This window comes from Undibacterium sp. 5I1, from assembly GCF_034314085.1.
Lineage (GTDB): Bacteria > Pseudomonadota > Gammaproteobacteria > Burkholderiales > Burkholderiaceae_D > Undibacterium.
On record NZ_JAVIWI010000001.1, the window covers coordinates 4,382,865 to 4,440,535 of the forward strand.

42 protein-coding genes and 1 pseudogene (2 of these 43 cut by a window edge) are annotated in these 57,671 nt (G+C 46.7%); 28 read left to right on the plus strand and 15 right to left on the minus strand.

What is annotated here, in order from left to right; translation table 11 throughout:
• Positions 1-433: the end of a peptidylprolyl isomerase gene (locus tag RGU72_RS19160; protein WP_322121263.1), read on the plus strand. It extends 488 nt beyond the left edge of the window; the window shows 433 of its 921 coding nt (coding positions 489-921); the start codon falls outside the window, past its left edge; its stop codon occupies positions 431-433.
• A gap of 523 nt (positions 434-956) precedes the next feature.
• Here RGU72_RS19160 and RGU72_RS19165 read toward each other — a convergent pair.
• The 5 genes and pseudogenes from RGU72_RS19165 to RGU72_RS19185 form a co-directional block, all read right to left on the minus strand.
• Positions 957-1,556 carry a hypothetical protein gene (locus RGU72_RS19165; RefSeq protein ID WP_322121264.1) on the minus strand — a complete coding sequence of 200 codons (600 nt, stop codon included), beginning with the start codon at positions 1,554-1,556 and terminating at the stop codon, positions 957-959.
• A gap of 135 nt (positions 1,557-1,691) precedes the next feature.
• A pseudogene (locus RGU72_RS19170) lies at positions 1,692-2,126 on the minus strand (IS3 family transposase); the annotation flags it as partial.
• 616 nt (positions 2,127-2,742) lie between these two features.
• Positions 2,743-3,177 (minus strand): hypothetical protein, encoded by a 435-nt coding sequence (locus tag RGU72_RS19175; protein ID WP_322121265.1) that lies wholly within the window; start codon positions 3,175-3,177, stop codon positions 2,743-2,745.
• Positions 3,178-3,538: 361 nt separating this feature from the next.
• Positions 3,539-5,044: an RHS repeat-associated core domain-containing protein gene (locus RGU72_RS19180; protein WP_322121266.1), complete on the minus strand. Its 1,506-nt coding sequence runs from the start codon at positions 5,042-5,044 to the stop codon at positions 3,539-3,541.
• Positions 5,045-5,240: 196 nt separating this feature from the next.
• Entirely contained in the window at positions 5,241-6,797 is a 1,557-nt protein-coding gene (locus tag RGU72_RS19185; RefSeq protein WP_322121267.1) for a Do family serine endopeptidase, read from the minus strand.
• A 265-nt stretch (positions 6,798-7,062) separates the two neighbouring features.
• On the opposite strand from RGU72_RS19185, the gene RGU72_RS19190 reads away from it, so the two are divergent.
• Positions 7,063-7,809 (plus strand): class I SAM-dependent methyltransferase, encoded by a 747-nt coding sequence (locus RGU72_RS19190; protein ID WP_322121268.1) that lies wholly within the window; start codon positions 7,063-7,065, stop codon positions 7,807-7,809.
• Positions 7,810-8,127: 318 nt separating this feature from the next.
• On the opposite strand, the gene RGU72_RS19195 is transcribed toward RGU72_RS19190, so the two are convergent.
• Both RGU72_RS19195 and RGU72_RS19200 read right to left on the minus strand, forming a co-directional pair.
• Positions 8,128-9,480: an ATP-binding protein gene (locus tag RGU72_RS19195; protein ID WP_322121269.1), complete on the minus strand. Its 1,353-nt coding sequence runs from the start codon at positions 9,478-9,480 to the stop codon at positions 8,128-8,130.
• 20 nt (positions 9,481-9,500) lie between these two features.
• A complete protein-coding gene (locus tag RGU72_RS19200) occupies positions 9,501-10,190 on the minus strand; it encodes a response regulator transcription factor (RefSeq protein ID WP_322121270.1) in 690 nt (229 codons plus the stop codon).
• A gap of 356 nt (positions 10,191-10,546) precedes the next feature.
• Here RGU72_RS19200 and RGU72_RS19205 point away from each other — a divergent pair, with 356 nt between their 5' ends.
• The 5 genes from RGU72_RS19205 (at position 10,547) to RGU72_RS19225 (ending at position 20,372) form a co-directional block, all read left to right on the plus strand.
• Positions 10,547-12,112, plus strand: coding sequence for an efflux transporter outer membrane subunit (locus RGU72_RS19205; RefSeq protein ID WP_322121271.1), 1,566 nt, complete (start codon positions 10,547-10,549; stop codon positions 12,110-12,112).
• Positions 12,113-12,219: 107 nt separating this feature from the next.
• Positions 12,220-13,347, plus strand: coding sequence for an efflux RND transporter periplasmic adaptor subunit (locus RGU72_RS19210; RefSeq protein ID WP_322121272.1), 1,128 nt, complete (start codon positions 12,220-12,222; stop codon positions 13,345-13,347).
• Between the two features lie 11 nt (positions 13,348-13,358).
• Positions 13,359-16,442, plus strand: coding sequence for an efflux RND transporter permease subunit (locus RGU72_RS19215; protein WP_322121273.1), 3,084 nt, complete (start codon positions 13,359-13,361; stop codon positions 16,440-16,442).
• A 279-nt stretch (positions 16,443-16,721) separates the two neighbouring features.
• Positions 16,722-18,032, plus strand: a complete 1,311-nt coding sequence (locus tag RGU72_RS19220) for a glycosyltransferase (protein WP_322121274.1) — start codon at positions 16,722-16,724, stop codon at positions 18,030-18,032.
• 297 nt (positions 18,033-18,329) lie between these two features.
• The gene (locus RGU72_RS19225; RefSeq protein WP_322121275.1) at positions 18,330-20,372 is read left to right on the plus strand and encodes an AI-2E family transporter; all 2,043 of its coding nucleotides are present in this window, start codon (positions 18,330-18,332) and stop codon (positions 20,370-20,372) included.
• Positions 20,373-20,596: 224 nt separating this feature from the next.
• Here RGU72_RS19225 and RGU72_RS19230 read toward each other — a convergent pair whose 3' ends face one another.
• Positions 20,597-21,790 carry a PHB depolymerase family esterase gene (locus RGU72_RS19230; RefSeq protein ID WP_322121276.1) on the minus strand — a complete coding sequence of 398 codons (1,194 nt, stop codon included), beginning with the start codon at positions 21,788-21,790 and terminating at the stop codon, positions 20,597-20,599.
• A 205-nt stretch (positions 21,791-21,995) separates the two neighbouring features.
• Complete coding sequence (locus tag RGU72_RS19235) at positions 21,996-23,108, minus strand: catalase family protein (protein ID WP_322121277.1); 1,113 nt, start codon at positions 23,106-23,108, stop codon at positions 21,996-21,998.
• A 260-nt stretch (positions 23,109-23,368) separates the two neighbouring features.
• Here RGU72_RS19235 and RGU72_RS19240 point away from each other — a divergent pair, with 260 nt between their 5' ends.
• The 20 genes from RGU72_RS19240 to RGU72_RS19335 all read left to right on the plus strand — a co-directional run bounded on the left by RGU72_RS19240 (position 23,369) and on the right by RGU72_RS19335 (position 47,307).
• Positions 23,369-23,545 (plus strand): hypothetical protein, encoded by a 177-nt coding sequence (locus RGU72_RS19240; protein ID WP_322121278.1) that lies wholly within the window; start codon positions 23,369-23,371, stop codon positions 23,543-23,545.
• Between the two features lie 27 nt (positions 23,546-23,572).
• Complete coding sequence (locus tag RGU72_RS19245) at positions 23,573-23,794, plus strand: hypothetical protein (RefSeq protein ID WP_322121279.1); 222 nt, start codon at positions 23,573-23,575, stop codon at positions 23,792-23,794.
• 26 nt (positions 23,795-23,820) lie between these two features.
• Complete coding sequence (locus RGU72_RS19250; RefSeq protein WP_322121280.1) at positions 23,821-24,090, plus strand: hypothetical protein; 270 nt, start codon at positions 23,821-23,823, stop codon at positions 24,088-24,090.
• 871 nt (positions 24,091-24,961) lie between these two features.
• Positions 24,962-25,903: a family 43 glycosylhydrolase gene (locus tag RGU72_RS19255; protein WP_322121281.1), complete on the plus strand. Its 942-nt coding sequence runs from the start codon at positions 24,962-24,964 to the stop codon at positions 25,901-25,903.
• A gap of 582 nt (positions 25,904-26,485) precedes the next feature.
• A complete protein-coding gene (locus tag RGU72_RS19260) occupies positions 26,486-29,104 on the plus strand; it encodes a TonB-dependent receptor (RefSeq protein WP_322121282.1) in 2,619 nt (872 codons plus the stop codon).
• A 146-nt stretch (positions 29,105-29,250) separates the two neighbouring features.
• Positions 29,251-30,603 (plus strand): MFS transporter, encoded by a 1,353-nt coding sequence (locus tag RGU72_RS19265; RefSeq protein ID WP_322121283.1) that lies wholly within the window; start codon positions 29,251-29,253, stop codon positions 30,601-30,603.
• Positions 30,604-30,699: 96 nt separating this feature from the next.
• Positions 30,700-31,647 (plus strand): glycoside hydrolase family 43 protein, encoded by a 948-nt coding sequence (locus RGU72_RS19270; RefSeq protein WP_322121284.1) that lies wholly within the window; start codon positions 30,700-30,702, stop codon positions 31,645-31,647.
• Between the two features lie 43 nt (positions 31,648-31,690).
• Positions 31,691-32,809: an aldose epimerase family protein gene (locus RGU72_RS19275; RefSeq protein WP_322121285.1), complete on the plus strand. Its 1,119-nt coding sequence runs from the start codon at positions 31,691-31,693 to the stop codon at positions 32,807-32,809.
• 106 nt (positions 32,810-32,915) lie between these two features.
• Entirely contained in the window at positions 32,916-33,803 is an 888-nt protein-coding gene (locus RGU72_RS19280) for an SMP-30/gluconolactonase/LRE family protein (RefSeq protein WP_322121286.1), read from the plus strand.
• 345 nt (positions 33,804-34,148) lie between these two features.
• Positions 34,149-35,891, plus strand: coding sequence for an IlvD/Edd family dehydratase (locus RGU72_RS19285; RefSeq protein ID WP_322121287.1), 1,743 nt, complete (start codon positions 34,149-34,151; stop codon positions 35,889-35,891).
• Between the two features lie 84 nt (positions 35,892-35,975).
• Positions 35,976-36,980 (plus strand): AraD1 family protein, encoded by a 1,005-nt coding sequence (araD1, locus tag RGU72_RS19290; RefSeq protein ID WP_322121288.1) that lies wholly within the window; start codon positions 35,976-35,978, stop codon positions 36,978-36,980.
• On the plus strand, positions 36,977-38,548 hold the full coding sequence (locus tag RGU72_RS19295; protein WP_322121289.1) for an aldehyde dehydrogenase (NADP(+)): 1,572 nt from the start codon (positions 36,977-36,979) through the stop codon (positions 38,546-38,548). The genes araD1 and RGU72_RS19295 overlap by 4 nt, the downstream gene beginning before the upstream one ends.
• A 99-nt stretch (positions 38,549-38,647) precedes the next feature.
• On the plus strand, positions 38,648-39,415 hold the full coding sequence (locus RGU72_RS19300; RefSeq protein ID WP_322121290.1) for an SDR family oxidoreductase: 768 nt from the start codon (positions 38,648-38,650) through the stop codon (positions 39,413-39,415).
• 74 nt (positions 39,416-39,489) lie between these two features.
• Positions 39,490-40,545, plus strand: coding sequence for an arabinan endo-1,5-alpha-L-arabinosidase (locus RGU72_RS19305; protein ID WP_322121291.1), 1,056 nt, complete (start codon positions 39,490-39,492; stop codon positions 40,543-40,545).
• A gap of 80 nt (positions 40,546-40,625) precedes the next feature.
• The gene (locus tag RGU72_RS19310; RefSeq protein ID WP_322121292.1) at positions 40,626-41,687 is read left to right on the plus strand and encodes an aldo/keto reductase; all 1,062 of its coding nucleotides are present in this window, start codon (positions 40,626-40,628) and stop codon (positions 41,685-41,687) included.
• Positions 41,688-41,809: 122 nt separating this feature from the next.
• The gene (locus RGU72_RS19315) at positions 41,810-42,751 is read left to right on the plus strand and encodes a LysR family transcriptional regulator (RefSeq protein ID WP_322121694.1); all 942 of its coding nucleotides are present in this window, start codon (positions 41,810-41,812) and stop codon (positions 42,749-42,751) included.
• A 902-nt stretch (positions 42,752-43,653) separates the two neighbouring features.
• Positions 43,654-44,067: a GFA family protein gene (locus tag RGU72_RS19320; RefSeq protein WP_322121293.1), complete on the plus strand. Its 414-nt coding sequence runs from the start codon at positions 43,654-43,656 to the stop codon at positions 44,065-44,067.
• A 1,120-nt stretch (positions 44,068-45,187) separates the two neighbouring features.
• Complete coding sequence (locus RGU72_RS19325) at positions 45,188-46,180, plus strand: IS30 family transposase (RefSeq protein WP_322121294.1); 993 nt, start codon at positions 45,188-45,190, stop codon at positions 46,178-46,180.
• A gap of 50 nt (positions 46,181-46,230) precedes the next feature.
• The gene (locus tag RGU72_RS19330; RefSeq protein ID WP_322121295.1) at positions 46,231-46,533 is read left to right on the plus strand and encodes a hypothetical protein; all 303 of its coding nucleotides are present in this window, start codon (positions 46,231-46,233) and stop codon (positions 46,531-46,533) included.
• Positions 46,534-46,818: 285 nt separating this feature from the next.
• Positions 46,819-47,307, plus strand: coding sequence for a hypothetical protein (locus RGU72_RS19335; RefSeq protein ID WP_322121296.1), 489 nt, complete (start codon positions 46,819-46,821; stop codon positions 47,305-47,307).
• Positions 47,308-47,600: 293 nt separating this feature from the next.
• On the opposite strand, the gene RGU72_RS19340 is transcribed toward RGU72_RS19335, so the two are convergent.
• The 3 genes from RGU72_RS19340 to RGU72_RS19350 all read right to left on the minus strand — a co-directional run bounded on the left by RGU72_RS19340 (position 47,601) and on the right by RGU72_RS19350 (position 52,585).
• Positions 47,601-50,090, minus strand: a complete 2,490-nt coding sequence (locus tag RGU72_RS19340; protein WP_322121297.1) for an adenosylcobalamin-dependent ribonucleoside-diphosphate reductase — start codon at positions 50,088-50,090, stop codon at positions 47,601-47,603.
• 272 nt (positions 50,091-50,362) lie between these two features.
• Positions 50,363-51,652, minus strand: a complete 1,290-nt coding sequence (gene waaA / locus RGU72_RS19345) for a lipid IV(A) 3-deoxy-D-manno-octulosonic acid transferase (RefSeq protein WP_322121298.1) — start codon at positions 51,650-51,652, stop codon at positions 50,363-50,365.
• 12 nt (positions 51,653-51,664) lie between these two features.
• Entirely contained in the window at positions 51,665-52,585 is a 921-nt protein-coding gene (locus RGU72_RS19350; protein ID WP_322121695.1) for a DMT family transporter, read from the minus strand.
• 557 nt (positions 52,586-53,142) lie between these two features.
• Between RGU72_RS19350 and RGU72_RS19355 the strand changes: the two genes are divergently transcribed.
• Positions 53,143-53,751 (plus strand): transporter substrate-binding domain-containing protein, encoded by a 609-nt coding sequence (locus RGU72_RS19355; RefSeq protein ID WP_322121299.1) that lies wholly within the window; start codon positions 53,143-53,145, stop codon positions 53,749-53,751.
• A gap of 240 nt (positions 53,752-53,991) precedes the next feature.
• Here the strand turns inward: RGU72_RS19355 and RGU72_RS19360 are convergent, their stop codons facing one another.
• The 3 genes from RGU72_RS19360 to RGU72_RS19370 all read right to left on the minus strand — a co-directional run.
• Positions 53,992-54,981: a glycosyltransferase family 2 protein gene (locus RGU72_RS19360; RefSeq protein ID WP_322121300.1), complete on the minus strand. Its 990-nt coding sequence runs from the start codon at positions 54,979-54,981 to the stop codon at positions 53,992-53,994.
• Between the two features lie 14 nt (positions 54,982-54,995).
• Positions 54,996-56,021 carry a lipopolysaccharide heptosyltransferase I gene (waaC, locus tag RGU72_RS19365; protein ID WP_322121301.1) on the minus strand — a complete coding sequence of 342 codons (1,026 nt, stop codon included), beginning with the start codon at positions 56,019-56,021 and terminating at the stop codon, positions 54,996-54,998.
• A 367-nt stretch (positions 56,022-56,388) separates the two neighbouring features.
• Positions 56,389-57,671: the 3' portion of a phosphomannomutase/phosphoglucomutase gene (locus RGU72_RS19370; RefSeq protein WP_322121302.1), read on the minus strand. 94 nt of this gene lie beyond the right edge of the window; 1,283 of the gene's 1,377 nt are visible here — the last part of the coding sequence; the start codon falls outside the window, past its right edge; its stop codon occupies positions 56,389-56,391.

Genomic DNA, 57,671 nt, shown 5'->3' on the forward strand with positions numbered 1-57,671 from the left:
TATCGCTAAGCTACAAAAAGACCCGAGCCAATTTGAAGCACTGGCGAAGCAAAAAACGCTGGACGCAGGTTCCAAAGCTAGCGGTGGTGATTTAGGCTGGTTTGACCCGGCACGCATGGTGCCAGAATTTGGCGCAGCGGTAGCTAAATTAGAAAAAGGCAAATTCACGCTAGAGCCAGTTAAATCACAATTCGGCTACCACGTTATTTTGTTAGAAGACTCTCGCGCAAAAGTCGTTCCGGCATTAGACGAAGTTAAAGAAGGATTGAAGCAACAAGCCCAGCAAGAAAGCTTGAAAAAATTGATCGACGATATCCGCACAAAAGCTAAAATCGAAATGGTGAATGCGCCAGTGACAGCAACTCCGGCAAGTACACCGGCAGCTTCAACTCCAGCCGCTACAGTACCAGCTGCTGATGCTGTAAAGAAGTAATTCTCGATATTCAGGGAATAAAAAAGGAGCCTCGGCTCCTTTTTTATTCCCTGAAATAATCCGTATTACCAGCCTGTCCAATCCGTCAAACCTTGTTTTTGATACAGCGCTTTCCAGCTTGGACGTGTACACATTAAGTCAGCAAATTTATTCAGTGCAGGCCAGTCGAGTGCGGTACGTGGCATATTACGTGACCATCGTATCAGCATAATCAATAGGTCTTACGCAAAACCGCCCCAACTGCGTTGCAGGGACAATTTTACGTAAGTAATAAAAGTAATAGGACTTACGCAAAAAACAAAACCCCTCACCACAGAGGCACAGAGACACAGAGGAACAACAAAGAAAGAGAAAGGCAGGATTTCGCTGTTCTCCTGATTTTCTCTGTGGCTCTGTGTCTCTGTGGTGAGAGGTCTTGATGTTTTATATTAAGCCATCTGGTTTCATGGGAATGCCAGCGAGTAGCTTTCCGTTTTTGCGTAAGTCCTAAGTAAAAAGTTTGATGCATTCAATGACTATACGCTCAGCCTTGCTCCTGCAAAATATCAATCAGCTGATGCAATCCTTCAGTGAGCACTTTGACTGAGCCTTGCATATCCCAATCATCATCGCCAATCTGTGCAATGTTAGAGATTGCCCGCAGCTCTAAAAACTTTTGTTGCTCTTGTAGGCAGACATGGAAAAAAGCTGCACCTTCCATATTTTCTATATCAATATTTTGCACATCAACAAAGGGCGCTAATGCCGCATTCAGTGACATACTTTTTGCCAGCCGGAAAGGTGAATTAAGCGGCAGATGTGGACAAGCCAAAGTATGGCGTCGCTCAAACTCCATCTCAATGGGTAAATGTGCCATGTGTACAAAACCAGTCTTAGTGAAGAATCCCAAATCACCTTCGACCTCTGTTTCTACTAATACCACATCATATTTTTTGAATGGCGCATGTGGATAAACCCCAGCGATCCCCGCGAGGATGATCAACTCCGGCTGATATTGCTGAATTGCCTTCATCGTCGCAAGCGCGGTCGCAGTCAGGCCTACGCCAGAAATCATCGTGGATACATCATCACGTTGAAACTGGCTTGCTTCTGTTTGGGTAGGGAAGAGGATAGTGATGTTCATGTTTAAATATCCAATGAGATGTCGGCTATAACGACTTTAAGGCTTATGAAAAATTATGCGGGTTTGTCGGCATTAAGGAATAGGTTCTCTAGATACTGAGGTTGCCTCGATATTTCGTCTTCCATCAGGTGGATATTATGCAGCGTGTTCTTTCTGATTTTGTGCATTCCTCCAGCGATCAAGGTATTTAATTGGCGACTGATAGTTCAGTGTTGAATGCTGGCGGGTTCGATTATAAAAGACTTCTATATAGTCGAAGCTGGCAGCCTTCATTTTGGCATGAGTCGCATACCGTACGCCATGATAGCGCTCGTTCTTGAAACTATTAAACCAGCTTTCAGTAGGCGCGTTGTCCCAGCAATTACCTTTACGGCTCATCGAACAGATCATGCCAAATTCCTTGAGCTTTCCCTGAAATGCATGGCTGGCGTGCTGGCTACCGCGATCTGAATGATGCATGACACCAGCGTCTGGTCGGCGGCGAAACCACGCCATCGTCAACGCATCTGTCACGATGTCAGTTGTCATGCGTGGCTTGAGCGACCACCCGATCACTTCCCGATTGAACAGTAAAGGGTGCGTCATACGCACCAATGATGGAAAAACTATCGGCTTAGAAAGAAACGCTACCATCTGAAGCCGTGCGCAGGGCGCACACCGCTATGGGGTATGCACGCTACGCTTGCTGCCTGTCATTCTTGCATGTCCTTAGCAGGAATCCAGTGTCGCCGGTCAATCAACGAACGCCTCTGGACTCCTGCCTTCGCAGGAGCGACGTAGCAAAAAGTTCGGTGAATGAACATCATTAACTGCCAGATCGATCATCGAAGCGAACGGCTGTTGGCTATTCTTGCTTCGCCATCTGAATGAATATACTCCCACTATGTATGTTTTAATTGTCTATATAATAATTGGGCAATAAGGCATATTTTTTTATCTCTACGGGGGAGTATGTGATATTGCCTTGCATGAAGCTTTGCTATTTTCGGGGTGCGGATCCAGGTTTATATGCTCTGATTACCTGATGCTTATTGGCGGTACGCAGCCTAGGTTCTGACAAACCATACCCATCGGATCTCCAGCGAAGGGTGCGTCATACGCACCACTGATGGAAAAACGATGGGCTTAGAGAGGGACGCTAGCATCTGAAGCGGCGCGCATGGCGCCCCCTACGGGAGTGTGCACGCTACGCTTGCTGTTTTAAACTTAACCAATCATTTATTTTTCTTATTCTTCGCTGAATAAATTCCAAACTTCTCGGTCTTAAAAATTCTTTAGATTTTTCTGTGTCATCTACCCAAAGTTTAAACAGTTCCATAGCCTCCTGATGTCGCATCTCTTCAGACAGCAAAATAATTCCTGTCTCAAAAAAGCTATAGTGCTGCGGTCCATCTGATTTCACCCAGGAATTTTTTCGATATTTTTTTATATCAAAGTATACAGCCACTACATCGTTTGAATTTTTTATGCGCTCAGTAAAAGGTAGACCAAATTGCTCCCAGTCCCTTACCCATTGATTAAATTCCAAATTAGCAGAACTATTATTGGAATGAGAGGTCCAGCAGGGGTTACCTCCAGGCACACAATTCCATTTAAGGTGGCTTAATGTGACTTGGAACAAAGCAGATTTCGGAAATGAAAAAGCGCTCTCAACGAACCTTTTATCGACTTCCCATAAATCAAGTAGTAATTCAATTTCTCCAATTTTTTTGGAGCAGATTTGAATGGAAATGTCAAAATTAAAAATTCCGGCTGGGTCTTGAAAAACACCAGAGATAGCAAAAACAAAAAAAAGTTCAAATCAATCTGTTTCACAAAATTCAAGGCCGCAGGATCCCTCCACGAAACTGGTCCCGAATAACCGTTCATATTCAAATAAGAAAATATTTCTTCTAACGTCGATGGTTGAGGTGTGCCCCATACTTTCACAAATCCTCGAGAATTTTGAAATTTTAATTTTTTTGAAGTCATATATACAATCTTTAATGCACGTCGTCAGAGTGTGTTGCTAACTCAATCGTTATCGTTGCCATTAAACCAGTCGCAATTTTAGCAACCCGAAAAATTGTGGCAGCTCCGTCTGTCCCAAGAACTCTAGTTAATTGACCAGCCGCTTTATTAGCAATATTAGCTTCTAAAGAAATTGCGATTCGTTGAATAAAAGTAGTTTGTTCAATTAAATTGACCCTAGCCTCCAACCCAAGCCTACCAGCCCTATCACTGGACACGATAGCAATTGTCCCTTCATCTTTGGCAATTTCAAAAATCATTTTTTGTGCCGCCGATAGTTTTGCCCCTAGTCCATCTTTTACCTCAGTAATAATTAACAAGCCATCCTTCATGGCAACACTGTCTGCAATCATAATCCTTGAGGTGCCGTCTGCGGAAGTGACGAGTAGCTTTACTCCTTGCTCAACCTTAAAACCGAGATATCTTAAAGCTCGTGCACTTGCCCGTTCCATTTGCTTCCAATGGGCAACCTCATTCATCAAATAACTAAAGATAGCGGTTTGCGCACCGTTAGCAAATTTACCACCACCAAACACTGATGCAGTACCTCGAACAATGGCACTGACCAGTGTTCCAGTAACTCTATCACCTGAATCAGTAACACTCTTCATAAAATCGGTACTGGCGATCGCTTTGGTGAACGCTGCACTCAGAGCCCTAGGTCCACACTTCCCACCGCTTGCAACACTAGTCACGCATCCAACAACACTATGCAGCGCCACCCCCTCAGCCACTGTCCATTGTGTGCCGCTGCCCCCTGTAAAAAAATTACCTCCGCCGATAACATTCCCCGCCCCATAGAACATACCCGCAGTGAATCCTCCTTGTAACGCACCTTTCAAGTTCCCGCTGGAGATGGCTCCGCTAAAAAAGCCAGTTTGTGCAGCTTCCGCAAAAGTTTGCGGCACCCCAGAGGCAATCGTGAAAGCGATCGCTGTGATTTGTCTGGCGGTTCTGGCATCAATAATGCCGGCCTTCTCTGCGCCCCATATCGCAATCAAAGCAACAAAGAACATGTCGTCAATACCAAATAACTGTCCTGTTGGGTCGGTACAAGTCATCGGATTGTTATAGCAATACCCATAACGATTGAAGTTTTGTAAATTCGACGGGTCTTGAATAAACGGATCACCCTGCATGAAGCGTCCCAAGAGCGGATCATAGATACGGCCGTTCATCTGGATGACGCCCATATCATCCAGATGCTCGTGACCGGTGTAGCCGCGATCTGTGCCGTTGTTGGTGTTGGTGGTCCAGTCGATGATGAGTTGACCATTGGCGTCGTAATTGCCACTGGCTGTGCGACGCTTGCCAAACCGGTCGTAGGAGTAGCGTGCGGTCACGGCACCCGTGTGGTCGGTGGTGGCGATCAGGCTGCCCAGATGGTCTTTGTGCCAGTATTCGACTTTGACGAGGGTGATGCTGCTTAAGACCGTGGGGCACCCGAGACTCCAATCAATACGGAGACACAGAGACACTGAGAAAATCAGGAGTGCTGCGAAAACCTGCCTTTCTTTTTCTTTGCTGTTTCGCGATAGCTCTGTGTTGAGAGGTCGTGGCGTTTGCGAAAGTCCTAAAAATAAAAAATGCCCTTGCAATATCACAAGGGCATTTTTTATTGAGCAAACAGTTGATGTATTTCTTGAGTTACGCTAACTCCCTTTCAACTTCTTTTTAACCCAAGTTCACAGGTACAAATATCTTCGCGTCGCCTCGTTGTATCAGCAAAGCCAACTGCTTATTTTCTTTGGCGACCAGTGACTGAAGTTGCGTTACTGATTTTACGTTGGCACCGTTGACAGCAATAATCACATCACCAGCCTCGATCCCTGCGCGGGCGGCGGCACCGCCTACTTGCTCTACCACTAAACCAGATGGCAATCCTGCTTGCCGAATTTCATCGGATGTTAATGGGCGAACCGCAACACCTAGCCTGCCTTTATTTTGGTTTCTTGGGGATACATCCTCGTTCATGGCGACATCTTTTGCGGTATCCAGCGTGGCTAATAGTTCAATCGCCTTGCCAGCGCGCCAGACTTGCAGCGTCGCTTTATCGCCGGGTTTGCCAATGCCAACCAGTGCCGGTAAATCACCGGATCGCTTAATGATCTGATCGTTATATTTAAGGATCACATCACCAGGCTCTAGTCCGGCTCTGGCCGCTGCACTATCGGGTGCGATATTGGCGACCAGGGCACCATCGGGTTGTTTTAATTTAAAAGATTCAGCCAGAGTTTGGTTCAGCTCTTGTATCGTTACCCCTAATCTGGCGTGGACTACTTTGCCGCTCTTGACGATCTGGTTGCTGACGTTTAAAGCAACCTCAATCGGGATCGCAAATGAAACGCCTTGATAGCCGCCAGTCTGGCTGTAAATTTGTGAATTGATGCCAACCACATTGCCACTGGCATCAAACAAGGGACCGCCCGAATTGCCGGGATTAACTGCGACGTCGGTCTGGATAAATGGTACATAACCGTCGCCAGGTAATGAGCGACTTTTTGCGCTGACGATGCCAGCAGTCGCGCTTTGCTCAAAGCCGAAAGGGGAGCCGATGGCTAGAACATAGTCGCCAACGCCAAGTTGTTTGGTATCGCCAAGACTGACTACTGGCAAATTATTAGCGTCGATTTTTAGTACTGCGATATCGGTCGCTTTATCGCTGCCTAATACTTTGGCTTTGTATTCCCGACGGTCACTTAATTTGACCGTGACTTCATCAGCGTCATTTACGACATGCGCATTGGTTAGAATTAAACCGTCTTTGCTCAAAATAAATCCTGAACCTTGTCCGCGCACAGGCACATTATGTGGCTGCATACGACCTTGACCATTAAAACCTGGCATGCCCTGCATACCGGGCAAACCCCGGAAGAACTGAGAGAACGGATCACCCGATGCACCGTCCGAATCTTCCATACTGGTTTTATGCATCGCTTCGGTATTGATACCCACAACGGCAGAGCCATAACGCTCAACAATGGAACGATAATTGGGCGCAGTGATGGGAACGATAGGCGCTGTGGCGCTTGTGCCTGACGGCGTATTTTGCGGTGTACTTGCTGGAGATGAGGGTATCGCCGAACCGGCGATAGTGCCCGGAGTGTCTGCTTGGGCAGTATCCGTTTTTTTATGAAACCAGTCAGATGCATTCCAGTTGAATGCGTTGGCGGTGCCGACAGATAAGACGCCAGCGGCGACTAATGCGATGGTAATTTCTTTAGCTTTCATGTTTGCTCCTATTCAGCAGGTCTGTACAAATCAGTGCAAGGAAATTGCCCTAAAAATGTGGGGACATCTGCAGAATAAAAGAACAAACTTAAATTAGACTTAAGAGAGAATTGCATGTTCGCATCGAATAACCTCTGGTAATTCCCCCCCCATAACTGTCATACTTGCTGGTGCTTCATACATTTATCGTTGGTAAGTCACAGCGGTTCATTGATAAATTTTCTCAACAAGGGCGAATATAGCCAAAGCTATTGGAGATTGCTTAATGCAACAGTTTGATCAGTATGCAGATGCATACAACCTAGTCCGCGCAAAGATCGCCTACCCCGAGGCGCTGTATCGGGATTTGGTGAGCCGGTGTGGAGGTGTTGACGCTGCGTTGGATATTGGGTGTGGAAATGGAGTTTCGACTATCAGGCTCGCACCGTATTTCAATTATGTTGAAGGAGCTGACATTGGCGCAAACTTGATTGAGAAGGCCAAATTTAACTATCCTGCAATTCGCTTTAGCGTATCCCCAGCAGAGGAATATTCCTCTCAAAAGAAGTTTGACCTGATTACCAGCGCAACCTCGTTTTACTGGATGGATCGGGATATTGTCTTGCAAAGAATCAAGTCACTTCTAAAAAATAAAGGAGTGTTCTGCGCGTATAAATATGATTTTCCAGTTGCATATGGTCCGCTTCGTGATCTGATAGAAAAGGAGCTCGTCACGAAATGGAGCCAATACCGTGACGTCCGGCTGACCAGTTACGATGACACCCTAGAACGAATTGATTCGTCAGGAGGATTTGCTTCAGCCGAACGACATATATTTTCAAACATCATAGAACTGACACCATTGGAGGTCGGGTTATTCTTTTTGTCTACAAGTTATGTGACACGATATATCGATAAACAAGGCGGGAGCGCGTACGCTGAGGAATTCTTGGCGAAGATCCAAAATACAGAGACTAACGAAACTGTCAAAATTAATTTTGACATCCACACTTTTATCGCTAGCAGTCAATGAACATTAAGTATTAGGGATTAACCGAGATTTTCCATTAGGCGCACCGAAGGTGCTATTTGAGTGCTGACGGCGCATTTCCGGTCATTTTTGACGCTCTTCGTTGCTCATGGCTTGCCATGAGCGCCTTATTTGCAACAAACTCGCATCAAAACTGCCTCGAAAAGTGCATCCGTCATCAACTCAAATCCTAACGGAAAATCTCGGTTTAAGCCAAAAAATAGCTGTGTCTGTCTTGCTGGACCAAACTGTTGAAAAGAGTGTCGGGGAAATTACCGCAAAGCTTTTCCCAACACCAAGTAACCATCGGTGCAGCTTGAACTAATTTGAACTAGCTTGAAAAATAACACTTACTTTCAGACCACCTAAAGCTGAACTAGTTAGCGTAATCTGGGCGCCGTGTTGGTCCACAATATTCTTCACAATCGATAATCCCAAGCCGCTCCCCGTTTGTTGGCTTGGGTGATTGTTTAAGCGATAAAACCGGCTGAATACCCGCTCACGATCAGATGGTGCGATCCCGGGGCCGGAATCTTCTACCAATAATTCAACTTGCGATCCGTGATCAATCACGCTGGTGTGTACTTGCCCGCCGTTCGGCGTGTAGCGGATGGCGTTGTCGATCAGGTTGCGGATCAGGATGCTTAAACGTGCGGCGTCAACAGGGATCAGCAATTGTTCTGGTGCAGCTAACTCAAGCTGTAATTCCCGCGATTGCGCAATTGGGAAAAGATCGGCAATTGTCTGCCGCGTCAGCTCTGCGATATTGGTCGATGGCGCGTAGGCTTGCAATTGGATTTGCGTGTCCGCCGGATCGGTTTGTGCTGCAATCAATAGTTGTTCTATTAAGTGACTAGAGCGATCTACCCCTTGGTTGAGTTGGTCCAAGGCTTGCTTTTTTGCGGCATCATCCGGCGCATTGCCCAATAATTGTAATTGCAGTTTGAGTGCCGTCAGTGGCGAGCGCAGCTCATGTGCTGCATCCGCTACAAACGCGCGCTGGCTAGAGAACGCTTGCTGCAACCTCGCCAGTAGTGAGTTGAGGGCCGTGATCAGCGGTACCACTTCGCTCGGTAAATCGGTCTCCGCTACTTGCTCCAGACTACGGGCATCGCGTTGTTCTACCTCGTTGGCGACTCGCTGCAAGGGTAATAAAGAATTGCCTACGGTCCACCAGATTAATAGCGCCATCAGCGGCACAAATGCCAGTAGCGGCGTCAGGCTGCGCAGTGCTGCTGTTGCGGCGAGGTCGGTGCGCAGATCTAGCGGTTGTGCGACTTGAATAATCCTGTCTCTGGTAGCAACGCTAAATACCCGCCAGCGTTTTGGATAGGTGTTCAAACTTATATTGAGCTGCACATCCACGTCGGTCAAGCCCAATGTTGCGCGATCAAATAAAGGTGCGCCCGGTACCGATAAATACAGCATGCTGCCATTGCTATTCCAGATCTGTATCACGACATCTAACGCGTCCCCTTGCTGGTAATACGACGGGTCGGCAACAACGCCCTGGTCGCGCAATGACAAGGCAATCTGACGCAACTGGTAATCCAGCAAATCTTCATTTTCTTTTAGTGTGTGCCGATAAGTGATCAAACCTATTAGCAATGCTGTGAGTATGGCTGCAGCGATCAAAAAGACCGATAATTTTGCGCGTATTGAAGTAATTTTCATCGAGAAACTGTGCGTTGTTGTTACGTCGTAGGAGTTGATGTTGTAGTTGATGTCGGCTTAGGAATAAAGTAACCAACCCCACGTACATTCTGAATAAAGCTGGTGCCGAGTTTGCGCCGTACCGAATGGATATACACTTCGACCGTATTACTTTCAACCTCCTCACCCCAGCCGTACATGCGTTCCTCTAACTGTGCGCGCGACAAAATCGCACCGGGTCGCAGCAACAAAGCCTCGATCATTGCGTATTCACGGGCTGACAAAGATACCGTCACATCATGGCGTTTGACCTCGTGCGTCGCAGGATTAATTATCACATCGCCGATCTGGATCGCAGGCTCAGTTTGCCCAGAGCTGCGCCGCAGGGCAGAGCGCAGACGCGCTGCCAGTTCTTCAATCGCAAACGGCTTGATCACATAATCATCAGCGCCCGCATCCAATCCCTTAATCCTATCCTCTAATCCGTCGCGGGCAGTGATGATGATGACCGGTATACTCACCTTGCGAAGACGCAAGCTACGCACAACTTCAATCCCGTCTTTGCCTGGCAAGCCTAAATCCAGCAACACCAGATCAAAATGCTCAGTCTGTAAAACAGAATCCGCCAAGCCACCGTCCCGCACCCAATCAACGACATACTCAAGCTGACGCAAAGAGGTTCTGATCGCCTCGCCTATCATCTGATCATCTTCTACCAATAAAATCCGCATTTATTTCGCTCCGCTGACGGGGTAATAACATTGATTTTAATATACTCCCTATTATTTTAAATAAATATGGCTTGTTGTCCATATAATATCTGGACTGCTTATATATACATGGTAGTAGTATATTGTCGCCAGGGCTTTCGCAAAACCGCCCAAAACCGCGTTGCAGCGCCTGTCCGTCCTAAAACTGTCGTCGTGGTTGCGCCTTGCAGGACAATTTTGCGTAAGTCACACAAAAATATTTACCTAACTTTACTAATTATTCAAAACACTCATCAAGTATTCAGGTAATATCTTTATCTGACTTTAAAGTCAGTAATGTTAATGCCAAACTATTTGCGTATTCGGGAGTGTGGAAATTGAAAAAAACAAGGATCTGCAAGCAAGTTTCTCTGCAATCATTGGCTCGTGGCGCTGGCGGAACCATCGCTCTCAGCCTACTCATCAGCGGATGCGCAGTTGGCCCCAACTTTACTGCGCCAGCAGCACCAGTCAAATCAGAGAATTATTCTTATACGCCATCGCCCACAGCGAGCCAGACCGAGGCATCGGCAGGTAATGCAGGGACGTCACAAACCTTGGTGAGCGGGCAGGATATTCCAGCAGCCTGGTGGCAAGTATTCCGCTCTGAAGCACTAGACAAATTAATCCGCGACGCTTTAACAAAGAGTCCAACGCTGGCATCTGCCCAGGCGGCATTGCGACAAGCACAAGAGAACTACAACGCCCAGTATGGATCAAGCCAATTTCCTACTGTGACTGGTAGCCTCAATGGTGAACGCGAACATGCCTCGGCGGTATCTACAGGCATTCCGGGCGGCACCATCTTCAATTTATACAATGCCTCCGTTAATGTCTCTTACACAGTGGATGTATTTGGTGCAAATAAGCGCGGACTGGAAGGCCTGCAAGCGGGTATTGATTATCAGCGTTATGAGGTCGAGGCAGCGTATCTGACACTGACATCCAATCTGGTTACCACCGCGATACGCGAAGCGTCTTATCGGGCGCAATTGCAAGCGACGCAAGAGATACTCGATGCGCAGTCCAGGCAGCTGGAAGTGATTGAGCAGCAATTTAAAGTCGGTGCGATTGCCAAATCCTCGTTTTTATCTCAGCGCAATTTGGTTGCTCAGACCCGTGCGAGTTTGCCCGGCCTGCAAAAATCCTTAGAGCAAACGCGTAATCAACTGGCAGTGTATGCGGGGCGCTTACCTAGTGATCCGGGCTTGCCTGAATTTAATCTGGACGCACTGCAATTGCCGCAAGAGTTACCGGTATCTATCCCCTCCGCATTGGTGCGCCAACGTCCAGATATTCGCGCGGCTGAAAGCTTATTACATCAAGCCAGCGCCCAAATCGGTGTTGCAACGGCCAATCAGTATCCACAATTTTCTCTCACTGGTAGTTATGGTTTTGCATCGACTAAAACCAATAATCTGTTCAGCGAAAATATGAGTTTCTGGAGCCTGGCTGGCGGTTTGACGGCACCGATTTTTAATGCCGGCTCCCTCTCAGCTAAGCGTCGTGCAGCAGTGGCATCCTACGACCAGGCGGCAGCGCAATATCGTTCTACGGTGTTATCGGCTTTCCAAAATGTGGCGGATAGTTTGCGCGCTTTAGAGTTCGATGCGCAAACTTTAAAGCAGCAAGCAGATGTTGAATCCATCGCCAAAGAAACCTTGGACTTGACGACCAAACAGTACAAATTGGGTAGTGTTAGCTCTCTGACCTTGCTCGATGCCAAGCGCACTTATCAAACAGCGCGTGTCAGTCTGATTCAGGCGCAGGCAAACCGGTATGCGGATACGGCGGCTTTATTTCAGTCTATGGGTGGTGGGTGGTGGAACCGTCCGGCGTTGATGGATATTTCCAGCGCTACCGGTTCCGCTATTACCGACAATAAAGCGGCAAGCGCAGAATAAATCTTGTGGTTCTCGAATTTTAATGAGATGTATTGAAGTGATATGAATTGAGTCACGCTTCTTAATCGTATTCGTGACCGGATTAGTATATTAAAGGGGAAGTATTCATGACAAAGCGTATGTTTATCATGCTCGGCTGCGTGGTGTTGTTGATCGTTGGCCTGGCGTTCGGCAAGTATCTACAAATTAAACAATTAATCGCCAGTGCGCCCAAGCCTGGCGCACAAACCGTTAGCACGATAAAAGCAGAAACCTTAGAGTGGCAGCCGCAGATTTCTTCCGTCGGCACAGTCACAGCTTATCGTGGCGTCGACATCAGCTCCGAAATCGCTGGTCTGGTACGCGACGTAAAATTTAAGTCCGGTCAAAATGTAAAGCATAACGACATCTTGATACAGCTCAACGCGGATTCTGACATCGCACAACTGCGCTCTTTGGAGGCATCAGCAGAATTATCTGCTACTGTCCTCAAGCGCGATCAGGCGCAATTGGCGGCAGAGGGTGTTAGTCAGGCACAAGTTGATTCTGATATGGCCGACTTAAAAAGCAAACGCGCTTTGGTCGCCCAACAAGCCGCCAACGTCGAGAAAAAAACTATTCGCGCACCATTCGCAGGTCGCTTGGGGATCAGCACTGTAAATCCGGGTCAGTTCGTTAATCCGGGTGACAAGTTAGTCAGCTTGCAGACGATTGATCCTATTTTTGTGGACTTCTTTGTGCCGCAAAAACAAATCGCTTCGCTGAAAGTTGGGCAAAGTCTTAAGCTCTTGAGTGATGCTTTTCCAGGTCAGGATTTCCAGGGACAAATCTCTTCCATCAATCCAAAAATCGATGTAGCAACCCGTAATGTTCAGGTAGAAGCAACCTTGAACAATCAAAAACAATTGCTCTTGCCGGGTATGTTCGGCAATGTGGCAATTGATGTCGGCGACAAAAATAAATTTATCACGTTGCCGCAAACAGCGATTACCTACAATCCTTACGGCTCCACTGTATTTGTAATTAAAGACAGCGACAAAAAAGATGAAAAAGGTGAGGTCGCTAAAGTCGCCCAACAAGTATTCGTGACCACTGGCGCTACTCGTGGTGATCAGGTTGCCGTATTAAAAGGGATAGAAGTCGGACAAATGGTCGTCACCAGCGGACAGCTTAAATTGAAGAATGGTACGCCAGTGCTGATCGATAATTCTGTCCAGCCGAAAAATAGTCCCAATCCAACTCCGCAAGAACACTAAAAGGAGTCAAGATGAAATTTACCGACATTTTTATCAAGCGTCCGGTACTCGCCATCGTCGTGAGTTTGCTGATTGTGGTACTCGGTATGCGGTCTTTGTTTAGCTTACCCGTCAACCAATATCCGCATACTCAAAATGCGGTGGTCACTATCTCGACGACTTACTTTGGTGCTGACGCGCAGACCATCGCTGGCTTTATCACGCAGCCATTAGAGTCTGCTATTGCGCAGGCGCAGGGGATTGATTATTTATCTTCCTCCAGCTCCAGTGGCGTATCAACAATTACCGCAACCTTGCGTCTTAACTACGATGCGAACCGGGCTTTGACTGAAATCAGCACCCAGGTTAATTCGGTTAAAAACCAGTTACCTGCACAAGCGCAGCAACCAGTTTTGACTGTACAAACCGGTCAGACCACGGATGCGATGTATATGGGCTTTTATAGCGACACTTTGCCAACTAATAACGTGACTGATTTTTTGATCCGCGTTGTTAAGCCAAAGTTAGATTCGATTGAAGGCGTACAAACCGCCGAGCTGTTAGGTGCCCGCCAATTTGCTCTGCGTGCTTGGCTGGACGCACAAAAAATGGCGGCATTTAGCGTTACCGCAGCTGATGTCAGTACTGCCTTAGCCTCCAATAATTATCTGACCGCATTGGGCGCCTCCAAAGGCCAAATGGTGACAGTGCCTTTAACCGCGGGTACGGATTTACACTCGGTTGAGGAATTTAAGAAGCTGGCAATCAAGCAAAATAACGGCGCAATTGTCCGTTTGGAGGATGTTGCTACCGTCACTCTGGGGTCAGAAAATTATGACTTTAACGTGGCGTTTAGTGGCGTTCGTTCGGTGTTTATCGGTATTAAAGTAGCGCCGGAAGCGAACATCCTTGATGTCGCAAAACGCGTTCGCACGGCTTTCCCGGGAATTCAATCGCAATTACCATCTGGTCTTACCGGGCAGATCGTGTATGACTCCACCGAGTTCATTAACACCTCGATCGAAGAAGTCGTCAAAACGTTGTTAGAAGCGCTGTTAATTGTGACGGTGGTGATCTACTTGTTCCTCGGTAGTTTCCGCGCGGTGATGGTGCCTGTGATTGCGATGCCGCTGTCACTTATTGGTACTTTCTTCGTGATGCTGATGTTTGGCTACTCCATCAATTTACTGACCTTACTCGCGCTGGTGCTAGCGATTGGTCTGGTAGTGGATGATGCGATTATCGTGGTCGAAAACGTCGATAGACACATGAAAGAAGGCAAGTCCATCATGGACTCTTCCTTGCTTGCGGCACGTGAATTGGCCTCGCCGATTTTGGCAATGACCGTCGTGCTGATTGCAGTGTATGTCCCTATCGGTTTCCAGGGTGGTTTAACCGGTGCTTTGTTTACTGAGTTTGCTTTTACTCTGGCTGGCGCGGTTGCCATGTCTGGTATCGTCGCCTTGACCTTATCACCGATGATGTGCTCCCGCTTCTTTAAGATGGAGCAAACTAATGGCCGTTTCGCAAAATACATTGACCATACCTTTGAAAAAGTTCGCGGCAGATATTTACGTATTTTGCATAGCTTGTTAAATACCTGGCCTGTGCTGATTGTGATGAGCGTGATTCTGATTTTATGCTTGGGACTGATGTTTAAGATGTCGCAGTCTGAACTGGCGCCAGAAGAAGATCAGGGCATCGTCTTATCACAAGTCGTCGGTGCGCCAACAGCGACATCCGACCAGATGCAAACTTACGCCGATCAGGTATTTAAAGTGGCGCATGACATGCCGGAATACAAGCAGATGTTCCAGATCACCGGCGTGCCAACGACCAATGCTGGTATTGGCGGCGTCTTGCTGAAAGACTGGAGCGAACGTGGCCGCAGTGCCAAGCAAATTCAGCAAGACTTGCAAGCAAAGTGGAACAAGATTGCCGGTGCCAGAATCGCAGCCTTCCAGTTCCCTGCATTGCCTGGTTCATCCGGTTTGCCGATCCAGTTTTTGATCACGACGACCGAGCCTTTTGAAAACTTAAATTCAGTTACTCAACAAGTGATGGACAAAGCTCGTACCTCCGGTAAGTTTTACTTTATGGACGTGGATTTAAAACTGGATAAACCGCAAGCCACTCTGGAAGTTGACCGCGACAAAATTACTGCGCTAGGAATGACGCAGCAAGATGTGGGTCAGGCTTTGGGCGCGGCCTTAGGTGGTGGTTATGTAAATTACTTCTCCATCGCTGGTCGCTCCTACAAAGTGATACCGCAAGTGCAGCAGGTGGACCGTTTAAATCCAGAGAATTTGCTCGATTTTTATATCCGCACACCAACCGGTAGCATGATACCGGCAAGTACCGTGGCTCACATCACCACCAGCGTGGTACCAGAGGCGATTAACCGGTTTCAGCAGTTGAACTCGGCAACTATTTCTGGCGTAGCAGGCGTATCGCAAGATGAGGCATTGACTTATCTGAGTGGCTTGGTCAAAGAGATTGCGCCTGTTGGCTACACCGTAGATTACGCTGGACAGTCGCGTCAGTTCAAGAGCGAATCAGGCGGCTTTCTGGTGACGATGGCGTTTGCGGTGATTATCGTTTTCCTCGCATTAGCGGCGCAGTTTGAAAGCTTCCGCGATCCGATCGTGATTTTGGTCTCGGTACCATTGGCTTTATTTGGCGCGATGATTTTCATCTTCTGGGGCTTCTCTTCGGTCAATATTTATACTCAGGTTGGTTTGGTGACCTTGATGGGGCTGATTAGTAAGCACGGTATCTTGATCGTTGAATTTGCGAATCAGTTACGTAAAAAAGGCTTGAGTAAACGTGACGCGATTGAAGAAGCTGCTGGCGAACGTCTGCGCCCGATTCTGATGACTACCGCAGCGATGGTGTTCGGCGTATTACCTCTGGTGATCGCGTCCGGCGCAGGCGCAGCAGGTCGTCATGCGATGGGTCTGGTGATTTTTACCGGACTCTCCATCGGCACACTGTTCACCTTGTTTGTGGTGCCTGCAATGTATCTTGCGATCTCAGGAAAACATGTTGCTGAGACGCCTGCCGAGCCAGTGGATGCTAGCCACCGCGACGACAATACAGTGCCAAAATTGGTGTAATTAATGGGTTTGCTCTGCTAGTTTTATCTGATATTTGTGCAGTTAATTATGTAGTTAATTTTGCAGTTAATTGTCTAGTTAAGCAGATGTCAAAAAGAACGAAGCAAAAAGCCAATTAATAGTGAAAGCAATAGTGACACGAAGAACGGAAGTAAAGCAAAACCCACCTTTTAATCAAGGTGGGTTTTTTATTACATCGCTTAGATTTCTCTAAGCTGATTAGGATTTTTTTTTGTGATTAACAACAATTAATCAAATTAAATTAAAGCGGATGCTCAATTGAAAATCGGTTTACAAACATGGGGCAGTGAAGGCGATGTCCAGCCATTTATCGCATTGGCGGCAGGCTTAGTACAGGCTGGGCATGTTGTGACTTTGCTCGTGACTGATAATGAGGGGCGGGATTACAGCAAGTATTCTGAGCAGTTCGGATTTACGTTGATTAATGTACTTGGCACCGAGGAAATGTCGCCAGAAGTGATGGAGCAACTTTGGCGAAAAATGATTGGTACGCGTAATCTGATCACGCAAACCGAGATGATCCTGAGTTTTGGATTTGATCCGGTGATGGAGCAGATGTTTGCTGCGGCAAAAGAGCTGTGCGCCAATAATGATCTGGTGGTGGGACATTTTTTCTTGCATCCCTTACGAGCCGCTGCGGAGAAATCTGCAACGCCGATTGTGACGATCAATCTTGTCCATAGTTTGCAGCCATCGGCGTTTTTGTGCCCGGGAGGATTCCCTGACTTTGGGTCTTGGAGTTATCCCTTCGCATGGAAAATAGTGCGCGTTATTCTGAATCATATTTTTTTGCCGCGAGTGAATGCGCTCAGGCACAGAGAAAACCTGATTCCCAATACCGATGTCATCCAGCAGAGCTGGGTATCTGAGCGATTGAATCTGATTGCGGTCAGCCCCAGCATCTTTCATGTGCCACCTGACTGGAAGGGCACACACAGCGTCTGCGGCTTTCTTAACTTACCAAAAGGTTTACCGCAAGCTGCGTCACCGGCCGGGCTGGAAGAATTTATTGCTGCTGGAAACCCACCTGTTTATTTCTGCTTTGGCAGTATGATGATTCATCATTTGAATTACATCCAGCAGACCGTAGCGCTTTGGAATGAGGCGGTTAAGCGTGTCGGTTGCCGCGCTATATTCCAACTGCCTTGGGACGATTTGTCGGTGTTTGATTGCAGCACAAACGTCTTCAAGTTACAGCGTTCTACTCATCAAATTATCTTCCCGCGCTGCGCTTTGATCGTCCATCACGGCGGCTCTGGAACCACGCAGGCTAGCCTGCGCGCAGGGCGACCATCGGTGGTAGTTGCTCATATCGCTGATCAATTTTTTTGGGGCGCAGAGCTACAACGACTTGGTGTCGCCGGACCAAAACTGACCCGTAAGCGACTTTCTGCAAAGCGTCTAGCAGCCGCTATCGCTAAGGTATTGGCATCGCCAGACATGGCAAACCGCGCAGCAACAATTGCTCAGGCAATGGCGCAGGAGAATGGTGTGGACGTGGCCGTTAAATTGCTGGAGGCTTGTATCAGTCGGCCATCTTCTACAAGCGGTTTGGTCACTGAATCTTAGACGAGTAATTTAAGGCGAATGAATATACTCCTTATCTGTATATGTAGGTTGTCCATACAATTATTGGTCAACAGGGCATATTTATAAATATTTATGGGGAGTATATGTTTATGTCCTTAGATATTTGTAATCGTCCAACACGATTTATATCGCTATATCTTTGCTCAAAAGAATCATTGAACGCGTATTTTTTGCGAATCGCCATGTACAATCTTTCGGGTACCTACATCGCTTAATTTGTTCACATATTTGGATCATTAATTCAGATCACCGACAGGAACTACCTTGCTTAATTTCATGAACCCCAAAACATCGCCGGACAAGTTAGCCAAACTCGTTGGTGCGGCGACGGTGCTTGGTATGCTTTATTTTGGCAGAGAGTTTCTGATCCCGATTACCTTAGCTGTGATTTTGAGTTTGTTGATTGCACCTCTTATCCGGCGTATGCGACACATTGGTTTTGGGCATGCGGCGTCGGTGATTGTGTCGGTCGTCACGCTCACGCTGGCGCTGAGTACTTTGTGTATTTTGGTTGGCGTGCAGGTGATACAAATGGGTGCTAGCCTGCCAAAATATGAAGAGACCATCCGTGGCAAACTCCGCGCACTGGATCAGTTAACGCTGGGCAAACTGAACGCACTGACCGGACAGGCAGACCGGGTGATGGATGGTTTATCGGACTATTCAAAACCAGTTAGCAGCGTGCCAGAGAGTTTGGCTCCGGCAGAGACCCCGACTAAGGTCGCTAGTAATCCTAAGCATGGAGCCAACAAGGCTGCAAATAGTACCGCGGCTAGTTCCATCAACGTCGCAGCCAATGGTGGAGTGCATGCAGGAACAAGCGTAGGAACAAACGCAGGAACAACTACCGGAGAAATGATCACCGCCACTAAAAGTATTACTCCCATACCAGTGGAAATACGTTCGCCGCCGTTAAAGCCTTTCCAGCTAATAGAAAAAATATTTAACTCAATATGGGGACCAATCGAGACCACCGGTATTGTCTTTGTTGTCCTGATATTCGTCTTACTTGAGCACGAAGCCCTGCGGGATCGTTTTATCCGGCTCATCGGCAAGCATGATTTACGCGAGACCACCATTGCAGTCAATGACGCTGGCGAGCGGCTTTCCCGGTTTTTCTTATCTCAGTTCGGAGTGAACATTGCGGTGGGTTTGCTGATCTGGTTAGGGCTGAGCGTCATCGGGCTTTCGCAAGCCTTGCTGTGGGGCGCGATGGCTGCTATTTTGCGATTCATCCCCTATGTCGGCGTCTGGATTGCTGCGGTCTGTGCGACCTTGTTAGCCGCTGCAATCGCGCCAGGATGGTCGCTGGCGCTGATGACGATCAGTCTGTTTTTTGTGGTGGAGTTGGTGATTTCCCAATTGATAGAGCCGCATCTGTACGGACACACCACCGGATTATCGCCATTATCCGTCGTGATCGCGGCCATCTTCTGGAGCTGGTTATGGGGGCCGGTAGGTTTAGTGTTATCCACCCCGCTGACGCTTTGTCTGGTGGTCGCCGGGCGCTATATCAGCTCGCTGAATTTTTTAGAAGTATTGTTGGGTGAGATACCTGCACTCACCATGCCAGAAAATTTTTACCAGCGCGCCTTAGCCGGTGATGCACAAGAAATTATCGCCAACGCCCGCCGCTTCTTAAAACGCAAGTCGTTTAGTGCCTATTGCGACACGGTATTGGTTCCAGCCTTACATTTGGCAAAAATGGATTTTACTGACAGGGCGATCACCAAGGCGGAGCAAATCAAAGTCAGTAACGCGATTGCATCGGTGCTTCAGGAGTTGAGTGAGAACAGAAAATGGTGGAAGCATTATTCCCGTACTTCTTTATTGGAAGGAATGACCTTAGGGCGGCAATTACGTAGTCAGCGCGAACGGATAATCGGACAGTGGCAAGGACCGATGAATGCTCCCGCCGGATCCATTTTGCTGAGTATAGGACTAAACGACATCACAGATGAACTGGCCGCAGAAATACTGGTGAGAGTTCTACGGGCACAGCATATTGATGCACGTCATATCTCTATGGAAGAATTTGGGTTGCCACCACCACCGGATTCGACTCCTGACATCATTTCCATGATCTGTTTTGTCTGTGCCGATCCGATCAAAGCTCAACAACATTTAGAATCCACTGCCGCCAAATTACGTAGCCAACTGCCACACGTCAAGATCGTAGCGGTCTTGCTAGCCAATCCGTTTGATGAAACTGAAGGTGTTTTGCAAGAGGTTGCCGGTACTGATCAGATAGTCAGGTCTTACCAGGAAGCGCTGCAAACTTGTCTTGAGATCATGCCGGTTTCCAGCACGGTGAGTTAGATTTTTTCTGATGCTATTGTAATGATGTAATTAATATACTCCTGCTGGGTATTTTAAATCGTTTAATGATTAATTAGTCTATAGGGCGATTTATTTAATTTTTGGGGGGAGTATATTCAGAGATGGTTCTTTTTGGTGCCTACATGTAGCTTGAATGTCAATGCACATAACAGCAAGACACCCTTGTGTTGAGATGTCTTGATGTTTTACCTTTTTGCATCTGGTCAACCACCGTTTCTAGGTTGGCAAGACTGATGACTCAAAAAAAACCGCAGCATTTCTCGTGAGGCATCAGGGCCTTTAGGGTCAGTGTAGCTGCCAGCGGGGTTTCCGCCAGACCAGGCATGTCCCGCCTCATGGATCACCCAGTGCTCTGCGATGGAATGGCCCTCACTGTCGTGGTAACAGGTTGTCGAGTAAGTGTATCCACCATGTGTCTTGCCTGTTTGTATCGAGATATTCTGAGGTGATTCTGGATCGATTTCTACGTCTTGAGCGGCGATATTCTGCTTAATCAGATGATCGCCATTATTGGCGTTAACTGTACGGTCCTTGTCACCATGAAAAACAATAATCGGGATGGTAGTCTGAATTGACTCTTCTACTTGTTGGTACTTTGCTCTATAGCTGCCCTGTCGCATTGCTGACAAGGCCGAGGGTATATTATTTGCAGAGGCATAAGGTAATCCAGAGTGCACTCCAACCGCCGCATAAATATCTGGATACAACGTTGCCACCGTAACCGCCATTGCGCCGCCAGCAGACAAGCCCGCGATATATACGCGGGTCGTATCTACCGGGTAATCATGGATGATTTCTTCCGTGATACCAGCAATAATGGATGGCTCCCCTTGCCCGCGCAACTGATCGCTAGTCCGGAACCAATTCCAGCATTTTTGTGCATTGGCAGCTTGAGTTTGTGCTGGGTAGGCGACTATGAATTTTTGCTCTTCCGCAATCTCATTCATCGCTGTGCCTGCTGCAAAATCATCTGGATTCTGGGTGCAGCCATGCAACATGATGAGCAGTGGCAAATCCTTACCATCGGTATTGCCAGGGATAAAAATTTTATACGTGTGAGAAGGAATTTGCTTTACATATGATCTGGTCAAAAACTGTCCTGCTGCGCCAGCCTTATTAACGATATCGTCTAACGCCGTTTGGCTATATGGCCAAGTGGCCGGTACTTTTAGTTTAGTGGCATCAATTAAATCGCTGATGGGTTTAGAGATATCAAGGGCACTTATATTGGGCAATTTGAAGGCTGGTAATTTCTTAGGTCGCTTCTTCACAACGTGCTTAAATGGCATGATGACCTTGCTCAGACCGTTGAGGCCACCGAGTCCACTTGAGCGGGGAAGGCGGAATAGCTTTGTGATGGTTTTTAATTGAGCAGCCCAGTTTTTATTTTTACGCATAATAGCTCTCTGTTGATCCGGCTGAAGATTGCATTGTTTTTCTATCAGAACAGGACTTACGCAAAATGATCCCGGCGAGGCGCTACAACGCAGCTGGAGCGGTTTTACGTAAGTCCTGTCAACGACGTAATCAGCAACATGACTATACAGCCAATAGATAAAAATGGCTCCAATAATTGCTTTGAAGCCAACGATTATGCGCTACTTAGAGTGAGGGGTCGTCCAAGCTAGTAGGCTCAGTCACCACTAGTCTATTATGTTCTGCTCGGAATTTAGCCGACATTTCATATGCTGCTTTTCGTATGCGCATGATAGATCCTAAAGGTCGGTGTGCAACAACGCCATGCCAAGGACTAAACGACATGCCGTCATCAATGGCTTTTGAGCGGCCTTCGCTCCAGGCGACTTGGGACGGCACCGATATGCGGGCGACGGTCAGGTAAGGACTGAGCTCCTCTGGCCAGGCCACTGAGGCATCTTCAATTGGCATTTTTTCTATATCAGTACAAAGCTGCACGCGCAATTCCCATTCAGCATTGTTGTGCGCAAAGAAGTCGACTACTGCCTCACGCAAGCCATTGGGTTTGTCGCTTAAATCGACCGCGGCGCCAGTCAGCGCCACCAAGCCAGCAGATACAGGGACCACAGATAATTTCGCCATGTAGGTACCGAATAAAATGGGTACCTGACTGAAAAACGTTTCACCTAGAATATTGGTTTCGGGATGACCACCCATCGCGATAATCTTGCCGCTCTTACTGCCGACTGCTTCCAGCACTTTTTCGGTACTTTGTAAAACTGCTGACAATACTTTCTTCAACCCTGGCGCTTTGTCGGTAGTCGATGCTAACAACTTTAAGCTACCCAAAAATTCTTTTGCCCGTGGCGCACCAAAAGTAGGGCTTCCATTGACCAATACAAAATCCTGAGTGACATCGTCCTCACTACCTGCTAACCGTTCCCCATTCACGCCAATTAGCTTGATTGCCATACCACGCGGGGTAGACACCGCATCGTCTAGCAAGTCACCAGGGATCGTAGAAAACCTGATCACTAACGGCCAATGTCCGGGATGAGCAAAAATCCCTTGCGCCAGCTCAGGTGGAAGATTATCTGCCACCGTCAATTCACCATGCAATAAGCCATGACTTTTTGCATGCACACTGCGGGTCGCGTGACCTGAATCTTTGTAGGTGATTTCTGAAATATGTTTTAGAGTTTTCAGCAAACCGATTTGCGTTTCATCTTCCTCTTCTTCGGATACTTCATAAGTTGATTTGTATGGCAGGGGTAAAACTGGCGGGATAAGAGATGACATGACAGACCCTTGTTAATTGTGAGGTAGGGCGCTGAGTTTATGATTTAAGAGTGAGCAGAGTCTGTGTGTGAACGCACTTAAGGAAGATTCAGGAAGATTTCCCGCGTTTTCTTTGATTGTTGTTTTTATATTTATCAGCAAGATGATGATCTCTTAAAAACAGGACTTGTGTGGGTTATCGAACCGATCTCTAAGAATATTGGGCGTAATTTGAACTTAGCTTTGAAAGGCTCAGAGCCAACCAAAAAATGGAGAATCCTATGCGCACCCACACAGAAAGTGAATATATGAACTTGGTTTTTGATGATGTCGATGAATTTAACATCGATAAATCATCTTGGAGTACGACGCTAGCGCGGGATATCGGTGTAGCTGCACTATCCCTAGTTTTCATCGTCTTGTTAGCGGGATGTTTACTTTCTTTTGGTTCAAATTAAAGACTGCGTTTTTTTGGAGGAATGATGATGCCTACTAAAACACAATTTCATGAAACGCCCGAAGGTCTTTGGTTATGGCGAGTGTATGACTTCCATGTTGATCCGCACTCTAAAAAAGAAGTCGAGGGTAAGTCCATTACTTCAGAGAAAATGTTCCACTCTGAGGCGGAAGCAAGTGAAGATCTGACGCATTGGAACAAGTCTACAGGACCGTATTTAGGAAGAGTGTCGGATCCGCAAGCCCATTAAAATTAAAACATTCCCGGAAAATACACATGAGCGACGAATACTTAGATTTACAAGCAGCAGTTCAATACGATTTGTTTTCTCACGCTGATCAGAAAAGCCCGGTAGGCTATCTGTTAGACCGTGTTTATTATGCAGAGCCTGGCGATCATCCGACGGATACGAATACCGGGCATGGCCTTTTCTTTTATAAAAAGGCGGACCTGCAAAAACTGATGTACGGCACACCTGCGGGTAGATTGGAAGATAACGTCATCGTGAGTAATAACGGCAATCGTTATTATCTAAAAGCACTTTAAAAGATTGTTTTACAGAACGTTATAAATTCCTTTGTATCGCATTTTATATCGCATTTAATTGGGAGATAAGTTCGGCGAATACGACCAGGCGGCACCGCTAGCGGTACTATCCTTCTGTATTTTTCTAATTAGATTTTGATTGATACTTGGCTTGTGTTTGGTTTGTGATTAATTAATACTCCCCATAAGTATATTTAATTGTCCATGTAATTATTGGCTTAAAAGTGATATTTTTATTATTTTACGGGGAGTATATTGATTTTTACCATAAGTAAATAGCTAAGAAGGTTGTAGAGCTAACAGCCAGGCACTTGCTCAGCATGACCGAAGCAGCCTGGCCAGCCTGGTAATGTAAGCTAGCAACTGAGCCTAGAAGCTGGGCCATGAATCCAGATGCAGTAAAGATGTAATAAGTAAGCCCTTAAGAAAAAATCATTTCTTCTCCTCTAACAGAAAACCCCTTCAATATTGCTATTTTGTTGCCGTAGATTGGCTCAATCAATAGCATCCCAACGCCAGATACAAATCCCGCACTAAGCAAAATTGCCGTTGTAATGACAAGGCGGACTTCCTACGCAGATTAGCTAAGACTGTTTAAGCGGCGAGCATCTTTTGGTCGTAAAACAATTCCGTTTTTAAATTCATCCAATGACAGAAAAGACGTCGCAGTAGTTTTAGCTATCGCTTCGCGTTGTAGCGTCAACTGATAAGCTCAGATTGATACCCATAGCAATATGGATCGTCATAAAAAAGTGATTGGACGAGACATTCCGTTTATTGCAGTATAAATGTGGGAGACACCCACATTTGGCAAAAACGCCATAGTAAATATAGAGCTTATTATATTTACATACATAAAATAGAGGCTACGATGAACAAGATAAATCGCATCAAAAAATGGTCGGTAATCGTCGGTATTTTGCTCAGCAGTATCTTGCCAATATCCAGCGCACAGGCCGCAGCATGGACGTTAACCGGCGCAGTCGTGACGCATGATCCTAGTATGATAAAAGACGGTAACACTTGGTGGATCGTTGAAACCAGTGACACCGGTATTGGTGTCAAATACTCGCCTGACGGGCATGCCTGGACGCAAGGTGGCAGCATATTTGCTGGCGGCTTGTCGTGGTGGGGGCAGTACAACGGCAATTCTAAGGTCGTTTGGGCACCCGACATGCGTGTCTATAATGGCAAAGCGATTTTATACTATGCCATATCGACCTTTGGATCGCAAAAATCAGCCATCGGCCTTGCTACTGCATCCAGTATTGCCAAGGGCGACTGGGTTGATAAAGGGCTTGTGTTGTCCTCTAAGAGTGACGATAACTTTAATGCGATTGATCCGAATTTTGTAGTCGATAAAGCGGGGCAGCCGTGGCTGACTTTTGGGTCTTGGTGGACTGGGATTTATACCAGCAGAGTTGATCCAACCACATTAAAGCCGATTGGTACCCGATACCACCTTGCCTCTGATAGTAGCGGGATTGAAAACGCCTTCGTCATGATCAATGGTGGCTACTACTACCTGTTTGTTTCTAAAGGTACTTGCTGCTCAAAAGCCAACAGCACTTATCACATCTCGTATGGCAGATCGACTAGCATTACCGGCCCTTATCTCGACATGAGCGGTAACGATATGCTCAATTCTGGCGGTACTACCTTAGAGGCGGGCGGCGGTCGTTTTTTTGCTCCTGGCGGAGAGTCGGTCAGTAACGGTGTACTCGCCAGACATAAACTGGATAGTCAGAATAATTTCAATGGCGTCTTATTTTTAAACGACCTGTATTTCTCGAATGGATGGCCAACTTACTAATCTCTTCGTTATTTTGTCAGCGCTAGGTCAGGATCAGTTTCAGGCTCATGACGCTTCGTTGTGAGCCTGAAGCCCTTTACGATCATCATTTTTTGCTAACTCCTTCGCCACTCCTTCAAACCTGGCACGACATAATTACCAATGATGATTGCATTGAGTGTTGCAGTTGGTAGCAGAAGTGTTGTAAATTCCCACGGCTTTTACACAGAATAAAACTATCTCGAGCGATGAGCTGATCTGTGTCGCTCTTAAATCGTGCTGGCTTACATCACCTCTTGCTTGGACAATATGGGCACAAATTGCGCTGAATTTTTCTGGCGTGGCAATTTCCCTAGGCTTACAAGGGCAAGTTTGCCCTTTTTGGCGATGTGATCTGACATCGTTATAGCCAATCAATTCCGAAGTCGTGCTCTTAGCGAGCTTCTAGGCTAGTTCCTAAGCGAGTCCTGATATCGATATTGATATCGAAAACGCTAAAAAATTGATTGGAGAGATTTTTGTGTGCACCTTAAGATGAATTTAGAGCATGTAGATAAAAATGCCTGACCTTGAAGCGCATAACTAAAAATATATTGGAGACGTATGAAACGTAACGTATCTGGCCCAGATATGGCCAAGCCTTATCGCCCTTTGGTTTTAAAAGTATCCGTGGCGGCACTAGCTAGTGCTGGGATGCTGACTTGTGCTTCTGTATGGGCGCAAGAAACTAAAGCAGTTGCTGCCGCTGCTGACGAAGGTGTCGTAGTTGTGGTCACGGGCGTTCGCAAGTCGGCTGAGAGTGCACTGCAAATCAAAAGAAATTCAGATCAGGTCATCGACACCATTGTTGCCGATGATATTGGTAAATTCCCCGATACAAATGTTGCCGAGACTTTGGCGCGTGTGAGCGGGATTCAGGTTCGTCGTGATGCCGGAGAAGCCAATTCGGTATTGATACGCGGACTCCCCGGGATTGCTACGTTGTTAAACGGTAGAGAAATGTACACCACCAACGGACGCTATGTGAACTTGGCGGATATCCCGTCAACCATGTTGCAGCGGGTCGATGTGTATAAATCCCAAAGCGCCGATTTGGTGGAAGGCGGTATTGCTGGTGTAGTGGATGTCCGCACCAACCGGCCTTTCGATTTTAAAGGCTACACATTTTCAGCTAATGGTCATTTGGAAAACAGTGATAAATCAAAATCCAATGACCCTAATGTCGGGATGATGGTATCCAATCGCTGGAAAACAGCCTATGGCGAATTTGGTGCCCTATTCGGTCTGTCTTATGTTGAAAATAAGTATCAGGAAGAGCGTGCATTTAATACCAATCCAACTAGCCAGGGCTCTAATCTCACAGGTCCTTTTGTGATGGGTATTGAAGCTATTCCTGGTAATCGTCGTCGTTTGGCAGAGAACGTTGCTGTGCAATGGCGCCCGAATGCGGATGTAGAGTTGTACGCAGAGGGCATCTCGACCCGCTATAAAAATACGTTTGAAACAGATTTTTTTGTTGGGCTTCCATGGCTCGGCAATTCAGTAACGACCACGACGATTCCTGGCACAAATCAGGTGCAGACAATCTCCTCGCATAACACTTTTACGATCGACTCAACACAGGCAAATAAGGCGGATACGCTGACACAGCAGTTTGCCGTCGGTGGCCGGTGGAATGCGAGTCCGGGCTTAAAATTTACTTCAGAAATATCTACTACCTCGAGCAAATACACGTGGGCTAATCCGATCCTGGATACCAATACCACGGTACCTAATGTCAATGTCAATACCAGTTTGAATGGCACGCCTAATTTTCAATACACGGGTATTGATATGAAGGATGCGAAAAATTTCTCTTTATTTCAATTATTTGATCGTTATGGTCGTGATAAAGGGGGCTCAACTGATTGGCGTGCGGATGGTTTTTATACGCCGGAGGCCGATGGTTTATTTAAAGAGTTTAGCGCTGGCGTCCGCGTCTCTAGCAGAACGGCTGAATCAATCAAATCATTTGAAGGTGGAGTAGGTGCGCCACCAGGTATTAATGCGGCCAGTATCAATGGCTTGAGCTGTGTATCGCCAGCCTTGGGCGGTAACTACGGCCTGGCGCAATGGTACACACCATGCGCTACTTTCCTGATCAATAATACGGCTGCGATTCGCAATGCGGTAACAGGCTCCTCCAGCGCGAAAGCACTCGATCCGGGATCAATGTTCCAGGACTCTGAAAAAAGCTATGCATTTTATGGAAAAACAAATGTTGGTTTCGACTTGGGTAGCGTGCCGGTCAGCGGAGTCATTGGTGTGCGTATAGTTAAAACAGATGAGGAATTGCAAGGCAATAATTTGTTGACTGACGGTAGCTATGTTGCGACACAAAAAAGCAGTTCGAGTACAGATGTGTTGCCGAGCATGAGTTTTAAATTTAATTTGCGACCAGATCTGATCGCCCGTCTGGCAGCGGGTAAAACGATTACTCGTCCCGATTTTGCGCAGCTCAATCCGGGGGCGGCTTATGTGACTGCGGGCGTGACTGTCAATCCGACCGCGACAGGCGGCAATCCAGACTTAAAACCAGTAACAGGTCGCAATTTTGATGCCGCACTTGAGTGGTATTTTGCACCAGCGGGATCTCTCAGCGCGGCGGTTTTCCAGCATTATTTTGACGGCTACATTCTCAATAAAACACAAGCGGAAACTTTCGCGGGAACGGTATATCAGGTCACACGTCCTTACAATACCGACAGCGGACAATTGCAAGGTTTGGAAGTCGCGTATCAGCAGTTTTATGATAAGTTGCCTGGCTGGTTAGGTGGCTTTGGTTTGCAGGCGAACGTGACTTATATGGAAGGTAAAACGACCAAATCAGTTGACCCGACTTTAGTCGATAAACCTTTCACTGGCTTATCAAAATTTTCTTATAACATTGCCGCTTTGTACGAGAAAAATGGCTGGTCTGGACGTTTGGCTTATAACTGGCGTTCTAAATTTGTGGATACTTATAATGCCTCTAATTCCGGTTTGGATTTGACGGTTGCACCGATATCGTCGCTGGATGGGTCGCTGAGCTATAAGATCACACCTAATCTTTCAATCACTTTAGATGGCAGCAATTTGTTGGACTTTAAGTACAGCGATTACTTTAGCAATCCTAATGTGTATCCGCGTGACACTCGCCGCTATGACCGCAGGATAGGTATAGGTTTGAACTGGAAAGGTTAATCTTTCAAAGCTAAACACATACAGGTAAAAAACATAGGCACATTAACACCAGCAGGTGATTTCATCGGGGCATTGCTAAATAGCAGCAATGCCCCTTTTGGTTGAGACGAACATATAACCGGTAACTTATGCCGGGCGAGAATTAAATGAATACTCAAAAATTATCGACAGTAGAAAAAGTGGGTTTTGGGGCAGGTGATATGGCCTTAAATGTCGTGATCTCATCAATGATGCTGATCATTACTTTTTTTTATACCGACATCTATGGTTTAAAAACTACCGACCTCGCTTTACTCTTTGTCTTGGTTAAGTTTGTCGGTGCGATTGCTGATTTAGGGATGGGGCAAATCACTGATAGATACACCAGCCGCGCTGGTCGCTACCGTCCTTATTTATTGTGGCTCGCGGTGCCTTATGGCGTCAGTGTATTTTTTGTGTTTACGACGCCCGAGTGGCAATACAGCGCCAAATTAGTCTGGGCGTATTCCACCTATATATTAATGACGGTGATGACTGCGGGGGTTGGGATTCCGTATATCTCCTTGGTGAGTGCTTTGACCAATGATCCGAAAGAGCGTTTATCGGCGAACGGATATCGACTGTTTTTTGCCAAAATCGGTGCGTTTATGGTGACAATTATTGTGCCTCTGCTAGCGCAAAAATGGGGCTCTGGTAATCCGGCAGTCGGCTACCAGGCTGCAATGGCGGTGATGGCAGTAATGGGTGTCGCCTTATTTTTGTTTTGCTATTTCAGCACTACAGAACGGGTCTTGCATGTCGTCGAAAAACAGTCTTTGTCTTCGCAGTTAGCGGTACTCTTACGCAACGATCAATGGCTGATTTTATGCGGGGTCTGTGTGACTGGTACGGTCGGTTATGTGGTGCGTGGATCAGTAGCGATTTATTACGCTAAATATTATTTGGGTGCCAATACAGAAACTGTCGCTGCTTTTTTATCTACCGGTGTTGTCGCAGCGATTTTATCGATGGTTGCCTCAACTTGGATCACCAAATTTTATTGCAAGGTAAAACTATTCCGTTATACACAAATCGCGGTCGCCTTGATCAGCGCATTGATTTATCTGGTGGTTAAACCTGGCGATACGGCTTTAGCTTTTGTTTTGTATTTTTTATTGTCCTTCGTAGTGGATTTGCATGCACCTGTATTTTGGTCGGCGATTGCAGAAACCATTGATTATGGGCAGGTAAAGACCGGTAAGCGGGTCTCTGGATTTGCGTTCGGCGGTATTTCAGTTTGTCAAAAGATCGGCATGGCAGTAGCGGGCGGCTTGGTAGGTATCTTGCTGAGCTATTTTAATTACCAGGCTAATCAAGAGCAGACTCAATTCGCTTTGACCGGCATTGTCTTAATGTTTTCGGTGATCCCGGGCGTGTTCCATTTCATCATGGGATTGTTGATGTTTAAGTACCGTATTAATGACGATTACTACAGCGGTGTGAAAGACGAAATGCGCACTAAAGGTTATGTAGCAGGCTAAGGTGTGAAGTCGAAATATAGTTTTGAAATGAGATTAATGTATTGACGTCAGTTGCTGATCTTTTTTGTGATCGCAATGTGACTATGGGAAATAACCGTGACTGAAAAATTACACCCTTTAATTGAGCAACGTGCTGACCCACATATCTATCAGCATACCGATGGCTATTACTATTTCACAGCCTCAGTGCCGCAATATGACCGTATAGAATTACGTCGTGCCAAATCGATTGTAGAACTGGCAAATGCGGAGACGGTCGATGTCTGGCATAAGCCAGATACCGGCCCATACAGCGAATTGGTCTGGGCGCCAGAACTGCATTTTAATCAGGGTGCCTGGTATGTTTACTTTGCTGCAGCACCAAGTCGCGAGATCAAGGATAAACTGTTTCAACATCGGATGTACGCTATCCGTAATACGAATAGCAATCCCTTGCAAGGTGAATGGCAATTCATGGGGCAAATCGACACTGGTATCGACAGCTTTTGCCTAGATGCGACAACGTTTACTCATCAGGGTGTGTTGTATTACGTATGGGCGCAAAAAGATCCGGCAATTGAAGGTAACTCCAACATCTACATCGCCCCAATGAAAACCCCCTGGGAGCTCGGCGGGCCACCGGTCATGCTCAGTAAGCCAGAATTTGATTGGGAAATCCGTGGATTCTGGGTCAATGAAGGGCCGTCAATATTAAAATGTCACGGCAAGATATTCATCAGCTACTCTGCTAGTGCTACCGATGAAAATTACGCCATGGGATTATTGTGGGCTGATGATCAAGCCAATTTACTAGACCCATCTGTATGGACTAAGACCAAAGAACCCGTATTCCAGACCTGCTACGAGCACGGAATTTATGGCCCTGGTCACAATAGTTTTACCTATGGTGCCGATGGTGAGACTGTTATGCTCGTCTATCACGCCCGTACTTATACCGAAATTATCGGGGACCCGCTCTGGAATCCAGACCGCCATACTTTTGTCAAAAAATTGAAGTGGGATGCGGACGGGATGCCCTTGTTTGGTCGCCCCTCAGAGCCGTAACGATGAGTGGCAAATTTAATAAAATAGTGATGGAGACTTCGGCATGAGTGACAACCGCGAGATACCTTCCATCAGTCAAAAAGTATTTGGACAACTACCAGACGGCAGGGATGCACAGCTATTCACTTTAACCAATAGCCAGGGCATGATCGTCAAAATTACCGACTTCGGCGGCATTATCACCGAGTTGCATGTGCCTGATAAACACGGTCAGTTTACCGACGTGACGCTAGGCTTTGATCATCTGGCGCCGTATTGCGATGTCTCTCCTTATTTTGGTGCCTTGATCGGTCGTTTTGGTAACCGCATTGCCGATGGACGTTTCGTGCTGGATGGCGTCAGTCATCAACTCCCCTGTAATGATGGTGCCCATCATTTGCATGGTGGATCAGCAGGTTTCCATCGAGTGAAGTGGGATGCCGTACCTTTTGTCCGCAATGATGCACGAGGCGACATTACCGCGGTTGGCCTGACTTTGAGCTACCTCAGTGTCGATGGTGAGCAAGGATATCCCGGCAATCTGCAAGTCACCGTCACTTACACACTGACTAATGCCAACGAACTGCAAGTGCTGTATCAAGCGGTAACTGATCAAGCGACGCCTATCAATCTGACTCAACATACTTATTTTAATCTGGCCGGAATTAGTGATGGAGTGAGCGACATTCTGGGTCATGAGTTAATGATCAACGCCGATACTTACCTCCCGGTGAATAGTGTGTTGATACCTACCGGCAGCTTATTGCCTGTGGCCGATACTGCATTTGATTTTCGCACACCGCAACTCATAGGCGCGAGGATTCATGACGAGGATCAGCAACTGGGCTATGGCAGCGGTTATGACCATAATTATGTGCTGAATAAAAGTCGATCTAAAGAATTGAGTCAGGAGTTGAGTCTGGCTGCGCGTGTGCATGAACCCGTGTCTGGATGCGTACTAGAATTGTGGACGCAAGAACCAGGCATACAGTTTTATAGCGGTAATTTTCTGGATGGTTCATTGGCGGGGAAGACTGCTCATTACGGTCATCGCAGTGGTTTTTGTTTGGAGCCACAACATTATCCCGACTCACCAAATCAGACTGCTTTTCCGAATACTATTTTACGGCCAGGTGAGGAATATGAAAGCTTTTCGGTTTATCGGTTTTCGGTACAAGCCTGATCGTCATGGTGGGTGGAAAGATTTCAGTTGAATCGCAAAGTGGACTTATTAATGAATTCATTAGCCAACGCATTAGCAATTTAATGGTGAATATAAAATTGATCCCATGATGCAACTCAAAATAGACGCCAAGAACATATTAGGTGAATGCGTTCTATGGTGTGAGCGTTTGCAGCGCTTGTTATGGACCGATATAGAAGGTGCATGTCTCTGGTCCTATTATCCGGCGAGCGATGAGATTTTTCAGTGGGCTATGCCAGAACGATTAGCTTGCTTCGCTTTAACCGATGACGATGATCAATTGTTACTCGGTCTGGCCTCCCGACTCGCTTATTTTCAATTTTCGACTGCACTGATCACACCGATTTGCGATGTGGAATCTGATCTTCCAACGACGCGCATCAACGATGGTCGCTGCGACCGTCAGGGGCGTTTTGTGTTTGGCTGTTTTAATCAAGCACCTGATGCGGCGGCGATCGGTAGTTTTTACCGCCTCAATACCGACCTGAGTTTAGAGCGTCTGCCTTTGCCTCAAGCCGCAGTAGCGAATAGTATTTGCTTTAGTCTTGATGGCGGCACCATGTATTACTGCAACTCTCCTGACAAAGTTATTCGTTGCTGCAGCTATGACGCGATCAGCGGCGCGATTTCGGACGACCGATTGTTTGCCGACTTGAGCGGTCAGCCTGGTGAGCCGGATGGATCAAGTATCGACGCAGAGGGATATTTGTGGAACGCGCAATGGGGCGGACGACGTGTCGTGCGCTATGCACCGGATGGACAAATAGATCGAGTGCTTGATCTGCCAGTATCACAACCGAGTTGTGTTACTTTTGGCGGGCCGGAGCTAAATGCGCTTTACGTCAGCACGGCGCGTGTTTCACTGTCTGATACTGAGTTGGCATTGCAACCACAAGCGGGAGGTATTTTTCATGCTGAGCTGGACGATGTTCGAGGTATCCCGGAACAAAGATTTTTAGGCAGACTTTTTTAGTTCGACATTCTTAGGATTGCGCAGCTAATTCTGTACTTTACTGTTTTTTATCGCAGATCATCGGCTATTTATCCGGCTTACTTTGATATCAATGTTCAAAAAACCTGAGTGCAGGGTCTAATGATAATAAGGCTTTCCAGTCATTTTTGTCTTGAAGGCCGCATGATCATTGGACGTTGGTATTGTGCATTTTAATGCTCTTGATCACTTTATCGATATCAAATCGAATATCATTACTAAATAAAAAGTGATTGGAAAGGCATCGATGAACTCCGTATTATTTCTATATCGCTACCCAGCTGGATGAGACACATTGGGCTGGCAATATAAAAATAAGGAGTATGCATGTCAGAGACAAAAAAGAAGGTCGCGCTACGCTCGGCTGAGTGGTTCGGCACCCAAGATAAAAATGGTTTTATGTATCGCAGCTGGATGAAAAATCAGGGCATTCCTGATCATGAATTTCAGGGGAAGCCGATCATCGGTATTTGCAATACTTGGTCAGAATTAACGCCCTGTAATGCCCATTTCCGCCAGCTGGCAGAGCATGTCAAAAAAGGGATACTAGAGGCGGGCGGTTTCCCGGTTGAGTTCCCTGTATTCTCGAATGGCGAATCCAATTTGCGCCCCACGGCGATGTTGACCCGTAATCTTGCCAGCATGGATGTCGAGGAATCTATCCGCGGCAATCCTATGGATGCGGTAGTGCTGCTGGTTGGCTGTGATAAGACGACTCCCGCCTTGCTCATGGGCGCGGCAAGTTGCGATATTCCCACCATCGTTGTAAGCGGCGGTCCTATGCTCAACGGCAAGCTTAATGGCAAGAATATTGGTTCCGGTACAGCGGTCTGGCAATTGCATGAAGCCGTCAAGGCTGGCGATATTACGATGCATCAGTTTATGGCGGCAGAGTCCGGTATGTCGCGCTCTGCAGGTACCTGTAATACCATGGGGACAGCATCGACGATGGCCTGCATGGCCGAGGCTCTGGGTACCTCGCTGCCGCATAACGCCGCGATCCCTGCGGTCGATTCACGTCGTTATGTATTGGCACATATGTCCGGCATCCGCATTGTAGAAATGGTGTGGGAGGATCTACGTTTGTCCAAAGTACTGACGCGCGCTGCATTCGAGAATGCGATCCGGGTGAATGCCGCCATCGGCGGCTCAACCAATGCCGTCATTCATTTAAAAGCCATCGCCGGGCGCATCGGTGTTGATCTGGAATTAGAGGACTGGACAACAATAGGCAAGGGCACGCCAACGATTGTCGACTTGCTGCCATCGGGTCGATATTTGATGGAGGAATTTTATTACGCGGGTGGTTTGCCCGGTGCGATACGGCGCTTAGGTGAGGGCGATTTATTGCCGAACAAAGACGCATTAACCGTCAACGGAAAATCTCTTTGGGAGAATTGCCAAGATGCTCCGGTATATGACGACGAAGTGATCAGACCGTTGGTAAATCCTTTGATCGCTGATGGTGGAATTTGTATTTTGCGTGGCAATCTGGCGCCACGTGGTGCTGTCTTAAAACCTTCAGCTGCATCGCCACATCTGATGCAGCATCGTGGTCAGGCAGTAGTGTTTGAGGATTTTGATCACTATAAAACACGGATCGTTGATCCCGATCTTGAGGTCGATGCAAATTCAATTTTGGTGATGAAGAACTGTGGTCCTAAGGGCTATCCTGGCATGGCCGAAGTGGGCAATATGGGTTTGCCGCCAAAGCTGCTGGCTCAAGGTGTGAAAGACATGGTGCGTATTTCAGACGCTCGTATGAGTGGTACTGCATATGGCACAGTCGTATTGCACGTGGCACCGGAGGCAATGGCGGGTGGGCCTTTGGGAATCGTTCAGGATGGAGATTGGATTTCGCTTGATTGTAGTAAAGGTAGTTTGAACTTAGATATATCTGAATCTGAAATGACGGAACGTTTAGCGAGCCGTGCCACAAACCAGATTCCCACTGCCAAGAGCGGTTATCAGAAGCTCTATATTGATCATGTATTGCAGGCTGATGAGGGTTGTGACTTTGACTTTTTGTTGGGTAGTCGTGGTTCTGCTGTGCCTAAGCATTCTCATTAGCATTCACACCAAGCATTCAAATAAAGCGTAGTTTTTAGCTATTCGCACTACGCTTTTTATCTCACTTTTCATCGCGGAATTCACATGTTACTTATTCAATTTATTACCGAATCCACTACCGGAGCCGGGACACGACATATTGGTATTCTGGATCAATCCAGCATTCGTGTGATTGATGGCTATTCGTCAACCTATGCGCTGGCACACAGCGCCATCCGGCAGCAGATTGGGCTTGAGCAATTGGCTAATTCAGCTATTGGTAATGTGGTCTATCAGTATGAGGATATTGCAAAAGCAGGTCGCATTTTGCCGCCACTAGATCATGCAGATCCAGCGCATTGCTATGTCACCGGGACGGGTTTAACCCATCTGGGTAGTGCAGATGCACGTGATGCCATGCACAAAAAAATCGGTGGCGATGTGGATACGCTGAGCGATAGTATGAAAATGTTTCGCCTTGGCGTTGAAGGTGGAAAGCCAAAGCAAGGTCAGGTTGGAGCACAACCAGAATGGTTTTATAAAGGAGACGGCTCCGTTGTCAGCGCTAGTGGACAGACATTGAACATGCCTGATTTTGCGTTGGATGGTGGAGAAGAGCCAGAGATTGCCGGTCTATATGTGATCGGCGATGATGGCGCGCCATATCGTGTTGGTTATGCGATTGGAAATGAATTTTCAGATCATATTACCGAGCGCCAGAATTATCTTTATCTGGCCCATTCAAAATTACGCCCATGCAGTATCGGTCCTGCTTTATTGATAGGTGAGTTGCCATCCCATGTTGCCGGCACATCTCGCATTATTGATAAAGAGGGGCAAGTGCGATGGGAAAAATCCTTCGTCAGTGGCGAACAAAATATGTCCCATACGATTGCGAATTTAGAATATCACCATTTTAAATATACCTTGTTCAACCGTCCTGGCGATGTACATATTCATTTTTTTGGCACCGCTACACTGAGTTTTGCAGACAATGTCAGCGTGCAGGCAGGTGAAACTTTTGAGATCGAAGCACCGGCATTTGGTCCGGCTTTAAGAAATAAACTGGAAGTGGCAAAAACTGCTTTTACGAAAGTACACGCATTATGATTATTACAGGAAAAGCGCTGATCGGTGGCGTTAGTGTGAAGGGAAACGGTAGCGCGTTTCTGGCATTCGATCCAACAAAAAAAGAATCGATAGAGCCTGCTTTTTACGCCGTTGATGCGGCTCAAATTGATGAAGCTTGCCGTCTGGCACAAGCTGCATTTGATCCCTTCCGTGCGACTAGCGATGAACAACGTGCCCAGTTTTTAGAAACTATTGCGCAACAAATTATAGAGCTGGGTGATGCTTTAATTGAGCGAGCGATGGCTGAGAGCGGTTTGCCAAGGGTGCGCTTAGAAGGCGAACGTGGCCGTACAGTGACGCAGTTAAAGCTGTTTGCCGATCTGCTGCGGGAAGGTTCTTGGCGCGATGTCCGTATTGATGCAGCTTTACCCGAGCGGCAACCGCCAAGACCTGATTTACGTATGCAGTTGATTGGTCTGGGGCCAGTGGCGGTATTTGCTGCCAGCAATTTTCCTTTAGCATTCTCGGTCGCTGGTGGCGATACTGCATCGGCATTTGCCGCTGGTTGCCCCGTCGTTCTCAAAGCGCATTTTGCACATCCGGGTACGTCGGAACTGGTGGCGCAGGCGATTGCTAAAGCGCTGAAATTATGTCAATTGCCCGCCGGTGTATTTTCAATGTTGAGTGGTATTGGTAATGAGCTCGGGCAAGCACTAGTACGTCATCCGGCGATACAGGCAGTCGGCTTTACGGGATCGCGGCAGGGTGGCATCGCGTTGATGCAGACGGCGGCTACAAGAGTACAACCGATTCCGGTCTATGCAGAAATGAGTAGCATCAATCCGGTATTTTTATTACCCCACGCATTGGCAAACCGGGGTAATGAGATTGCTGCAGGATTGGCCACTGCGCTCACCATGGGCGTGGGACAATTTTGTACTAATCCAGGTTTGGTATTAGGACTTGAGGGTGCTGATTTTGATCACTTTGCTGCGCATGCTGCGCAGGCATTAGTAACCGTCCAGTCTGGCACGATGCTGACACCGGGTATCGCATCGAATTATCAGACTGGTGTCGCCACTATGGTGCAGCAAGCCGACGTTACTACGGTAATTAATACGCCGACTGAGCAGGGCAAAGGTGGTCCAGCTTTGTTCACCACGAGTGGTAAAGTGTTTCTGGAGCGAGCTGAATTGCATCACGAGATTTTTGGCCCTGCTTCACTATTCGTCGCTTGTAAAGATGTAGATGAAATGCGTCAGGTCGCTGAGAGTTTGGAGGGGCAATTAACTGCCACCTTGCAAATGGATGAGGAAGATACAATCGTCGTCGCCCAGTTATTACCAGTGCTTGAGCGCAAAGTAGGGCGTATTTTAGTCAATGGGTTCCCGACTGGAGTCGAGGTGGTGTCGTCGATGGTGCATGGTGGTCCATTCCCGGCAACTTCGGACGGTCGCAGCACTTCGGTCGGTACTGCTGCGATCCATCGATTTTTAAGGCCGGTGTCGTATCAAAATATGCCGCAAGCCTTATTGCCGCAAGCTTTACAGGAGGATAATCCTCTTGGAATCTGGCGTCGTCGTGATGGTGCTCTGACCAGGCAGTGAATGTAATCAGCGGGCGCATACAATGAGCAAAAAAAGTAACTATAAAGTACGCTCACTAACAAAAAAAGTACGCTCACTAACAAAAAAATAGGAGACAAGATGAGTCAGTTAGCCAAATTCGGCAGCCTTGAAGGCAAGCGTGTTTTCGTTACTGGTGGCGGCAGTGGTATCGGTGAGGAAATCGTCGCTGCCTTTGCAGCGCAGGGTGCGCAGGTCGCCTTTGTCGATATAGCCGAAGAGGCTAGCCGGGCGCTTTGCAGTCGCATCGCAGCCGCCGGCGATCTTGAACCATTATTTAGTCATTGCGATATCACCTATATTCCTTCGTTGCAAAAAGTGATGGCTGCATTCGCAACTGAAATTGGGGATTTTGATGTGTTGGTCAATAACGCAGCCAACGATCAGCGTCATGAAACCGAAAATGTCACGCTGGACTATTGGAATGAGCGCATTGCCATTAATCAGCGCCCGATGTTTTTTACCTGTCAGTCCGTACTACCAGGTATGAAACGTAAAGGCGGTGGGTCTATCATCAATATCAGTTCCATTTCATGGCATATCAAAGGCGCTGGTTATCCGGTATATGCCACCTCAAAAGCGGCTGTTGTCGGACTTACTCGCGGTTTGGCACGTGATCTTGGGTCGCATGGTATCAGGGTGAATACCGTGACGCCTGGATGGGTTATGACGCAACGTCAAATCGATTTATGGGTGGATGATGCTGCTGAAATTGAGATCAAAAAGAATCAATGTTTGCCTGGAAAATTAATGCCGCAGCATATCGCGTCCATGGTGCTATTTTTAGCGGCGGATGATAGTGCTATGTGTACCGCACAAGAATTTATTGTCGATGCTGGTTGGGTGTGATTTGAATACGGCTGAACTATATTCAATGTGGTTTGCCGGTTAGTTCGTAAGTTAGTCAGTGATTTGAGGACTTCATGATATCTAGTTTATTCCGCACCCTTGCCGCTATATGTGGTTTTGTGTTGATGATGCCTGGGCTCGCTCAGCCGACTCAGCAAGTGCAACCAGTTCCACAAGTCAGCGTGCATGATCCGGTGATGGCGAAAGAGGGCGACACCTATTACGTATTTAGTACTGGGCCTGGCATCACATTTTATAGCTCATCGAATATGAAGGACTGGCAGCTGGAAGGGCGTGTTTTTGCAGATGCACCGACTTGGGCGCGTGCTGTTGCGCCGGAGTTTAATGACCATATTTGGGCACCGGATATTCAGTTTCATCATGGTCAATATTACTTATATTATTCAGTATCCGGCTTTGGAAAGAATGCATCTGGTATCGGCGTAACCACTAACAAAACCTTGAATCCGCGTTCGCCAAATTACCATTGGGAAGATCACGGTATGGTGCTGCAATCTGTGCCGGGTCGGGATGAGTGGAATGCGATTGATCCGAATATCATCACCGATAGTAAAGGAACCGGATGGATGGCTTTTGGTTCATTTTGGAGCGGTATTAAACTAGTGAAGCTCAATGACAACTGGACTCAATTAGCACAGCCGCAAGAATGGCGTTCTATCGCTCAACGCGAGCAACCAGCCTTGGGAGTCAACCAATCCGCTCCTCCGGCAGAAATAGAGGCACCTTTCATCTTTAAAAAAGGTGGTTATTACTATTTGTTCGTTTCTTGGGGTTTGTGTTGCCGTGGCGCGGACAGCACCTATCATTTAATGGTGGGACGCTCTACTGAAGTAAGCGGACCCTATCTCGATAAAGCCGGTAAAGATTTGGCGAAAGGTGGCGGTTCTTTGCTGTTAAAAGGAACACCGACATGGACGGGTGTAGGCCACAACAGCGCTTACCAGTTTGATGGCAAAGACTATCTCGTACTGCATGCCTACGAGACCGCTGACAAGTACCTGCAAAAGCTAAAAATTATGGAAATGAGCTGGGATGCGGAAGGCTGGCCAGTGGTTAATCCGCAGGATTTAGATCGCTATCAAAGTCGCTTGTTACCAGCCAAAAAATAGATTTTTGCTTTCTATGCTGGGGATGCTTTGCTCCTACGTGTAAGTTGGCGCTCCAATCTATCTAATTTAGAAAATCACAAATGATCTATCAAGCACATGACTCACGGTACGGTACGATGGCATATCGCCGTAGCGGTCGCAGTGGACTGAAGTTGCCATCGATATCACTAGGTTTGTGGCAAAATTTTGGCGATATTAATCCGATTGAAACCCAAAGAGCGATGTTGCGTCGTGCCTTTGATCGAGGTGTCACTCATTTCGATCTGGCAAATAATTACGGCCCACCTTTTGGCGCTGCAGAACGCAATTTTGGACGCCTGTTTGCCGAGGACTTTAAATCGTATCGTGACGAACTTGTCATTTCAACCAAGGCTGGCTGGGATATGTGGCCAGGTCCCTACGGTGGTATGAACGGATCGAAAAAACATTTGGTCGCCAGTCTTGATCAAAGCTTACAGCGCATGGGTTTGGACTATGTGGATATTTTTTATAGTCATCGCCCTGATCCCCATACCCCGATCGAAGAAACCATGGGCGCATTGGCACAGATGGTGCGCCAAGGTAAAGCTCTGTACATAGGCATCTCCAATTACGGTCCTGCTCTGACACAAAAAGCAGCAGATTGTCTGTGTGCAGAGGGAGTACCTTTGACGATCAGTCAACCTAATTACAGCTTGTTGGATCGATGGATAGAGCCGGAGTTGCTGACAATGAACTCAGAGAATGGAGTGGGCACGATCGTTTTTTCTCCACTACAGCAAGGCTTTTTGACGGACAAATATTTGAAAGAAATTCCTGCTGATTCGCGCGCCTCACGCTTGGACTGGGTGCGTAACGGTCTCAATTCTGAGGTATTAGTCCGTATCAAGGCACTCAACCAGATTGCGTTGGAGCGAGGCCAGAGCCTGGCACAAATGGCGTTAGCCTGGACCTTGCGTGATGATCGCATTACTTCAACTCTGATTGGTGCCCGCACAGTGGCACAGCTAGACGACAGCCTAGATGCGCTGAATCACTTGCACTTCACGACGGAAGAACTACAGCGTATTGATGTAATAAGCCGAGGCGACCCGAATATTTTTTCTATGCCGGCTAAAGCGACGGGACAGGATTTAGTCGAAAACCCTGATTTCAGAGCTTAAGCAAGCTATTTTTATTCATTAAAAATAGTGTGACTCAAACCTAAGACAACTCGTGGGTAAAGAGATGCCGCCAAAATCAATGCTGTATCATTTTCAAGATTAATGACACGATGATTTCAAAGATGGATACGCTCAATCCCAACTGGTTCTTAAAAGCACGTTTAAAAACCCGGCAACTTTTACTCTTAATCGCTCTGGATGAACACCGCAATATCCACCGCGCTTCTGATGCATTGCATATGACGCAACCTGCAGCGTCCAAACAATTAAAAGACCTGGAAGAAATGCTGGACGTACGTCTGTTTGAGCGCCTGCCACGCGGTATGGAGCCGACGATTTATGGTGAGACCATGATCCGTCACGCCCGAATGGCACTGACTAACCTGTCGCTTGCGCATGACGATATCGTCGCCCTGAGGTCAGGTCTCGTTGGGCAAGTGGAGGTAGGTGTCATCATGACGCCGGGCATGGCGTTATTGCCACGCGCGATCGCTCGCATTAAACAGCAAGCTCCTTTGTTGCGTATAGGCGTGCACATGGATCAAAGTAATATTTTGCTAGACCGACTGCAAAATGGCTCGCTCGATTTTATGATCGGACGCATTCTGGAAAAAGAAAACGGCTCTAGCCTGATATATGAAGAACTCACAGAAGAACCCGCTTGTGCCGTCGTTCGTAACGAGCATCCGTTGTTAACACATAAAAACTTGCAGCTTAAAGACATCGCTACTAAACCCTGGATATTACCGCCACAAGGCGCCATCTTGCGCCATCGCTTTGACATGATGTTCCGCCGGGCAGGCCTGCTGCCACCGGTTGATGTGGTAGATACTACGGCGCTATTGCTGATTACCGCACTCTTACAGCAAACCGATTCTTTGCATGTCATGCCTATCGAAGTCGCAAGGTATTACGCCTCTTTAAATGTACTAAGCATTTTGCCGATCGAGCTCCCATGTGCGATGGATGCCTTTGGGATTATCCGGCAACAAGAGCGCTTAATGTCACCCGGCGCAGAGCTACTTTTAAACGCAGTAAGGACTGAAGCCCTGGCTTTGTATTGATAGTGTTTCTTCGCGTTAAAGTACTTTGAGTATTGTTTGTTAGAGCTCCGTTTGCAGGTTAAATTACCTGTTTCGTTCATGCTGGTATGGCGCGATGGCTGGATTAAATGGCACTTTTAGACATCTTGATGAATGCTTGTTTAACTGAGGTATAAATATATACTCCCTATAGATATATTTTATTGTCCAAGCAATCATTGGTCTATAAGTGATATTTTTATTATTTTATGGGGAGTATATTGGTTTTTCTGTAAATAATCGTCCGGAAAACGAACTTCTGCAAAGGGCGATTGATTCAAGCAGTCCAGAGGTGATCGGTACGAAGAAACCATTTGTGCTTCGATGCCGTGGACGTCAAAAATACTAAATGTGCTTATTGACAAATCGGACTTTGAAACAGGATTGCTATCAATTATTTGGATTTGATTAATGGCAAAAGTGGCTTTACGTCAGCTATCTTCTTTTCGATTATCAGGACGCGCTGGTCAATGGCGTGAGAATGCTTTTGCTCGACTATTTGCATAGCGACTTCGCGTGGGCGTGGCGGTAGTTGAGGAGGGCGAGGGAAAAATGACACATTATTCCAATCAGCGATAGATTTATCTGGCGATTTCAAACAAATCAGATGGATGCCGCGCTTGTTTTTTTCAAGTATTAGGTGATTTGATTTCTTCCGCACCCATCTGTATAGAAAGCCGGATATCATTAAAACGAGCGTACTTTCAAACCCACTAGACGTAGGTTTTTTCCATACGTAAACTATTTCTCGTGTACGTAGACGATTGTTAATAAGACCGAGCAATTTTGTTGGTTTGTAACTGCTATGAACGGATTGCCAGGATAGGCGGATGATCTGCAAAGCTAGGCAAATTTTTCACTTTATTTGAATCAGGTGACTCAGAATGCATCCTATATCTCCGCAATCTTCTCGAATTGCCTCCTGCAGCTGTGGGCAGTTGCAAGCGCATGTCGCCAGCGAACCCTTGGGCGTATCTGTGTGCCACTGTCTGGCGTGTCAGCGCCGCACTGGCAGCGTGTTCGCTGCGCAAGCACGGTTTGCAAAAGAGGCGGTCACGGTCGTTGGCGCAAGCACAGAATATATTCGTATCGGAGACGAAGGAACGAAATGTACATTCAGGTTCTGCCCGGTCTGCGGTGCGACCGTGTACTACACCTTAGATGCCTACCCTGAGGCGGTCGCCATACCTGTAGGTGCTTTTGCTGAATCCTCTTTTCCGGGACCCAGCGTTTCAGTGTATGAAGAACGTATGCACCTCTGGGTCCATATGCCAAGCAACATTAAGCACATAGGATGAGATCCAAAACCTAACGACGGACCTGTTATTGCAATGTGGTACTGCGCACAAAGTAAGACTTTGCTCCTGCGTACCTAAACATTTTGGCTACTTGGGAAAATATCACATTGATCAATCGAGCGATATGCTGTGATAAAACGAATTTGTCACCCACACACCGCGTCACTTTCAGACTGAAATTCGAATCTAAATCACGCGTATAACTATCCGCAGTTAAGAAGATTTATCGTTAACTATTTTACTTAAAAGTTCAGGCGGAATTGGTTGTCCATGCTCACTTAAATGGCGCACGGTCTCATGTAATAAATGTAGACGTGTAATTTTCAAAACGACCCAGGCAATGATACTGACGATCGGAATAAGCAGAGCTGTGATTGGAATAAGTATGGGTGACAGGTCGCTGAATGAATTCATTTCTTTATTTTCCTGAAAAAAGGCCTTACTAAGTAAATCAATAAAAACCTCAAGTAGCTATCAATTTGCCGTCATGGTGTATCGGCCGCTAGTTGGGTAAGTTTGACGAGATAAACAACTAAATTTAATATCAATCTTCCAACATTAGCTTAGCAGCAATTGATATCTAAAGGTAAAATCAAAGTCGAATCTAATCAAAACTTTTTGAATAGAGCAACACTGAAAGAAAAAGCGCCAGACGTTTTTTGAAGAGATTAACGCTAATTAAGCCTCAGCTTACGATAAATTAGTGTCCACCATCGCCATGGTAATTCTCGTCATTTATAGTGGGAAATTAAGCGTTTCTTTACATTAAATAGAATACTCAATGAGCCGGATGGTGCTCTACTTGTATTCAGCGTCTACTACTGTGCTTTTGGTGATCAACTATCTATGGACGCCGCGATCCTGCCCAAGAACTTCGGGATGTTTGATGCAACGTACAAGTCCATTGGCTAAGCACAAGTTAAAGCTGTACTGTTCACAAATTGTGGCATTTCGCTGAAATATGCTGAAGCGTGAGCTAATGACCACAGAGGCGACGATGAGGCTATAAATGAAATTGATCGGCGGATTCAAGTACGAAGAGCAACGTTGAATAAAAAGTCAAAGGGTCAGATGCGATAGCATTCATGCCTTTTGACCAGCCAGTCGAAAGTTGCCGAATATGCGCTACACACACCTAACCCAAGACGAACGATACCAAATTTACGCACTGCGGTTAGAAAAAAAGACAGTCAGCGAGATTGCTGCCGCACTCCATCGTCATAAGTCCAGCATCCACAGGGAACTCAAGCGCAATACCGGAGGAGGCGGATGGCGCCCCTTACAAGCGAAAAAAATAGCCGACGAACGACAAAAGAATAGTCGTAACGCACGACGTATTGATGACAACGACTGGCTCGCCGTCTCGACCTACCTGCGCATGGACTTATCGCCGCAGCAAGCAATCGAACGGTTAAGCCTGGAACGGCAGGAAAAAATGAAGAGCAGTCATGAAACCGTCTATCTGCGCATCTACGCTGACCGCAGAGCGGGCGGCACTCTCTTCAAGCATCTGCGGGGTCAGAAGCCCTACCGCAAACGCTACGGTAGTGGTCAACAGCGCCGGGGCATGCTCAAGAACCGTATCAGCATTGACCAACGACCCGCGATCGTGGATCAAAAAATCTGCTTAGGCGACTGGGAGGGCGATACGATCATTGGCAAGAAACAGCAAGGTATCGTCATTACGCGGGTCGATCGTGTCTCTCGTTTTACCTTAGCCCGGCAACATCATAGCAAACACGCGCAAGGAGTTGCTGCCAGCATCGAGCAACTGCTCACGCCACATCAGCAGCACTGCCATACCATCACGTTCGATAATGGCAGGGAGTTTGCAGGGTATGAGTCCATCGCAGCACATCTGCAAGCCCAAGTGTACTTCGCTCATCCGTATCATTCCTGGGAGCGGGGGCTCAACGAGAACACGAACGGCTTATTACGATACTACTTTCCAAAGAACACCAACTTCAAGGAAATCACTCAAGCCCAGTTGCAACGGGCAGTCAATCAACTCAATCATCGCCCTAGGAAATGCCTCGGCTATCGAACGCCGTTTGAGGTTTTTTATAATTTGGATATACTCCCCCTAAAACTTACCTCCCGTTGCTCTTCGTAGCTGAATCCGCCATCTATATTTTTCTTCTGGTTGGTCTCGTACATCTTTCTATGTGGGCAGTACCACCAGAATTGCCTAAAGACGTTGCTGTCTTTCTAGCTGAGCGTGAATCTTGCGACCATTGGCGCGGCGAGCCAGGTTATGACAATGAACGGCAAGCCGATATTGATTGGTTCATTTGTCAGTCTTGCTCAGGTACCGACGAAAAGCTTGCAGGCCTTATGAAGAAATATCGTAGAAATAAATTGATTATGGAAAAACTTGGCGAATTTGAGGCCCAGGTTGAGTCAAAAGATGAGGCTGAGGCCAAACGATTTTGTAGCGGCACCAGAAAACCAAGTTCGGACGAGTAGTGGTGGTTAAAAGCTTAAGACATAAACTGCAACTTTCATCGGAAATTTACATGATTTCCCTTTGTCGAAAATAGATTCTTTTAAAACCAAAGACTTGGAGTGCGGATGATTGAGCGTGTTCAACTATCTTTTTTTGTTGTGAAGTTTTTCTGTGTATCCGGATAGGGAGACAAAAGACTTTTCAATGGCAAGCGGTTTCGTTACATTTAGTCTTTAATCATCAACAACGAATGGATAATTTCGCCTAAAAACTATCGTGTGGCCTTTTGTGAAGGGAATATTCGAATGAGCATCACCAATTATCAAGGACTAAGAATCTTTCTGCGACCAGGAGAAGTACTCGACACCTATGATTTCACAGTCGAAAACCTCGGAGATGCGTCCTTGTGGAATTTGTGTTTAGATATTTATGAAATAGTTGAACCAAGTAGATTCGGACTTAATGATACGCATATGAAACCAGTATTATCAAAATACAAAACTGCTGAAATTAATTATTTACCTCCTGGCGCATCGACTTCCATAATGCAGCAAAAGTGGAGTAGCACTACCCGATACATTGCTTCACAATCATCCCAAATTTACGGTACGTTCACGACAAAGCAGGATGGTGGTGAGTTCTTGGGTTTGCGAGCGGACTTTGTCATTGCAGAAGGAGTCCCAGTGCAATCGCGGGTGTTTGAAATATTAACGCCTAAAAAGCACAATGTTTCGAGGTCATACAAAATAGGACAGAGAATTGGGGCTGGAATTCGCAAGTGGTTCAAAGACTAGATTCCTTGGGTTACGTGCAAGCCATACTCTGTGGTTGGTGAATAGTTTGGCTACTATTGCGAGATGGGGGTAGGAGAAAGAAGTTCTCATGAACTCTTGCAAATCACAAAGCTGGTGTGAGTTTTAATTTAGCTAAAAAATGAAAATAGAGCTATACGTCGAACGAAAATAGGGTCCATGTTAACAACGGACCCTATTTTTTTAAATCATAAATTGCTTTGGCATCAGATTCAAATAGTTAGTCCAGCTTTATGCCTGAACCCACACATTGAATTGCGCCAATAATTGTCGAATTACCCGCAAGCCCCAACATATCCACATGAAACGCAACGACTGCACCCATCGATTTTTTGCAGCGCGTATGCGCCACAGTCGGGACATTTTTTTCCAGTGGCGACATAGTTAATCGGTGCTGATTCACCTTCATAGGCAAGGTCGTCCATGCCGTAGGCAAGACTTTTATTGCGGAATTGTTCGGCCAGCACTGTCACGGGAATCTGATTGCCAGCAGCGTCGATAAAGCCGCGTTTGATCAAGATGCGTTGTAGTGAATAGCCGATCGCCGCTACTTCTGATTCGTGGAACAGTGGTGCTTGTGTGCCGTCTTCTTTGGTGATCGTGCCACAGCGAACCGTACCTTTGTCCCAGACAACTTCACGCATATCCGCCAATGCTTTTGCGATGGAGCCACCGGAGCGGGCTGCCATGGATAGCAGGCGCATACTGGCAGATATCCATTGCTGACCATCGTTCTTTTGACCTGCTGGCATGAAGAATTCAAATGGACGTTCGATGGTGACACGCTCCCCACCTACCATACCTTGCAGGTGAATAAAGCTGACGGTGAGGTAGACGGTTTTTTTACCTTCATATGTCATGTACTGTACTTTGGATGTGACCGATTCCAGATCGCCGAATGGGCGACCATCGAACTGTTTGCGCAGTAAATCATCATCTGGAACCGTCGCTACTTGTGGCGCTGCCTGTTCTGTTGCGACAGATAACACGCTGCCCAAAATACTGTTGGGACGATAAGTGGCAAGACCTTTTAACCCTGCGCGCCAGGCATCCATATACAAATTTTGGAAATCTTCATACGGATAATCTGCAGGTACGTTGACAGTTTTAGAGATCGATGAGTCGATAAACGGCTGTACTACTTGCAGCATCTTCATATGATCGGTCGCCGACATATTGAGTGCGGTGACGAACTGCGCTGGTAATTTACTATCGTCACTGACGTCATTGCCCATATGGCGGTATAAGCGCCAGGCATGATCGGCGACTTCATAGATTTTGCTTTCGCCGTCGGCCATGCGTTTTTTACGGTTATATACCCATGAGAATGCTGGTTCAATCCCGTTGGACGCGTTGTCTGCAAAAGCTAAAGTAATGGTGCCCGTTGGCGCAATCGATAAGAGGTGAGAATTACGCAGACCATTTTTCGCGATGACGGTTCGCAGATTTTTCGGCAGACGTTTGGCGAATAGACCAGATAGGTATTTATCACTATCAAACAGCGGGAAAGCACCTTTTTCTTTGGCAAGTTCTGCTGATGCTAGATAGGCGGCATCGCGCATCACTTCGGAGATTTTTTGTGCGACCGCACGACCTTCATCCGAGTCGTAACGCAGACCCATCATCACCAGCGTACTGCCAATTCCTAAGTAGCCAAGGCCAATGCGACGTTTGGATTGTGCCTCTGCCTGCTGTTGCGGGAGTGGCCAGGCAGTTGCTTCCAATACGTTATCCAGCATACGGATCGCGATACTAACTACAGATTTGAATTTATCATAATCAAAGCTGACAGCATCGGTAAACGGTGCTGCCACAAATTTAGTCAGGTTGATTGAACCTAGGCAGCAGCAGCCATAGTCTGGCAGCGGTTGTTCTGCGCACGGATTGGTTGCTTCAATCTTCTCGCAGTAGTACAGATTATTTTCTGTATTCATACGGGACAAAAACAAAATCCCTGGCTCTGCATGATCGTAGGTAGAGCGCATGACTTCGTCCCATAAGGCTCGGGCGCGTAATGTTTGGTAGACCCAGATACCGTCTTCACGTTGATAAGCACCGGCTTGTTTCTTTTCTTCGCCGGGTTCCGCTTTATGTACCAGACAGTAGTCGCTGTCTTTCGCAACGGCTTCCATAAATTCATCGGTGACGCCGATGGAAATATTGAAGTTAGTTAAACCTCCCTGATCTTTGGAGCGGATAAACTCCAGAATATCAGGATGATCGCCTCGTAACACACCCATTTGCGCACCGCGGCGCGCACCGGCAGACTCTACTGTGGAGCAAGAGGCATTGAATACCTGCATAAACGACACTGGTCCAGATGCACGCGAACGGGTGCCGCGTACTAGGGCATCTTTTGGACGTATAGTTGAGAAGTCGTAACCTACGCCCCCACCGCGCCGCATGGTTTCAGCCGCGTCTGATAAAGCTGTATAGATACCTGGCTTGCCATTCGTTGTACTAGAGACGGAGTCGCCAACCGGCTGGACGAAGCAGTTGATCAACGTGGCATGTAAATCCATGCCTGCAGCGGAATTAATTCGACCCGCAGGCACAAAGCCATTTTGTTGCGCCCATAAAAATTTTTCTTCGTAATAGCCATGGAAATCTGCGCCTTCAACTACGGCAAGTGCTTTGGCTACACGTTGTTGTACCTCAAGAATTGTGGCCTCATCACCTTTGGCATATTTTTCTAGTAATACATCTAAGGAGATTTCTTGCGGTGGCATTTCTGTAATACCGAGTATTTTGTCGTTGGCGTTCATTTGATTGCTAATCCGTTCGTTGATGGCGATAACTGATGGTTTGATTGTTGGGAAAATAATTGTCTGGACGATAAGGAAATTCCTTATCGTCTGGTAAATCGTTATAAATAGCTGAAAATGCGCCTGAGCGTAGTGTGGCGTTATAGCGCCTTGATAAAGAGCCTTAGTTCAATTATAGACCTCAGAAAAACTTTCGCTTTATACAGTGGTCGCAATGATCGATGAGGTGCAACGAGGCAAAGCTAGTAGTGTGAACATAACCCCAAGAGGGTTTAGCTAATGTTGATAAAATTTTCTAGCATCGTCATGGTTCTATTAGTCGCACCCTGATGCTGCATGAAAAAAGCATGGGCGTTTTGTCCCATGCTGTTGAGAGTATTAGGTTGATCTAATAATGCCCAAGCTTGTTGAATTGAATCTTCAGAATTTGCTACACGTTGCGCTGCTTTTGCGGCGATGGCCTGTTCGGTAATTTCTGAAAAATTAAAAGTGTATGGACCTGTTAGCACGGGTTTTGCCATGGCGCAGGCTTCAATTAAATTGTGGCCGCCCAGATTGACCAGGCTACCGCCTACAAAGGCCAGATCACAAGCCGCGTAATACATATACATTTCTCCCATACTATCGCCTAGTACTACATCCACTGAGGCGGATAAGGGATTTTCTTGTATCGTTAAATCCATGCTGGACCGGCGGACAAAACTAAGACCATGCTGCGTCAGCATGGTGGCGACCTGATCAAAACGTTGCGGGTGGCGTGGCGTGATGACGAGTAAGGTATTGGATTTGTCGCGTCGTCGATTGGCGACGAAGGCTTTGAGTAAGAGTTCTTCCTCGCCATCACGGGTGCTCGCACAGAGAAAAATTTGGCGGTCGCCTAGCCAATGACGCAATCTTGCACCATTCTCGGCCATATGATCTGGCGGTGTCACATCAAATTTCATATTGCCGGTAACAGATAAGTTACTTACTCCCAGCATGTTTAAACGTGCGGCATCTGGCCCTGACTGCGCGGCAACGCAAGTAATAGCTTGTGCCGCTGGCAAAATCAGAGAAGAGAGTTTTAAGGCTTTCTTCAAGGATTTTTCTGATAGCCGCGCATTGACTAGCGCAACTGGTACGCCAGCTTGCTTGCATTGGGCGACCAGATTCGGCCAGACTTCGGTCTCTATCAATGCGCATAAAGAAGGGGAGTAGTGCTTTAAGAATCGCTGGACGATAAAACTAATGTCATACGGCACAAACACTTGCGTAATCCGGTCGGCAATATCGGCAAACAAAATCGCGCCGGTGGCACGACCTGTTGGCGTCATATGACTGAGAATAAGATGATGTTGCGGGTAACGTCGTAGCAAAGCACGCACTAATGGTTCTGCGGCACGAGTTTCGCCAGCAGATACCGCGTGTACCCAGATTGTTTTTTGATGACGATAGCTGGAATAAAACCCTAGACGTTCAGCAATGTGCTGGCGATAACCAGGCTCTTGACGGCCTCTTACCCAGAGTCGTAATAAGACAATCGGAAGAGATAAAAACCAGACAAAAGAATATAAAAGACGCATGGCAGCAGGGTATCAGTTTCGGCGAAAATTGACCAACACAATGCCTACTAACACCAGTATTGCGCCCAGCAAAAAGCTCGGACTAATCGGGTCATCTAATAACAGCACGCCAGCCGCTACGCCAAATAGCGGAGTTAAAAATGAGAACACCGACAAACGAGATGCCAAATAGCGGCGCAACAACCAAAACCAGGTTAGATAGCTAGCAAAAGCGATAATAATGGTTTGAAAAAGGAGGTTTAGCCAGATGCTGATCCCCCAGTCTTGCGGGTAGAATTTTTCCGCCTGAAACTCACCTTTAAGCGCAGAGAACAGTAGCAGTAGGACTGCCGCTCCCAACAACTGATATAGCAACGTTGTAGTCGGTTGCGCCTCCGATAGCTTAGAGCGACGGATCGCTACCGTAGTTGCCGCCCACAAGATGCCGCCAGCGATACCGAAAGCATCACCGATCAAAATATCGCTCAGCGCATGCGAGTTGGTTTGAAATGCCGCTGAAAACGCGATCGCAACACCCGCAAACGCAGATATGATCCCCAGCCATTGGCTAGCCTGCATACGTTCAGAGGGAATCAGCCAATGCAAACCAATCACAGTGAAAATCGGTGCAGTATATAAAAAAACTGACATATGAGAGGCCGAGGTGTAATTCAAACCGATCGAGATACACATAAACTCAGCAGCAAACAAACTGCCTGCCAGCATCCCCGGCAAAAAACTACCATCGCGCACAGAAAATGGAATTCGCTTTACCAGAATGAGACACAGAACCAAGACTGCCGCTAAGCCAGAACGCAAGCCTAATTGCATGCTTGAACTAATGATGGGGACGGCGATTTTGACCGCTACTTGCTGTAAGCCCCAACAAATGCAAAGCATTATCATGGTGGTGACGGCAAAGCCATCAAGATTTTTACGGGTGGACGTCATCAGGCGCGAGGAGAAATGTCCTCGTTTGGAATAATAGTGATGCTGGAATATACCTTAAAACAATACTTTTCTTATGACAGGAATAGAGGGCTTATTCGATATGTAGCGATTGAACTATCAATCAGTAGCTTTGTATATTGGTAGTGGCTTAATATGCGGCTGAAAGTTGGTCAAACCGAGATTTTCCATTAGGCGCACCAAGCGTGCTATTTGAGTGCTGACGGCATATTTCCTGTCATTTTTGAAGCACTTCGCCGCTTGTGGCTTCCCATGAGCGCCTTATTTATAACACCCTCACGTCAAAACTGCCTCTGACATCAGCACAAATTCTAATGGAAATACCCAGTTTAAATATTTGTTAGCGAAGTTTTTGAGTCATCAATTACTACTGCCGATCTATGTTGTAAATTTTTAAAATATAGATGAAGTATTGTGATTCTAGTATTGATCTGTATTTAGATAATAGTGAATATAAGGCTTTGGTGAGGTCTTCGTCGTATGTTTTTTGCAGGCACATCGTGTAAGCCTTCTTTAAATTCTAATTTGTAAAAAAGCACAAATTGCTTACTAAAAATACAAATAATTTATTCAGATCACCATATGGCTGGCTGCTAAGTCTTTGCGTGCTGATTTTAGGTTTTGTGACCAATGTCTATGCATCTGATCGGGATGTTACCCTGCTGATAGAAGACATTGTGGATGATAAAGGTCGATCTGTTCCTCAGCCTGCGGCAACTTTAAAGCAGCTTGATTACATTGAGCACGAAGCTGATTTAAATTTCAACCTACAACGTTACCCTTGGCGTAGGGCGCTGCAAAGTGTCGATAATGGCGAGGGACTGATATTCGGTATTTCTAAGACGGCCGTACGACAGAGAAAATTGCATTTTTCAATTGGTGTGTATACCAGCTATATATTTTTGGTGACGCGCAGTGATAACCAATTTAAGTTATCCACGGTCAATGATTTAAAAGGTAAGACTCTTAGCATTCCATCGGGGACAGAATTTGGCGATGAGTTTGATCGGTTGAAGGATCATTTATTTAAAGTCGAATTAGATAGCGGGTCACCGATCTCTCGGTTCAATAAATTGTTTTATAAGCGCATGGATGCGATCTTAGTGTCTACTCGTCGCAGGGATCCTAAAGTGATAGAAGAGAAGATTTAGCTGCTACGTGACCAGAACTCAATTCAAATTTATGAGTATTTACTCAGATGCTAAAGATTTGATTTAGATGCTGACCAAGCTTAATTGTGCTTAGCAGTAAACGGACTATAACGGGAGACTGAAGCTAGGTTTTAAATCATATGCTTAGCGAATGCTTATTGGCTTGATGAGCTATTGCTTGGTTATATGATTGAATTTATTTGAAGCGGATTTTGGAGAAATAGTACTGAGTTGTACTTTTTACTTTCGATTACCGGCTACATTTTTATTGATTAAGCCCCATAACCTGGCAATACTCGTGTGGCGATGAGCTTGAATTAATTTACGTTTTCGCCAGACATCTGGCAGTCCTTTGATGGCATCGAATTTCGCTTTATAGATAACTTTGCCTTTGCCCTGCGCTGCAAAGTAAATAATACTGGTCAGGTTGAGTAGCAAATGTAGCGGTAGCAAAGGCCAAAACAAGACACCTGGCATGTTCTTTACAAAGGTCCAAACGAGATTACGATGACCGTGATAAATCGAGAAGTCGCTACGTTTTCCCGTCAATGCCGAGCCTACATGGTTTGCAACTGAATCTGGCACGTAAAGACAGCGGTGACCAAGCAATTGGTAGCGAAAGCCAAGATCTACATCTTCCAGATAACAAAAGTAATCTTCATCAAATCCCCCAATTTCTTCGAATATGTCGCGTCGATATAAGCCTGCGGCTGCACAAGTCGAAAAAATTTCCTTTTGCGCCAACATACTTGCCTTTAATACTTGACCGTGAGCTTCGCGCCATGGCAGCCCGCTCATATGGTAAATGTCGCCAATCCCATCAAGTAAACTCGGTGAATTAGCATCCATCAGACGGCTACCGAAGATGGCAAACTGTGGATTACTCACTGCCGCATCGACCAACGCTTTTAACCAGTCAGATTCAGGAAAAGCATCGGGATTAATCAGGGCAATCCAGGTACTCTCTTTACTGGCCAAGCTGACGGCCAGATTATTTCCGGCGGCAAATCCCAAATTACTACCAGCGTCTACCACACGTATTTGCGAGAACTGCTTTGCAGCCGCTTGACCCGATCCATCTGTACTGGCGTTATCGATCACGATGACTTCATGCGGAGCGTAAGTCTGCGCTAGCAAATCAGTGAGACAGCGAAGCAGTAAATCGCCACCGTTCCAATTGACGATGATGACGGTGACCTTTGGATCGCGTGGTATCGGAATGTCTTGCATGTGCTTTGTTTCGATTAATCGCCCTGGTGAGATTTTTTTTTCTGTTCTATTGTAGCGACTAATAGTTTTTGAATCGCGTTTTGTACTTCGATAAAGTTGGCTGGCGCACCATTATCCCCGAGATTGATAATTGCATCTGACCAATTTCCTTCTGTTTTCCAGCGCGGTGAGCCAGAATAAATTTCTATGGTCGGTGTTTCGTAGGCTGCGGCAATGTGAGTGAGACCTGTGTCAACGCCAATGACGATAGAAGCCGCTTGCGCCAGCATGATGGCGTCCTGCATAGAGAGTGGCGGCAGAACTATTGCTTGTTGCATTTGTATCGCCATCTGTTCTGCCTCGGCTTTTTCAGCGGCATTGCCCCATGGAATTAAAATGGCTAAATCCTGTTGTATTAATGGGGCAGCGATTTGTACCCAATTGTATCTGTCCCATTTTTTGGACGCTCCAGCGGTACCGTGAAAGAACACCGCATAAGGTTTGGATGGCATCCATGCCGGACGCGGCTGAGATTCTGTATAGAGTTTATTGAGGCCAAAACAGGCAGGCGTATCCACTTTATAGCCACCGGCATAAGCCGCGACTAAGCGACCACGTAAGACCGCGTGTGTACGACGGTCGACAGCTACGCTGTCTGTATGAAAAATCCTTGAAATACCTTCGTAGCCCGAACTCTCTGTACCATTGGCTAAGCCTATTTTTTTGCCAGTTGACGTGATACGCGCCATGCCCATGATGATGCCGGTCTTGAGCAAACCTTGAGTGTCGAGCACGAGGTGGTATTCTTGTTCGCGTAGTCGGGTGAAAAAATGCTTAATTTCTTGCCTTGTCTGGCTGGTGAATAAGCTTTTGCGCCAGCGTCGTAATGCGAAGGCGAATATCTGCCGCACGCCGGGATTGAGTTTCACCAGATGTACATAGGCTTCTTCTACCACCCAATCAATTTGCGCATCGGGAAAGTGGCGCAGCAGGTCGTCCACAATCGGCATATTGTGCAGTACATCGCCTAGCGAAGAGACGCGGATGAGGAGGATTTTCACGAAACGAATTTACTTACTTAATAGATGACAGATGATATATGACTAGGCTGAGTTGATATGACTTAGTGTGAATTTGAGTGAGATTCGGCGAGCTAGGTTTGATGGAAATTTATACCACTATATCGCATCGATTTTCTGCTTGATGTTCGCTTACTATTCGCTTGTAATTCGCTTTTTATTCATATACTCCCCCTGGTTTTTATAAAAAATCCTTTATTGTCCAGGTATTCTATGGACAATAAAATATACAGGTTGGAGTATATCTTTTAGCTATTGCGTACATCTGTTGTAGTTACTTTAAATCACGCCGGATTTTTAGGATCTACACAAAATTTATGTAAATCCTCTTTTCATCCAAAATTTTTATTTAATACGGCAATTGCGCATCAGGTTTTACTGCCAGCACCGCTTGTTTCAGCGCGGCTTGAATACGTGCCAAAGCTGCCGGATTCTCTGCCTCAAATCGCATTACGATGACCGGTGTTGTGTTGGATGAGCGCGCCAGACCAAAACCATCAGGGTACTCAACACGCAAGCCGTCAATCGTAATAATTTCATCCGCGCCCGGGAAGTCGGCGTTCTTTTGCATTTGCGCAATGACGGCAAAGTTTTCACCTTCTGCTAACTGTAATTGCAATTCTGGCGTACTGTCAGATTGTGGCAAGCTATTTAATGTCGCAGTCATGTCGCTGACTTTGCTGAGAATTTCCAACAAACGCGCACCAGCGTACATGCCGTCGTCAAAACCATACCAGCGGTCTTTAAAGAAAACGTGGCCACTCATTTCGCCGCCGAGTGGTGATCCGGTTTCGCGTAGTTTTGCTTTGACCAGTGAATGACCGGTTTTCCACATCAGCGGCACACCGCCACGGGCTTTGACCCAGGCGGAAATATGCCGGGTACATTTAACGTCATACAAAATTTGTGCGCCGGGATTGCGGGTCAATACATCTTCTGCGAATAACATTAACTGACGATCAGGGTAAATAATTTGTCCGTCTTTGGTGACGACGCCAAGACGATCCCCATCGCCGTCATATGCCAGACCAATTTCCGCATCGCTGCTTTGCAAAGCACGTATCAAATCTTGCAGATTCTCCGGGTGCGCCGGATCAGGGTGATGGTTAGGGAAGTTACCATCAACTTCGCAAAATAATTCAGTGACTTCACATCCCATGCCACGATACAGATCGCCTGCAAAAGCACCCGCGACACCATTACCGCAATCAATCACGATCTTGATCGGACGCGCCAGTTTGACATCGCTAATGATGCGTTCTAAGTAAGCCGCTTTTATGTCATGCGTGTTGTAACTGCCGCTCCCTTGTCTGAAGTCTTTATTAACAATTGCTTGATACAGTGACTGGATTGCCTCACCATAAATTGCTTCGCCCGCCAAGACCATTTTGAAACCGTTGTAGTCAGGCGGATTGTGGCTGCCGGTGACCATAATACCGGATGCCGCACCCAAGGTATTGGTACCGAAATACACCATAGGTGTTGCAACGATGCCAAGGTCAATCACATTGACGCCGGTTGCTTGCAGGCCACTGGCGAGTGCTTTAATTAATTCAGGTCCGGACAAACGGCCATCACGACCAATCACAACGGTTTGTTCACCTTTGGCAAGCGCTGCACTGCCGAAGGCCT

Excerpts from the sequence above, each read along its gene's own strand:
- RGU72_RS19275 (WP_322121285.1), top strand. The coding sequence starts at position 31,691 with ATGAGTGACAACCGCGAGATACCTTCCATCAGTCAAAAAGTATTTGGA.
- RGU72_RS19210 (WP_322121272.1), top strand. The coding sequence starts at position 12,220 with ATGACAAAGCGTATGTTTATCATGCTCGGCTGCGTGGTGTTGTTGATC.
- araD1 (WP_322121288.1), top strand. The coding sequence starts at position 35,976 with ATGTTACTTATTCAATTTATTACCGAATCCACTACCGGAGCCGGGACA.
- RGU72_RS19185 (WP_322121267.1), bottom strand. The coding sequence starts at position 6,797 with ATGAAAGCTAAAGAAATTACCATCGCATTAGTCGCCGCTGGCGTCTTA.
- RGU72_RS19190 (WP_322121268.1), top strand. The coding sequence starts at position 7,063 with ATGCAACAGTTTGATCAGTATGCAGATGCATACAACCTAGTCCGCGCA.
- RGU72_RS19325 (WP_322121294.1), top strand. The coding sequence starts at position 45,188 with ATGCGCTACACACACCTAACCCAAGACGAACGATACCAAATTTACGCA.
- RGU72_RS19305 (WP_322121291.1), top strand. The coding sequence starts at position 39,490 with ATGATATCTAGTTTATTCCGCACCCTTGCCGCTATATGTGGTTTTGTG.
- RGU72_RS19265 (WP_322121283.1), top strand. The coding sequence starts at position 29,251 with ATGAATACTCAAAAATTATCGACAGTAGAAAAAGTGGGTTTTGGGGCA.
- waaA (WP_322121298.1), bottom strand. The coding sequence starts at position 51,652 with ATGCGTCTTTTATATTCTTTTGTCTGGTTTTTATCTCTTCCGATTGTC.
- RGU72_RS19255 (WP_322121281.1), top strand. The coding sequence starts at position 24,962 with ATGAACAAGATAAATCGCATCAAAAAATGGTCGGTAATCGTCGGTATT.
- RGU72_RS19250 (WP_322121280.1), top strand. The coding sequence starts at position 23,821 with ATGAGCGACGAATACTTAGATTTACAAGCAGCAGTTCAATACGATTTG.
- RGU72_RS19240 (WP_322121278.1), top strand. The coding sequence starts at position 23,369 with ATGCGCACCCACACAGAAAGTGAATATATGAACTTGGTTTTTGATGAT.
- RGU72_RS19330 (WP_322121295.1), top strand. The coding sequence starts at position 46,231 with ATGTGGGCAGTACCACCAGAATTGCCTAAAGACGTTGCTGTCTTTCTA.
- RGU72_RS19280 (WP_322121286.1), top strand. The coding sequence starts at position 32,916 with ATGATGCAACTCAAAATAGACGCCAAGAACATATTAGGTGAATGCGTT.
- RGU72_RS19310 (WP_322121292.1), top strand. The coding sequence starts at position 40,626 with ATGATCTATCAAGCACATGACTCACGGTACGGTACGATGGCATATCGC.
- RGU72_RS19215 (WP_322121273.1), top strand. The coding sequence starts at position 13,359 with ATGAAATTTACCGACATTTTTATCAAGCGTCCGGTACTCGCCATCGTC.
- RGU72_RS19165 (WP_322121264.1), bottom strand. The coding sequence starts at position 1,556 with ATGAACATCACTATCCTCTTCCCTACCCAAACAGAAGCAAGCCAGTTT.
- RGU72_RS19300 (WP_322121290.1), top strand. The coding sequence starts at position 38,648 with ATGAGTCAGTTAGCCAAATTCGGCAGCCTTGAAGGCAAGCGTGTTTTC.
- RGU72_RS19230 (WP_322121276.1), bottom strand. The coding sequence starts at position 21,790 with ATGCGTAAAAATAAAAACTGGGCTGCTCAATTAAAAACCATCACAAAG.
- RGU72_RS19200 (WP_322121270.1), bottom strand. The coding sequence starts at position 10,190 with ATGCGGATTTTATTGGTAGAAGATGATCAGATGATAGGCGAGGCGATC.
- RGU72_RS19320 (WP_322121293.1), top strand. The coding sequence starts at position 43,654 with ATGCATCCTATATCTCCGCAATCTTCTCGAATTGCCTCCTGCAGCTGT.
- RGU72_RS19225 (WP_322121275.1), top strand. The coding sequence starts at position 18,330 with ATGAACCCCAAAACATCGCCGGACAAGTTAGCCAAACTCGTTGGTGCG.
- RGU72_RS19235 (WP_322121277.1), bottom strand. The coding sequence starts at position 23,108 with ATGTCATCTCTTATCCCGCCAGTTTTACCCCTGCCATACAAATCAACT.
- RGU72_RS19315 (WP_322121694.1), top strand. The coding sequence starts at position 41,810 with ATGGATACGCTCAATCCCAACTGGTTCTTAAAAGCACGTTTAAAAACC.
- RGU72_RS19195 (WP_322121269.1), bottom strand. The coding sequence starts at position 9,480 with ATGAAAATTACTTCAATACGCGCAAAATTATCGGTCTTTTTGATCGCT.
- RGU72_RS19245 (WP_322121279.1), top strand. The coding sequence starts at position 23,573 with ATGCCTACTAAAACACAATTTCATGAAACGCCCGAAGGTCTTTGGTTA.
- RGU72_RS19335 (WP_322121296.1), top strand. The coding sequence starts at position 46,819 with ATGAGCATCACCAATTATCAAGGACTAAGAATCTTTCTGCGACCAGGA.
- RGU72_RS19285 (WP_322121287.1), top strand. The coding sequence starts at position 34,149 with ATGTCAGAGACAAAAAAGAAGGTCGCGCTACGCTCGGCTGAGTGGTTC.
- RGU72_RS19360 (WP_322121300.1), bottom strand. The coding sequence starts at position 54,981 with ATGCAAGACATTCCGATACCACGCGATCCAAAGGTCACCGTCATCATC.
- RGU72_RS19295 (WP_322121289.1), top strand. The coding sequence starts at position 36,977 with ATGATTATTACAGGAAAAGCGCTGATCGGTGGCGTTAGTGTGAAGGGA.
- RGU72_RS19260 (WP_322121282.1), top strand. The coding sequence starts at position 26,486 with ATGAAACGTAACGTATCTGGCCCAGATATGGCCAAGCCTTATCGCCCT.
- RGU72_RS19340 (WP_322121297.1), bottom strand. The coding sequence starts at position 50,090 with ATGAACGCCAACGACAAAATACTCGGTATTACAGAAATGCCACCGCAA.